We start from the raw sequence: 57080 nt of genomic DNA on the forward strand, positions 1-57080 counted from the left end.
AAACTTGCTGGCAATACGCCGGCTGTTTCAAGGCTACTTTTGGGTTTGAAGACCTTATTTACCTATAAATAGAGCTTTTTACATTATATGTACAGATTAATGCCTATAATGTCAATAAGTATGCACTGTTAAAAATATCTTGTTAAATAACGAACATTATCATTCCTTTGCGCGGGGTCAACTTGTTAAGCTGGTGTTGGAAGAAGAGAGACGCCGGAAACAATGGAAGGAGGCGCACAGATGCCTAAGAAGTTGATCCATATCGTCATGTTGGCGATGTTGATGCTGACCCAGGTCGGCAGCGCCGTTGTCCCTGTAGCCGACAACGGTGAGACAAACATCACTGAACATGACCGTGCGGCGCCAAAATCCGATCCATCCTCACACCAGAACGATGCGAGCGGACAAGCGGCAATTAGCCAAGACATAATTGAGTCTGACAAGAAACAGACAAGTGCAGCAATGAGCAGTTCTGAGAACCAAACCGTCAAAACGGAGATGCCGGAGTTGACCAACCGCCTTGATCGACAAGATGTTGTTTTGGACGATGGCGGGCAATGGACAGCGGCGGTCGGCCAGCATGTCGTGACTTACACATACGACATGCAGCAGGCTGAAATTAAGGTGAAACTAAAGCTCGTCAAGCCGTGGAGTGAGAATAGGACACAAAAAGTCGTTGTGACGCCATTTACAGATATGGTGTCACAACCTGCTCACACGAATGGTGAAATCAATCATGTGTTTGACAGTAATAATTGGGCTGCACATGAGTATGAGATGACGAAGAAGCTATCAAGTGAGGAACAAAAGCAAAAAAGCTTCAAGCTAAGTCTAGACGGGTTCAATGGCACTGATCACGTGGTATCGCTGAATCTAGATCTGAAGTTGCCAGGTCCGATCGTGAACGATCATGTGAGCGAACCCGGCACAGACAGCTTGGATGCACACAGTCTCATCCTGCCGCGTGCAGCGTTGGGTGAAACCAAAATTCAGGTCACGAAGGCAGATGGTTCTGACTTTCCGATTGGGTCGGCTCAGATTTACCGAAAGCCAAACGGTAGCAGCCGCAGTAAATACAGTAGCCAAACTGCCATGAAAGAAAATGTCTCGACAGATTATGTGCCGAGTTCTTCAGCAACAGCGGTCATTTTTAAAGACGTGATTACCAAAGAAGATGGCTTGTCTAATGTTTTGGATGCCAAGCTTAAAGTCGATATCAATCATGTAGGTTCGGCCAGCGATTTGAATGGTCGACACTTTGAGATCGGGGCCTATGTGGAAATGACCAATATCCATGTGCGCCGCGTTGAATGGGCACCAACGCCAACAGATGTCGGCATCGACTTCTCGAACAATTTCTTTTCTGGGATGTCCTTCGCTAACGTCCTCCACTATGACTGGCGGGTGGTCTTTTATGAAAAAGAAACCGGCAAGCGGCTGAATTTTATTCCGCAAAGTGATCTGAATCAGAATTCGACTTTAACCTTTACATCATTGAACCCAGGCGAGTTCGTTTGGACTGAGCAGTCAGATATCAACGCGACTTACAATGCTGATTATGTCACTGACTGGCAGTTTCAAGAAGGTAACTGGATTACCGCGAACAAGGACGTTTTTGATCAAGAGAATCTTGGCGAACGGGGCACTGGTCAGAAAGGCTATACCTCGAAAACATGGGGGAACTGGGTTGATCCGATTGATCATGACAATCTAAGTGAGTGGGAGGACCGCCTCGGCGCGCCAACATTTGGCCGCGGGGCTGTGGCTTATACGCTGAATGGTACGAGTCACACGTTTAAGCGAGGAACCTTTTCGAGCGGTGGAAGTACATGGGTCGCCAATGGCAGCGGACAGATTGAGTTAATTGACCCGAATGTCACCAACAACAAGAGTGTCAGCGCACAAGCGATTGCTGGCGGTGGCGCCAAGGCGGATAAAAACAAGCCAATTTGGACGTCAAACGATCTCCACAATCAGGTGGTCAATGAGCATTACCAAGGCGACCCTTTTTACTACTACATCAACCAAGAAGTGTACAGCATGGGCGATTATGTGGTAAAGCCGACGACCATCACGGTGACGGATTTATTGCCGGAAAATATTGAATTGATTCCGGATCAGAACAATGGGCCACCGACTTATGAACAAGCCTTTCAACTTTTTAACGCGACTGATCCTGATGCACCCAACAAAGATCGGGCCATGACACTGACGCCTGGCGTTTCATCGTTTGAGGTGACTGAGGAAAAGGGCCGCCAACGTATCACGCTGACGATTGGCCGAGCAGATGTGCAGAAAATCTACTTCCACAGCGGCTATTTCTCACTGCGACTCAAGGTTCGGCCAACCCTCGATCCTGACACCATCGATCAACGCGTGACAATGACCAACAGCGCGGTGGTGAAATTCTTCGATACGAAAGAGCGCTATAGCAAGGAAACTAACGAGGTGGATGTGCATTTAGACCCGCTGAATCGTTTTCCCGCCAGCATCACTAAAAAGAATCAGCATGGCGCTTTACTTGAAGGAACTAAGTTTACGTTGAAACAAGCTGGCCAGCCATTGCAGGAAGCGGTCACCAATGCCCAAGGACAGGCGACCTTCACCGGTTTACGCCCCGGAAAGTACACCGTTGCCGAAGTGATGTCACCAGGACACTTGCTCCAACCAGAGTTTGACTTAATTGTCGCTGAAAATGGTGACGTGACGATTGGACGGCAAGGGGAGATTTGGGACAACAACACGGTGGTTAATCAGTTGAAACCAACTGAACTTGAGTTACTCAAGGTCAATAAAAGTAACAAACCATTAGCCAAGGCTACGTTTGCACTGTATCGCGATGGTCAGACTGAGCCGGTTGCTTCGGACAACACAAATGATGAAGGGCGGTTGCTTTTTGATCATCAGCTAACTCCTGGCAACTACCGGTTGGTTGAAACCAAAGCACCTGAGGGTTTCGATAAATTGGCGGGGGTATTCACATTTAAGATCAATCAAACCGGCACCATAGTTGATTTAAAATACAGCGGCAGTGATCTTACGACTGATGATTATGAGTTTAAATTCAAGCCGGACGCCACCGACAAGGTTAATCGCATTAGCTTTACAGTCGTCAATCACAGCCTTGAAAGTTTGTTACCGAAAACAGGCGGCAATGGCATTGTGCTATTTCTGCTAATGGCATTAGTGGCCGGCGCTAGCGGATTACTGCTAGCCATTGTGCTCAAGCGAAAGGAGGCGCGTTAAGATGCGACTACGATTGCTATGGTGGGTTATCCCACTCCTCCTATTAGTTGGCACGCTGCTTGGTCTTCAGCCAGTCAGCGCGGCTGAAAACACTGCCGAAATTGTCTTGCATAAACGCATTTACCGGGATGTGCGGCAACCTGAAGACGTTTGGTACGACAATGACGGTCAGATAATTGATCCGGAAAACCCCGACAAGGCTGGATATAAACTGTTGAGTAAAACTAGTGGTCTGAATGGTGCTAATTTTGAAGTTTACGATGCTAGTTCCTTGTTGAAGTCAGATATGACACCGGATGACGTTCAGGCACTGATCGAAAAGTATCAAAATATGACCCGCAAGCAGGCACTTAAGTTTGCGCGGGCAAACTTGCAACTTGCAGGTCAAGGGAATAAAGGACTTGGCTTGATTAACACCACCACCGATAAAAATCTTGGTGAAGACGGGATTGGACGCGTCACAGTTGACACTGGTCAAGGCAGCTTTGAGAAAGCGTATCTGCTGATTGAAACCGCGTTGGATTTCTCCACCGATCTGAACGTTGACATGGAAAGAAAAAGCTCACCGATGCTGATTGTTTTTCCGGTAAAAGATCCGACTTCAGGCGACCCAATGTCGACCGTGCATCTTTATCCCAAGAACGTCGGTTATGTCCGGGACCCATACTTCTTTAAATTCGGCGTTCATCCTGACGGGACGAGTCGGCGATTAGCCGGGGCCATTTTCGCGATCTACCGAATCGTGGACGGTCAGAAACTATATCTCGACTTGTCACCAGCTACTGACTTGAAGAACAAATGGGTTGCATCAACCGATGCTCTTCATGATGATCGTGTGAATAAATTTGTTTCGGACAAAGACGGTTTAGTGAACACAGGTGAACGATTCTTGTCGGCGGGCACGTATTATTTTGAAGAATTACAGTCAGTACCAGGTTATGAATTGGACGAAAAAAGTCGGGCGATTAAAATCGAAATTCCCGACTCTTGGTTAGATGATGATGACAATTATCGTTATGTACTGATTGACGGCCAGCCGATGAAAGAAAACATCGGCGGGATCGTGACACCGGAAATGATCAGTATCGGTAATCCCCGAGTTTATAACTATACAGATCGCAGCAGCACTTCAAGCGAATCCGACCCGACACCGCCGACAGGCCAGTCTGATCAGTCAGACAAACCGACTGGCGCAGGCGCAACTGGATATTTGCCGGCAATGTCTGACTTGCAAAACCTAAGTCTCGTTCTCATCGGTGTAGGACTCCTGACATTGGCAACTTACTTCCTGATCAAGCATAAGAAAGCGAGGAACCACCCATGAATGCCACGATAAAAAAGATCGGACACGGCCTATTAGCCGCTTTGATGCTCATGAGCGTGTTACTACCGCTATTGGGCGCTGGCAGAACCGTTCAAGCTGCCGAAAGCCAGGTTGCATTTACCCTTCACAAAATTGAACAAACTGCAGATGAACAGATTCAAAACACTGGCCATGATTTAGGTCTCACTGGCAGAACCCCAGTTGTCGGTGCAAAATTCAAAGTGTTTAATGTTACAGATGCTTTTTATCAGCTATTAGAGACACACGATAAAGAGACTGCGGCGGCGATGATGTCGCAGAATCTGGGCAACTATGCAAATCTTCAAGATCCAAATGCGCCAGAAATCACGACGGGTCAAGATGGGTTGGCAGTTTTTAATCAACTGCCAGCTAAAACCGGTGGTCGGCACAGCGTTTATGCTTTTAGTGAAACATGGACGCCTCAGCCCTATCAAAAAGCAGCTGATATGATCGTGAGTCTGCCGGTGCGTGACAAGAATGGCAATGACTTAACCAATATCCATCTTTACCCTAAGGATAGTGTGGTTACCAAACATTTAGATGCTATCAATGGCGGAGCAGTTGCCGCTAAAGACTTACATGACGTTGCTGTCGGTGATGTGTTGACTTACAATATCCAATTTCAGATTCCCCATGACATTGGCGCAATGGCGGATAATCAATCCGGCGTGTTCAAGTACAATCAATTTGAAGTGCTGGATTACATGACCAAAGCCGGCTTGACGTTTAAAGAACTAACCGCAGTGACTGTGGACGGTCAGAATATTTTGAACGACTTAACAGGCAAAATCGCGCTGATGACCTCAAATGACGCGGCATGGCAAACCGCGCATGGCAACTATCCATTCGGCTTCAAATTAGATTTCTTAGGCGGATCAGACGCCAATGCCGTTCGTAATTTGTTGACGAAGTATGCCGGTAAACGGGTGACCGTTGGCTATACGGGGATCGTGAACGAGAAGATGGTACCTGATCAAAAAATCGGGAACACAGCAGTTGTTTCTTTTGATCCTGATACCAAAATCACCGTTAACGGCCCGGAAATTCAGACTGGCGGGATGAAGTTTTTCAAATATGAAACTGGTTCCGATGACAAGTCGTTGGCTGGTGCAAAGTTCATCATTCAGCGACAAAATGGCAATACAACAGAATATGCTGTGCTTGAAGGTGTCACCGGTATGACAGGCGCATATGCCCCAAGCAAGATCACTTGGACGACAACGAAAGCTGATGCAACCGAACTGACCACTAGCGCAGGGAAACCATTTAACCTGTCGATTCAAGGGATGCTGCCAGGGCCTTATACCTTGATTGAAACAGATGCCCCTGATGGCTATGAAATCACGGATCCAACCACGGACTTTGAGATTGTTGCAGGTACGTGGGGCGAGAAAATCGTTCGCATCACAAACACCCCCGTACGCACATTGCTGCCGATGACCGGCGGGATGGGACTGCTCGCATTTCTGCTGATCGGCATCGTCTTGATGAGCGGTGGTTACTATGTGAAGAAGCAAACTGGCAAGAAAGCCTGATCGCCTATGGCTAAGCAGGCGAAAGGGTCGAACCGGCTGTTGCGCTGGCTCGTGATCATCCTCTTCACCGCGGGGGCTTCCTGCTTCTGCTACCCTTTTGCGGCGACGGCGATCAATGAAGTCATCATGACCAGTCGTCGTGCTGAAGCCGATCGCGAAGCAGCCAAAAATGCCGCAGCCCAAGATGCACAACGCGCTTCTGAGAATCGCGCGCTCGCCGAAACCGACCTGCGACCCGGCCAAGACCCCTTTAACAGTGAGCAAAAAGTCAAGCAGGCTTATGTTAAAAAGCATTTAATTGGGCGAATTGCGATTCCGAAAATAGAAGTCGACTTGCCACTATTTGATACCACCAACAACACCTTGCTTGATCAAGGCGCCGTAGTTTTACCGGGCACTAGTTATCCGCGCGGCGGTAAAAATACGCACACAGTGATCTCGGCCCATGGCGGCTTGCCAACCAAGCGCTACTTTACGGGATTGAAGAAGCTCAAGAAAGGTCAGCAGTTTCTGATTGAAGTTAACGGCAAGAAACTAGCATACAAGGTCTTTCGCATTCAAACTGTGAAACCAGATCAGACTGAAAGCTTGCAGATTGAATCAGGTCAGGATTTAGCAACGCTCATGACGTGCACGCCATACATGATCAACTCGCATCGCTTGTTGGTCACTGGTAAACGCGTGCCCTATACGGAATCGTTGGGACAAGCAGCAAAAGCCGCTGACCAATGGCGCTTTTGGAAAAGCGCTGCAATTATCGGCGGTGTGCTACTGCTAGCTGTGCTGATTGTCTGGTTAGCCCGCCGTTACTTGCGCCGACAGCGTAGGTCATAAAAGGTCAGGAAGACAAGTTCGATTGACCAATTTTGTGAAAAAGAGGGTGCACCATAATTCCAACGTAGGACTCGTGATTCATTAAACTCCGAATAATCGCAGGGAGATGCTTGGCTAAAATTTCCTTGCCGTGCCAAACTCCGCAATCTCCGGCCAGCTGGGGCTGGAACGCTGTGACGGCGCTTTGAGCCCGCAAAGCCCGCGGTCTCGAAGTCGCCTAACAACATCAGCGACAAAGACCGGTCGCTGTGTTGTTTGCACGGCTGAGCCCCATCTGGCCTACGATTGCTCCGCCTTGGCACTCCGGTCTTTAAAATCATAATAAATAACCTATGAGCAGGCAAAAGCGAACAAATTTCCTTTAAGTAGAAATTTGTTCGCTTTTATTTTGCCGACTGAGAAAGATGTCCTGACCTGTTTTCCGTGACATGGCCAAAAGTTATTCCTGAAGTAGCATTCGACAAAAAAGTGATACGGTTTTTCAAGAACGATCAAGGCCGCCTTTTGCTTTTTTCTGGCAATTACCGGGTAATATAATCGCGTGGTTAATTCAAATATATTATAATTCTGATATGAAGGAGTGTATGCATGTTGAAAAAATGGGTTTGGGTGACGGTATTGTCAGCCATCGGTATCGTTGCACTTGGCTTTGGCGGCTGGGCGTTGATTGATCATTATCAGTACAGCCAGTTAGTTGATCAGCCAAGTGATGTTAAAAAATGGGAAGCTGATCCGCGGCCGTTGCAGTCCAAAAGCGCGGCAATTAAGCAAATTAAAGCTATCGGGCAATCAGATCCGCTTGAAAAACGCGCGGCCACCGATGCCAAATTAGTGGTGATTCCTGGACTTCGCGGTGCTTGGTCGATCAATGCTAAAACCAAAAAAGCGGGTTTTGGCAATAACTGGGTGCCTCAGGGGGTCACCCAGTCCAAAGATGCGATCTATATGAGCTTGTATGATGGTAATCACAAACTGAATTCAATCATTGTTCAGGTGAACAAGCATAATGCTAAGTACAATAAAACCTTAATTTTAAGGAGCAAATCGCACGTTGGTGGTATCACTTACGACATCGACCATCAGCGGCTGCTTTGGTCTGATGATGCCGCGCAGACAACAGGTGCTGGTATCAGTTATGTGTCACAGCGCGAAATCGATGCCTATTCGGCTAAAGCAACGCAACAACCGATAAAGTCAACCCGGATTGAACTTCATTTGGCAAGACGGACCTCAGCGATTGCCCTGTATAACAATCAATTGGTTTTTGTTAAATATGGTCAGAACAAAAAGAACCGTTCGATCCTTGCCTTACCGCTCAATGCAAATGGGCTGCCAGCACCCATCACGATGAAGCAAATGAAAGCATGGGCTTTGGAACTTGCACCAAAGTTTGCCGGCAAAACACTCGATCAAGAAGTTAACATGGTCTTTAAATCGCTGATTCAAAAGAAAGTCATTAATTCGTATAACAATGGCTGGGATCGGCTTCAAGGCATTGCCATTGCCAAAAGTGGGCTGACGTTGCTCAGTCAGTCAAATGGCAGCGCACCAGGCAAAATCTGGATTCGGGTTCCGGGCAATAAAAGCTGGACTAAACTAGACTTCACTGCACCAAAGTCAGGATCTAAAATTATTAACGTGCCAAACTCGGTTGAAGAAATCAGCCTTGATCTTTCTGAGAAGCACATTTCGATGATCTTTGAAAGTGGTGCCAAAGCTTATCGTGAAGCAGGCTCCTTCATGCATCGTCCGAGTTACATGGATCGGGTCATTATTTTGCCAGTGTTGGTTAAAAAAGGCCAAGTCCAGTAATTGCGTGGCTTGACAGTAAGAGAGAAGCCAAAAGCAGGTTTTGCAATCAGAAGGTGATTGCGGAAACTGCTTTTTGTTTGCCTCAGAAACTAGCAATTTTAATAACGCCTGTTTTGTTCGCACATCGTTTGGCCAAAATGATAAAGTTATTATTACAATATTAATTGACTTATTTTGGGGGTGTGGGGATGCGTCAATATGGGATAAAAGGACTGGCGGCGCTTGGCATGCTGCTGGTGATGTTGGGCATGCCAAGCGGCTCAGCGGAAAGTGAGCCGACGCCATTAAAAGCCAATCATGTTGCCGCAGTTTATGAGGCCAAGAAGGTTAGACCACTCTTTCAACAACTAGCCGTCTTTCCGGATGGCACGCAGCAACCACTTGCTGGCGGCATCTTTGCTTTTTATCGATTCGACAGTTCAGGCCGCCGCCGCTATCGAACAACGGATGGTCATTGGCGGTCAGTTGGGAATCCATTAACTTCTAAAGAAGCCTATAAGGTAAAAGCAGATCGGCACGGTATTGTTGCCATCGCCAAGAACCTACCAGTTGGGACTTTTTACAGTGAGCGCCTACTTTTGCCGCGACCATATGCGACCAAAATGCCGCTGCCTGTCAAGATTCACGTGAAGCGCACTGGCATCACGACCAATGGTCAGGCCATTCATACAGGAGAGGAACTGCCTAGAATTTACGCTTTTCGGGTGGCGGTGACGCGGCAGTGAGCGATTGTTGACACTGCCTATGCCTAGTTTATATTTTTCGTCCTTATTTCAGTAAATGGTTGGCTGGCTTGATGCGGAAAAGAGTTTTTAATCCCCGCTGAATTTCGGTTGTCGAGATAGCAGTGACACACGATTATCGGCGAAAATACAACGTTTATTTTTGAACCCGCTTAGATGCTTTCTTGTACGATACAATGTTTTTGAAAGCATTGTGTCGTTTTAAAATCTTTTGCAGTTCTTGGAGGTATGATTGATGCGCGCGAAAAAGAAACAAAACAAAATGGCAAATGCGTTGCTTTTAACCGTGAGTTTTATCGTGGTGGCTTGCTACCTGCTTTTCTTTAAAGGGGTTAGCCAACCTTTTCAGTTTATCTTAGTTTGTGGCAGTCTCAGTGGGTTCTTGGTTCTTCTAGGGGCACACCTTAGGCAATTATTTGCTCGGAGTTGAGTAACGATGAGGCGTGCGTATAAGTGGTAATCAACGCTTCGGAATACCTGCGCTTGACTTTTCGTCATTGCCCGCATACAATTCACTTCATCAAGTCATAGTAGCGCCTCACAGAGATCAGGACACTCGCTGAAAGTCCTGAAATGTGCGCGAATCCAAGCTTGTATGATGAGTCTCACAAAACTTAAATAACGATAAAAGCGCAAAGCATTGCTTTGAACGAGAATGGTACCGCCTTAACGGGTGTCTCGATCAAGGCGGTGCTTTTTTTGATAGATTAGATTTCTCGACAAGTATGCATTCAGCGGAGGTAGCAATGGCAAAACGGGCGATGCAATGTAAACGATTAGTAGTGAAGATTGGCACGAGTAGCCTGATTCATCCAAATGGTAAAGTCAATTTGCAAACCATTGATCGACTGGCCTACGCTTTGACGGCGCTGAATAATCAAGGCTATGAGCTGGTGTTAGTCACCTCTGGCGCAATTGGCGTGGGAATGGCGGAACTAGGCATGTCGAAACGACCAGCTGTCATTGCCGAGCAACAAGCGCTTGCCGCGATTGGCCAGTCGGAATTGATGACCTTGTACACGCAGCGGTTTAGTGATTATGGTGCGAAAATTGGCCAATTGCTGCTAACACATGATGTATTTGATTATCCGATGAATCGTCAGCATGTGCTGGACACGATTGATGCGTTATTGGCTCAGCAAGTGATTCCGGTGATCAACGAAAATGACAGTGTAGCGGTGGACGAGTTGGATCATCGCACGACATTTGGTGATAATGACCAATTGTCGGCGTTAGTGGCTAAGCAAATTGGCGCTGATTTGTTGGTCGTCCTTTCAGATATTGACGGGTTGTATGACCGTGACCCGAATCGCCATCCGGATGCTGCGCTCATGCCGACGATTACGCAGCTATCTGCCAAAGTGCTGGCAGCTGCAGGCGGCAGTTCGACGCGCTTCGGGACCGGCGGCATGGTGACAAAACTGAAGGCCGCCAAGACGATGATGCGTGCTGGCAAACAAATGGTGCTTGCTAGTGGTCGTGATCCGCGGATTGTTTTACAAATCTTGGCTGGCGACTCAGTCGGTACCTGGTTCGGTCAGCCCAAACAAGCAGCAAGTGTCAGTCAAAGTTTTCAATAGTAGGTTTTAGTAGCACTTTTAAACGGCTCATATCACGTTGGCAGACGCAGAAGCTTGCTCGCGTGCACTAAAAAAGGAGACCGATGATATGGACGCAACGACAATTGATCTTGAACAGATGGGGCGGGCAGCCAAAACGGCGGCGATGACGCTTGGCCAATTGACGACACTACAGAAAAATACCGGCTTGTTAGCGATGGCGGCTGCGCTGGAGACGCATGCCGATACCATCTTGGCGGCAAATAAGGCTGATCTTGCAGCTGCAAGCGCCTTGCCGGAAAAGTTTGTTGATCGGCTCGCGTTAACGAGGGCACGCATTGCCGACATGGCAGCTGGGGTACGACAGGTTGCCACACTGGATGATCCGACTGCGCAAACGGACAGGGCGTGGGTGAACGAAGCCGGCTTGACGATTGCTCAAAAACGCGTGCCATTGGGTGTTGTTGGCATGATTTACGAAGCGCGGCCAAATGTGACGGTGGATGCAGCTGCCTTGACCTTTAAAAGCGGCAATGCGGTCATTTTACGCGGTGGCAAGGAAGCATTACACAGCAATCTTGCGTTGGCGACAGTTTTACAAGATGCGCTGGCAGCAAAAGGGTTACCGCGTGATGCCGTGCAATTGATCACCGATCCTAGCCGTGCCGTTGCCACCCAGATGATGCACTTAAACGGCTACATTGACGTGCTGATTCCGCGAGGCGGCAAAGGGTTGATTAAAGCGGTGGTTGAACAGGCAACGGTTCCGGTGATCGAAACCGGAGCTGGCAATTGTCACATTTATGTTGATGCCCATGCCCAATTGCAAATGGCGGTGGCGATTGTTGTCAATGCCAAGGTGCAACGGCCATCTGTCTGCAATGCAGCCGAGAAGCTTTTGATTCACGCTGATGTGGCAAATGAACAGTTGCCAGTCATTGCTAAAGCCTTGCAAGATCATGGCGTTGAATTACGCGGCGATGAACGTGCCCGCGCCATCGTGCCGAGTATGCACGCTGCTACCGCTGAAGACTGGGATACGGAATACAATGACCTGATTATGGCCGTTAAGGTCGTTGACTCAGAAGAAGAAGCCATTCAACACATCAATGCGCATAATACAAAGCACAGTGAGGCGATTATCACAGACAATTACCAAAATAGTCAGCAGTTCTTACAGCAGGTGGATGCCGCCGTGGTTTACGTGAATGCCTCGACCCGCTTCACGGATGGCTATGAATTTGGTTTTGGCGCCGAAATCGGCATCAGCACACAAAAATTGCATGCTCGTGGGCCAATGGGATTAGCCGCACTGACCACGATTAAGTATCAGGTTTTGGGCAATGGGCAGATCCGGAAAAATTGATAATTTATTTTGAATAGCAATGGCGTTGGCACAATCTATCGACCACAGATAGTTTGTGTCAACGCCATTTTTTACGGTCTAAGCATGGAGCCAATGCTTAACTGTTGTTTGATGGCTAAGCAGGATCGGTATGGTTAACAGCAACGCCAACAAACCACAGGAAGGAAACCCCCACAGGCCGCCAGCCATGTCCATTAAACCACCGACGTATAAACTGCCAATGGGCGTAGAGCCTTGGTTGAGCAGAACGTAGACGCTCATGATCCGGCCACGCAACTCATTGGGGATAGAGAACTGAAAAGCAGCATTGGATTGATTCAAGAAAACCATGTTGCAAAATCCAATGACAACCATAAAAATCATCGCCAACCAATAAACGTGAACAAAAATCATCAGCGATTGAACCAAGGCCGTCCCTAACGCCACTAGAAGATATAAATCGCGGCGTAGGCCAAACCGAGCCAGATAACTCATGAGGAACGCTGCAATCAGTGAGCCAATCCCTGTTGCTGATAGCAGATTGGCATAGCCTTGTGCACCACGGCCTAAAACTTCCTGCGCATAGATGGGGATGATGACATTATTGTTAAAGTTCAGTGTGCAAATAATCATCATTAATTCGGCACTTAATTTAACGTTGTCATGGTGGACGATGTAAGCAAGCCCTTCTTTGACATCAGCAATGATGTGGCGCGGTGTGTGACTGGCAACAGGATGCTGCTGATGAATCATCAATAAACCAATAATAATGGCAATGTAACTCAAGGTGTCAACTAGAAAACACGGCGCCACTCCTATGGTGACCATGAGCACCCCGGCTAGGGAAGGACCCGCAATTTTTGCCAAATTGAAAATGGAAGAGTTCAATGAAATACCGTTCATGAGGTCTTTTTTGCCAACAAGTTCAATAACATAGGATTGTCGAGTTGGCGTATCAAAACTTTGAAGAATGCCATAGCCTAAGGCAATTACCAGAATTTGCCAGTATTGAACAATTTTTAGAAAAGTGATGATCGTCATGGCAGCACCCAAGACTAGAAAACCAAATTGGGTCATCAAAAGAATCCGTCGTTTGGGGTAGCGATCAATGAGTGTACCGGCGATTAAGGTGAGTGCCATGATAGGAACAAATTGAGCCGCTGCGAGCAAGCCAACCAGAAATGCAGATTTGGTCATTTGATAGACCAACCATGTTTGCGTTGTTCGTTGGATCCAAGTGCCCATGACAGAGATACATTGGCCAATCCAGAAGCGGCGGAAATTGGTTGACCGCAGTGAAGAGAAAGTTGCACCAAAAATGTGCCTATCCACGAAAATCATCGCCTTGTTTGGAGTCTATTGTTTCTTATCGTTGGCTTTTTCAGTGAAGATGTCAATACTGGAGCAGGGCGTTTTTTGCAAGTGGTGTCGTCTTTTCAATCGATGAAAGCAACACTTTTCAGTAAAAAGAGGCGGTTGACTTGTCAATATTTTGAGAACTTTTTTAATTAAAGTCAAAAAATAAAAGCGCATTCAACTGCCTTTTGGCGGGATTGTGACGAAATTATGAAAATTTATATATAATTGATCATTTATGTTGACGATAAAACTTTCGGCCTGTTAACCTTAGCTCAACACATAACAAGGGGGAACTTAATCATGAAGCAGGCAAAAGAAGGCATGGTCGTTTTATGTCGTGCGAATGGCAATATGGAACATGATTTTGTTGGTCGCATTCAGAAATGCTATGAAAATTCTGCATTGGTCGAAATTCTTGATTATGCGCCGCAGGATCAAGTAAACGTACAGGATTTAATTGGTCGCACAGTCATTGCATTCAATCGCATGAAACGCAGTCAAACGACGCAGTTAGCAACAACACAAAATCAAGTTAAAGAAAGTGTCGGGTAGCTAACGACGAAGTTAGTTGCATGGCCTCTAAAATGAGGATTACAGCATCGAGTGCTGCCGTAAAAAGCCGCAAGATCAAGGCCACCAGCGTTGTCAATAGCAGTTTATAAACTTTTTTCTTAGAATAGTTGAAACTGATGCCTCTAGGGTGTATAAATGCTTCTTGTGATACAAAAACGTGTGCCGACTCATGGTACAATTAGTAAAGGTGGTCAAGAGGAATCATGTTATTTGCAGCACATCTTCGTGATTATGAAGTCGTTGGTCAGTATACGGATAAATGGGGGCATCGGCACGATTCTTCCCGGGTCTGTCATCAGATGACTAAGCGAGAAGCGCGCGACGCTATGCAGCGCTATTTGTTGCAACATTTCAGTGATTCGGTTGACTTGGATGCACCGATCAAAGTGAAAGTGCAGGCCACCAAGTAAGCACTTACCCGCCAGCAAGTTAAGCCCGCACGGCGAATTTGCTGGCGAATGCCTTTAAGGAGGTTTTTCTGTGTCACAAGAAATCGTTATTGGTGATAAAGTATCAGTTCGTAAAGCAAAAGATGTGCCATTGAGTTTCAAAGGCACGGTTGAAAAGCTCTATGCCAACGCGGCAATGCTGACAATCGACAGTTTTTCGCCTGATGATGCCTCACTGGTTGAAGATATGAAGAATAAGACGGTCGTGAACTACAAGCATATTAAAAAAGGCGGCAAAGCGGTTATCCCGCCAGCGCCTGAAGAAAAACGACCGGGTGCACGTCACTAGCGTGAAATGAAGAGGACTGTACGCCGATTGTACAGACTTTTTTATTTTCCTTAGAGGTTGCGTGAGCCCCAAACTGGCATGGCATAATGTCAACTTGGTATCCTTAATTAAGCAAAGAAGGAGGAAATCATATGACAGATTATGATGCAGCAAAAGACAAGGTTAGCGGCAAGGTTAAAGAAACCGCTGGTAAATTAACTGGTGATGAATCAACCGAAGCTAAGGGTAAGGCCCAACAGATTGCTGGCGACGTGAAAGAAAAACTTGGCGAAGCAAAAGATAAAGTTGCCGAGAAGTTCAATGACGTTGTAGATAAGACTAAGAAAAAAGAGGACTAAATCGGGGGATGTGGCTCCGATTGGTCAAACCAGAGAGAACGCCGACAGATGACGTTCTTTTTTTGTAGGAACAAAGCCGCACTATAACCACTTACAAAAAATTAGCAAAATCCCTTTACTTACTAATTATAAGTGATACACTTATCTGTGTTCTGATAAGTAAGCAATTTTGGGAGGCTTTTTATACATGACAGTTGTTAATGGTTACGAACAAAGCGATGCAGAAAAGAAATTGAACATTTTGAACTTGCCGTCATTGGCAGATGAAGCAAAGAAGATTATTCCTACTGGCGGTTATGGTTATATCGTCGGGGGTTCTGAAGATGAGTGGACCTTGGCCGAAAATACAAAGGCGTTTAATCACGCTCAGATTGTTCCTAAGGCATTGTCCAACATTGATTCTCCAGATCTGTCCACCAACTTCTTGGGCATTGATCTCAAGACGCCAATTATGATGGCACCGACTGCTGCGCAAGGTTTGGCTCATAGCCAAGGCGAAAAAGATACTGCGCGGGGCGTTGCAGCCGTTGGCGGGTTGATGGCTCAGAGTACCTACAGCTCAACATCCATCGCTGATACAGCCGCGGCCGGCAATGGCGCACCGCAGTTGTTCCAACTGTACATGAGTAAGGATTGGGACTTCAACAAGAGCTTGCTCGATGAGGCTAAGAAGGCCGGTGTGAAGGGCATCATTTTGACGGTTGATGCCACTGTTGATGGTTATCGTGAAGAAGATATCATTAACAACTTCCAGTTCCCAATTCCAATGCCGAACTTGGAAAAGTATTCAGCCGGTGACGGTAAAGGCAAAGGAATTGGCGAGATTTATGCCTCTGCTGCTCAAAAGATCAGTGAAGACGATGTTCGTCGAATTGCCGAATACACTGATCTGCCAGTCATCGTCAAAGGGGTTCAGTCTCCTGAAGATGCTTTGCGCGCAATTGGTGCCGGTGCAGCCGCGATTTATGTTTCCAACCATGGCGGCCGTCAGTTGAACGGTGGTCCGGCATCCTTCGACGTTTTGCCAGCGATCGCAAAGGCAGTTAACAAGCGCGTTCCAATCATCTTTGATTCCGGTGTTCGGCGCGGCAGTCACGCCTTCAAAGCGTTAGCAGCCGGTGCTGATCTAGTTGCCTTTGGTCGGCCAGTGATCTATGGCTTGGCTTTGGGTGGTGCAGAAGGTGTTCAAAGCGTGTTCGAGCAGATCAATCACGAACTTGAAATCATCATGCAACTTGCTGGCACTAAGACGATTGCTGATGTGAAGCACGCACCATTAACACACTTCAACTATGCTGACTAATTCAGCCAGAAGCGTGCTTTAAAAATATAAAATCATGACCTCCGCGACTTTGCTGTTGCGGAGGATTTTTTGTCTTTGTGCCATTTCAATTGCTTTTAAAGGCAATCACAGTCAGCTTTATCTGCTAACGATCCCATCAAAAAAGCCCCGCTGCCATTTGAAATGGCAACAAGGCTTAGCGACAATCAGGTCACAGCCCGATTTGACTTAATGTGTACATAGCATTACGAAATTCATCTCGGCGATTAGCCTTTTTTTCGACATCACTAGGTAATTCAGTCATGTCGATACGAACAACGGCGCGCCGCAAAAGGCTGACCATTGTCTTGTCGTTCATTTTGATGTAGAGGTGATCGGCGTCAAATCGCTCAACCGCGTCCTCCCAGACCCGGGCGTTTTCGTGGTCGCTTTCCACGTTGCGCTTAATCAGCGACTTGCCATCGACGGTGTTGAATGTGACATCATATGTTGTCATATGAATTCTCCCTTCATTGATCACTTTCATTATACAACGGGTCGTTGGGATGGAGAATGAATTGCCAAAGATATAAGGTATTGGCCAGCAAATACGCAGTTAAGCCTAGCATAAATGGCAATGGCATAGCCGCCGTCATGAAGCTGTATACCCCAAAAATCATGAGTGAAAACCCTAAATAAAACCAACGCTTGAAGCCGATGTCGATCTTGTTGGTTGGATAGGCGCGCAAATAGCCAATCAGGCTAAAATAGTAAACAGCTAAAGCCAAGGTAATCGCCGCGGCAAACCAACGCGGATCTAATTCCTGAGTCAACCACAGGTGGATAAACGTGCTGATGCTAAGGATGGCCGCTAATAACGGGTAATGAAGATGAATAGCTGCCAAACCGCCTGTTTTTATCTGGCGGTTAAGGCCGTTATCATAAACTAGCTGATAAGCCACAAAAAGCAATATAACCACAAAGAAAAACAAACCGGCCTGCAGTGATAAGCCGCTATAAACCGTATCGGCCACGCCAATAACCGCTTCTCCGAAAATCAGCAGGACCAGTAGCGAGTAACGCTCACTCAAATGACTAAAATCCACCGGGGCAGCATTGATCGTTCGCCAGAAAAGCAGCGGGACAAAACTGGCCCCCACAACGCCCAAAAAGAAGAACGTGAATGACAGCGAGTATGGGGTTAGGAAAGGCGATACAAGTGCCAGCGCGCCAGCAATTGTTAAGGTCAGACCAAAAATTTTGGGTAAAGCAGCATGTTTTTGCCGCCAGATCAGGCCATATTGAATCGCAACACTCAAAAACAAAATGGCAGTGCTCAATTGAAAGGACCATTTTGTTTTAACGAAATCAACGTTGATGGCGGTACTCAAGACGATGACCCAGAACATATTAAAAAGAGTAAAGAGACTTTGGGCTAGTTGGTTGTTAAAGTACCGGTTGGCTAAGACAGTTTGGTAAGTCCAAATCACCCAGAAAACAAGTAGCATCATCAAAAACTCACCAAGCATACGCGGAGCAATGAAACCATGTGTCGGCAGTGCAAGCGCTTGCGCCATACGGCCAACGGCATAGGCAAAAATTAAATCATAGAACAGCTCGACCATCGTAACCGATTTATGCGACTGGGTCATGAGCATCCTTCTTTCTAAAGGCAAAGAGACAAGCCTTCGCCGATCTCGTATATATAGTAGCCTATCATTTTCCAGCTTTTCCGGCAAAAATGCAGAGCGCGAAAAGGCCCAGTTAGAAGCTGGAACGTAAGCGACCTCAAGCCTAAATGGCTGGGCTTTGGGAGGCGCCCTTAGGTGGAGGCTTCTGGGCCTGTTCGCGTGTTTCAGTGAGAAAATGGGGATGGTTCGGGTTTTAGTTCTCTTCTAATGAGCTTGTTCCGGAAGCCCGAGCTGGTTAGAGTGGTGGGGCACAATTTCGAGCTAATGTGAAAGGCCAACGCCGTCTCGCCGCTAGGTATTAGTCAAAGCGAAGAAAACTGCTTCGCTTTGACCATTGAGTCCATTGCTATTCCGCTGGTTTACATCAATGAAGTAGAATGACAAACATGAAACTAAGCAAAGCAGCACTATTTGATGCGTTTACCACTCGCCCGCGCAGTCTGGTATACTAGTTGGGTTAAGGAGGCCGTTTTGTGGTTAAATTAGTCCTGTTAAGGCATGGCGAGAGCATCGCCAATCAGAAGAATACTTATACCGGCTGGTCGGATGTGGGTTTAACCGCAGAGGGTAAGGCACAGGCTGAGACAGCTGGGGAAAAAATTGCGTCCACGGGGATCTTGTTTGATCATGTTCATACGAGCGTGCTATCGCGGGCAATCATGACGGCATACATCGTGCAAGATAAGATCGGCCAGAACTACCTGCCGATCACGAAAAGTTGGCGGCTTAATGAGCGGCATTACGGTGCCTTACGTGGTATTAACAAGGACTTGACGCGCAAGCTGTTCGGCCCGGATCAGGTTGCAAGTTGGCGGCGGAGTTTTTCCGCACATCCGCCATTACTTGCTAATCCTAGTCGAACCCGGCGGTACCACCGTTATCCAGCCACGATCATCCCGCGCGGCGAGAGCCTTGCCGATGCAAGTCAACGGTTGTTACCGTATTGGACAGCTGAAGTGGCACCGCGCCTTTTGTCCGGGAAAAATCAGCTCATTGTCGCTCACGGCTCTACTTTGCGCGCCTTGGTGAAGTTTATGGAAGACATCAGCGATGCTGGCATCAACAAGGTCGAAATTGGAAATGCCCAACCGATTGTTTACACCTTGGATGACAAGCTAACCATTCTGGATAAGCAAACTTTATAAAATTATGGAGGCTGAGCCATAATTCCCTTGCAAGACTTGTGATTCATTAAATTCCGAATAATCGTAGAAAGTCGCTGGGCTAAAACTTTTTTGCCGTGCCAAACTACGCAATCTCCGGCCAGCTGGGGTGGCGACGCGTAGCTAGAGCGGAGACGGCGCTTCAAGCCCGCAAAGCCCGCGGTCTCGAAGTCGCCTAACAACATCAGCGACAAAGCCCGGTCGCTGTGTTGTTTGCACGGCTGAGCCCCATCTGGCCTACGATTGCTCCGCCTTGGCACTACGGTCTTTAAAATCGCAATAAATAATCCATGAGAAGTCAAAAACGAACGGTTTTCCAATAACGGAAAACCGTTCGTTTTTAATAGCTGACTAAGAATTATGACCCAGCCACTTTATTTTGCTAGTATTCAGCCTCCCCAAATAAGTTGCCAAACTTTTCGCGACGAAATATCACGTCATATATCGTAAAAATGTTATAATTAACATTAATGAATAGGAGGTGGCCGTCACGCAACTGACCCAGCGCCAAAATAAAATCATTCAGCTACTGAAAGCGGAAAGTCCGATGACAGGGGAAACGTTGGCGACTAAGCTCAACATTAGTTTGGCGACAATTCGCGCTGATTTACGGCTGTTGACAACAATTGGAATCTTAGATGCGCGACCTAAAGTCGGCTATGCGTATCAAGGCGAGAATCTGTTGCAAATGGATAGCCAAAAGTTCTTTCAGACCACTATTGCTGCTATCTTACTGCCGCCGACGGAGATTAAATTGACGACATCGATGGAAGAAGCCGTCACCAAACTGTTTTTAGCCGACGTTGGTTCATTGTACGTATTGGATGATGATGGTGCTTTAGTTGGCCTCATCTCGCGGAAAGATTTGTTACGAGCAAGCTTTACTAATCGCGATACAACGTTACCAGCGAGCATCGTCATGACCCGCATGCCGAATGTGATTACCGTCACTGCTGATACATCGATCATCGCGGCCAGCAAACTGCTCCTTAAACACAATGTTGATTCGCTGCCGGTAGTCCAAAATGCTGGCGATACCCATGTGATTGGAAAAATTACTAAAAACCGAATTTTTAAATATCTCATTGAAACCCTTGTCCCATAAGCTGTTCGTACATTGTTGCGAGCGGCTTTTTTGTTGTCATTAATGATTCAAAAAATAATTAGGCCGATTTTAGGTGTAAACGCTTGCATTTTGTCTTCAAAAATAATACATTATAAATCGAACATATATCACGTCACATTAAACGAAAGGAAGACTTTATGATGAAACAGATTTATGCATTTGCTGAAGGCAACATGGAGATGCGCGCACTTTTAGGTGGCAAAGGTGCTAATTTGGCCGAAATGACGAATCTTGGCCTGCCGGTGCCGCCGGGATTCACGATTACCACCGCTGCATGCCACAGCTATCAAACCAATCACGGTCTCTCAGATGATTTGTTGCAAGAATTAGATACACACTTGACGGCCTTGGAGCAGGCAACTGGCAAGCAGTTCGATGATCAGACATCCCCGTTGCTCGTGTCGGTTCGTTCCGGCGCGCCGATTTCAATGCCGGGGATGATGGATACAATCCTAAACATCGGCTTGAATGATCAAACAGTTGTGGCTTTGGCAAAACTCACGAATGATCCGCGATTTGCGTATGACAGTTATCGTCGCTTGCTTGCGATGTTCGGCAATGTGGTCTACGGTCTTTCGGAAAAAGCGTTTGATGACGTTCTAACGACCATGAAACGTGATAAGGGCTATGCTTCAGATTTGGATCTGACAAAGACTGATTTGCAGGCAATCATTGCATCATTTAAGCAACTGTATGAGCAGGCAGGCAAAACGTTCCCACAGGCGCCTAAGGATCAGATGTTAGCGGCGATTGCAGCCGTCTTTGAGTCATGGAATAACCACAGAGCCGTGATTTATCGTCGGGAAAATCAAATCCCTGAAGATCTTGGGACTGCGGTGAACATTCAGACCATGGTTTTCGGGAATGCTGGTGAAGATTCTGGGACCGGGGTTGCCTTTACACGTGATCCGGCAACTGGCGAACGCGCCTTGTTCGGCGAATATCTATTGAACGCACAAGGTGAGGATGTGGTTTCCGGTGTGCGGACGCCGCAGCCGGTCGCCGTTTTGCAGGCACAAATGCCAGCAGTTTATGATCAGCTGGCAACCATCGCTACGAAACTGGAGCAACATTATCGTGATATGCAGGATTTGGAGTTCACAATCGAACACGGCCATTTTTATCTGTTGCAGGCGCGTAATGGGAAAAGAACGCCAGCCGCGGCGGTGAAAATCGCGGTTGATTTAGTTAATGAAGGACTGATCAATCAGCATGAGGCTATTCTGCGGGTGGCACCTAAATCGATCAGTGACATGCTGCATCCGGAATTTGATCCTGAAGTGCTGGCCGCGCATACTGTTTTGGCAACTGGTTTGCCAGCTTCACCGGGAGCGGCTTCTGGTGAAGTCTACTTCACTGCCGCTGATGCCAAAACGGCGCATGATGCCGGCCATCAAGTTATTTTGATGCGACAAGATACCTCGCCTGAAGATATTGAAGGTATGATTGTCAGTCAGGCAATTGTGACAGCGCGTGGCGGGATGACGTCCCATGCAGCGGTTGTAGCTCGCGGCATGGGTGCGACTGGGGTTGTCGGCATGCACGCACTAAGCGTTGATGAACACGCCAAAACCGCTACGGTTGGGTCAACCATTCTCCACGAAGGCGATTGGGTATCGGTTGACGGTACCACTGGCAATTTGTATCGTGGTCAAATCACCACAACGGCGGCGATGGTCAAGGAAAGCTTGGCCACTTTATTGACATGGGCAAAAGATGCAAGTCGCATGGCCGTGTTTACCAATGCAGATACTCCTAAGGATTTGGAGCAAGCACTGGCATTTGGTGCTGATGGCATCGGCTTAACCCGGACTGAACACATGTTTTTCCAACCAGAACGACTGTTGCAGATGCGCCGATTGATTTTGGCCAAAGATGCGGCTGATCGCAAGACGCCGCTACAAGCGCTAGAAAAAATGCAGGAGCAGGATTTTTACGAGCTATACCGGCTTGCGAATGGTAAAGCAGTGACGATTCGCCTCTTGGATCCGCCGCTGCATGAGTTCTTGCCACATGACAGCCGAGAGATCAGTGAAGTTGCGCAAGATCTTGGCCTAGAGCAAAATCAGCTACGCGAACGGATGGCTGCCCTCAAGGAAGTCAATCCAATGTTGGGGCATCGTGGTGATCGATTAGCTGTGACCTTCCCGGATATTTATGAGATGCAGGTTCGGGCCATGATGCATGCGGTATTCCGGCTTGCCGACGAAGGCATGAAGGTCACCCCGCACATCATGATTCCACTGACCAACTCCGAGACTGAATTGATCTGGGTTCGGAAATTGGTGACGGATCAAATCGAGCAGCTAGTCGCAACAAAAGGAATCAAAGTCGATTACGAAGTCGGCACCATGATCGAAACCCCACGTGCTTGCATCACGGCCGATAAGATTGCGAATGCTGCCGATTTCTTCAGTTTTGGGACTAATGACCTGACGCAGTTGACCTTTGGCTATTCCCGTGATGATGTTGGTTCGTTCTTGCCGGACTATTTGAGTAAAGGCATTTTACCAGCAGATCCATTCCAAACCGTTGATACGGAAGGTGTTGGGGCCTTCATGCAGATGGCTGTCGAGAAAGGCCGGGCGACAAAGCCGCAACTGACCATTGGCGTCTGTGGTGAAGTCGGTGGCGATCCTGACTCTGTGACCTTCTTTAATCAAATTGGCGTCAGCTACGTTTCGTGCTCGCCATATCGGGTGCCGGTTGCTCGTCTCGCTGCTGCTCAGGCAACGTTGCGTGCAGAAAAACAGACGAAGCAGCCTTCATAAAGCCGCTTGCAGTAAAAAGTTTCGAAAAAGTTCGATTTTCTGGTCCACATGACAAGTTTACAAAAAAACGAAAACCGACTTGATGGATAAAAAAGAAGCTATATCGCGCCCAGCAGAATGCTGTGCATCAGATATAGCTTCTTTTTAGTAACGCGACTTAATCGTCTTCGTCTTCGGGTTGAGCTTCTGCTTGGGAACGCGTTAGCCGATTGAGTTTGGTAATCGGAATTTTACCAAGAACCAGTGGCACGGTTTCATCGATGGTATCCGCATATTCCAAGCCGAACCATTGCGCGGGTGAAACTGCGATGTGCTGGAGTCGTAGCCGCGCCTGAATGATGGCCTTCTGGAAACCTTTGATCTGGGTCTGCGGTGAAAGCTCTTCGTGCAGCAAGACAAAAGTCCAGTCGCCAACTTGTCGATCCGGAATGGTTGTGTATTTTTGCGGTTGCGTTGGTAATTCACCTTCACGCATCATGTCATTGACAATTTGCCGTAAGAACACGTTGACCTGTTGTTCCATCCGGAAGCCGAGATAGAGTTGGACGTTGACCATATAATCGGTCCCATACGTATCCGTTGTATATTCGGCGGTATACGGTTCATCCGTAACATTGACAGTAACAAACCAGTAAACCCGTGCGCGTTTTGGCCGTTTGTCCAAAATTGAGTAGAGAATTTCCTTTTTGATGTAATGGTCATTCGCAATTTGGGTCATGTAAACCAAGTTGGTGGTGTATGTTGGATAATCTGGATCGTTGCGAAGTTCGGACAGTTGATTTTTATAGGCAAAAAGCGAAGCCATTTCGGCCCGATAAGTGTTGTCGTCGCGAATTCTGCCACCGTATTGCCAGACATACATCACGGCCAAAATGATAAACGCGATCATGGCGGTGACATAACCACCGTGCAAGAACTTAACCGCGCTGGAGATGAAGAAGACTGTTTCAATGGCACTAAAGAAGATCAATGTCCCGATCGCAATCACAGCAGGCGCATGACGCGAACGCAGGTATTGGTACAGCAGTAGGGTGGTCATCAGCATAGTAATGGTGATGGCCAAGCCATAAGCACCTTCCATTTCAGCACTGGTTTTGAAGTAGCCAATGATCGCTAAGCAAGCCAACCATAAAATGGTGTTGACGACTGGAATATAAAGCTGCCCCTTTAACCTTGTTGGGTAAATGATGTGCAGTCGTGGCAAGAAGCGCAGTTTAATAGCTTCGGAAACCAGTGTATAAGAGCCGGAAATCAATGCTTGTGACGCGATGATCGCCGCCAAGGTTGCTAAAATAATTGCGCCTAACCGGATGCTTTCTGGCAACATCTGAAAGAACGGGTTGAAGTCGGTAATCTTGTTGAACGCCGTTACTTTTGAATTTTGATCCAGCCAGACAGCTTGGCCAAAATAGTTGAGCACCAAACAGATATTGACATATGGCCAGCTGAGATAGATGTTACCGCGACCAACATGGCCCATGTCAGAATACAATGCCTCAGCACCGGTGGTTGCCAGGAAAATACTGCCAAGAATGAAGAGCCCCATTTTATTGTCTGGACTGACCAGTAAATGGAGTGCGTAATAAGGGTTCAAGGCGCGCAACATGGACCAGTCCTTTGACAAGGCAATAAAGCCAGCAACGCCTAAGAATGTAAACCAGACAAACATGATCGGACCAAACGCCTTACCAATCAGATCGGTACCAAATCGCTGAATGAAGAACAGGAAGGTAATGATCAAAATCGTCACCCAAATCACCTGTTGCTGATTGTCGATTAAGATGTTGCCGTTAATATGGACACCCTTCAAACCTTCAATCGCGGTTGTGACGGTCACAGCCGGTGTCAGCATCCCATCTGCCAGCAGAGCAGCACCGCCAACCATGGCGGGCAGTACCAACCAACGAGCACGCTGGCGAACAAGCGTATACAGCGCAAAGATCCCGCCTTCACCATTGTTATCAGCCCGTAATGCAATCAAGACATATTTAACCGTGGTGATAATGAGCAGGGTCCAGAAAATCAAGGACACTGAGCCGACCAAAAAGTCAGTATCAAAATGCCCCATGCCGCCGTTGCCAGCAACGATTGATTTCATTACGTATAGTGGTGACGTCCCGATATCGCCATAGACGACACCGAGGGTTACCAGTAAAGCCGCGGCAGTAATTTTATGTCGCAGTTTCTTATTAGCAGTCAAGCCTGACGCCATTTTTGAGCCTCCTGAAAAGTAATACCGTCATTGTAGCAGAATCACGACATATTGTAAGGCGAACTTGCGGCATTTGTTCGCCTGAATAATAAATTTAGTTATATTGTCGGCCACTAATGAATAAGAAACAGCGGCATGAGTTACGTTATGTTGTTTTTATTTCATTGATCAGTTTCGTAAAATTCGTTGAAATAAGTATCAAGATCGAGTGGCCCAAGTTTGAAGGGAATATGGTGGGCTGCTAAACCCAACAGTAGTTGATTGAAATGCTCACCTGGCAATTTTTGGATTGGCAGCACCAACATGCCGTTGGGGTAATGTTCCCACGGCATACGTGGTAAACGGCTGGCATTTTCTTCAGCAACCTGAATATAGAGCGGCTGCTGTTCGTGTTGGTCAATGGTTTTGATAATCTTACCGTCACGCATGAAGTAGATGAGGTCGGCGTACCCTTGCAGATTGTTCAGCAAGTGGGAGACCGTGATAATCAGCTTGCCTTCTGCGCGTAAGCCGCGCAAAATGCGGGACATTCGGGCAACGTTGATCGTATCGAGCCCATTCATAAACTCATCCAGTAGCATGATCGGGGTGTTGGCCGCCATGACCATGCCAAAACATAATCGCTGTTTCATGCCCATTGAATAGGTACGCACCGGTTGATTGATGTAGTCCCGCATGTCGAGCACATTGATAATCTGTTTCACGCTCTTCGAACGATTGTGCCAAAGCTTGGCATAATACTCGAGGTGCGCTTTGCCGGATAAATCTGGATAAAGATCATCTTGAACTGGGAAAAGGCACATCTGCCGGTGCAGCGCAAGGCTTTGTTTTTGACTACCATAACTTTTACCATCTACCAGCACTTTGCCTGCTTGTGGTTTTAGATCATTGAGAATCAAGCGCAGCAAGGTGGTTTTGCCGGTACCATTGGGGGCGACAATCCCGACGATTGATCCGCCATTCATGGTGAGGCTGATGTCGTGAATGACGTTGGGTTTGTTTTTAAAACTTAATGCAAGATTTTGCAGTTGCAATTCCATGATGTACCCTCCTGTAAAATGCGTACGCATCACGTTGGTTTCTAACCGCGCCAGCTCACGCTCTATTTAACCGTCGCAGCATGTCGGCGATGTGTCACGATGAACAGCATGATTTCTAGCAGGACAATGACACTGCCAATCACGATGACCCCAGATAACGGTGTCATTTGGCCGGTATCGTATCTGAAATTTTGTAGGCCGTTGACGATGGCTGCTGGATTCATGTAACTAGGTAGATAGTAGGCTGTTTGGGGTACGGAGAAGGCTATACCTTGCATGAAATAGAGCGGTTCGCCAAAGAGCAGTAGGGCGCTGAGAACCAGTCCGATCAATTCGTTGTGAAAGAGCAATTGGCAAAGCAAGTTAAGTCGAATGAACAGCCACATGAGCAGTACAGTCAAACCAAGCATCATGGGTAAAGCAGAACCAAGTGCCAGTGGCTGGACATAAGCGTAAGACCCGTTTTTGGCAAAGTTACTGATGGCTGTGGTTAGTGAACCAAGACCATGGAAGGGGATGACACATACAGCAGTCACACCAATTAGCAGGGTGACTGCCTCGGCGAGGGTACCAAGTACCGTCAGCGTTTTGGTATTGATGGCATGCCACGGACTAAGTGGCAAAGAACGCGCAATACTGCGATGACGTTGCTCGCTGGTCAGCAGATCATTCGCAAGCAGAATGGTGATGAGCAACAACGCTGTCAGCCAGCCACCCAGTGCACCGCGGAAAAGTGTCTGCCAGAATGTTTGCTGATGAATTGTCGATACATCTGGATGTGCTTGTTTTGCCAAAGGTATTAGTGATTGCGTTAAAACAACATTAGCGTAAGCAGCATCAGCATCAGGATATTGACGATTTTCGTAATAATAGGTGAGCGGGTAATGGAACGGACTGCTTTGGGCATCGGGATTAGCAGCATATCTTCGCAAAAAGCCGAGATAGTTGATAGTTGCGCGAACGTAAGCTTTATTTTTTCCTTGCTTTTGCGCTGTTAACATCTGGGTTTCAAGCTTAGCAAATTCGCGTGTTGATGGCACCCACACAGCGGTATTAGGCCCGTGCGATTCGTTGACAAAGGCAATATTTTTATCGCGATCACGGGTTAAAACAGTTGCTGTCGGTAACTCGACCGGTGTGGTGTTCGGTGGGAAAAAGACAAATTGGCAGATCAGGGCAACTAAGGCGATACCAATTACTGCTAGATTTTTCCGGTTGGTCAGCAGCTGGTGGAACTGAAAACGAAAATAAGCCATCATGCTGCCTCCTTTTTGACACGTAGGCCAAAGATAAAGAGATTAACAAAGGTCCAGAGAAACAGCAAACCAGTGCCAATGACGACGCTAGCAAGTGGCTGGTTCAAGCGATCCACTAAGGTACCGCTTAATGTCGCGTAACTGTCTAGATATGGCATTGGCAGGAACCACAGGAAATGGAAGAGCTGTGGCAGCATGACTGGCAATAATCCGGCTGCCATGACGATAAAGGCGGTCAGATAAACGTTGGTGATCCAAGTATTGACTAGCATACTAAAACTGATGAGCCAAATACCGGCTAAGATTGTCAGGCCGCCAAACAAAAGTATGTATTGCCACAATGGCAGTATGGCTGTACCCATGACGGCGATCGGATAATTGAAGTCACCTAGGCCAGCTATCAGGGCTGGTGTCGCAACCATCAAAGCAAAACCGGCAAGCAGCGTTAAGATGTAAAACCCGGTAAGCATTAGTAGGCGGCTGCTCCCCGCAAGGCCAGCTGTCAAAGGACGAGCAGTGATGAGTGTCCGGTGTCGCCGCCGCTCGATCCAACTGTCGCAACTGAGCAATATCGCAGCGGCACCAGTGATCCAGCCGAGATAAGGTAACACCAAAACAATATAAGAAGCACTTGTGCTAACGCTTGTTGCAGCAGGCCGGCCTTCAGATTTTAAAACGTTCAGGCTCCGCACATCGCCAGTAAGCTGATGCAACGGTGGCAGCGGCATCGTGTTGAGCGCTTTGTAATGATGTTGGCGCATGGTTAGCTGCGCCGTACGTAAACTAAGCAACCCATTACGGGTAGTGTCAGGCTCATCAAGCTGCAGGCCCAAGCCAATGACGCCGGTTGCTGAATTTTGGGCGTCAAGATTAGCCAATAATGGTTTTTGTGCTTTACTCAATGTATCCAGATTATATTCAGCATAGTTGGCCAACGCGGCGTTGGCTGTTGCTTGTGATGTTTGAGTGACATCGAGCCGTTTGGTCCAACTTAAAGCGAAAAACGCCACGATAAAAGCGGCCATGAACAACCCGAGTACGGCCATGTTTTTTCGTGAATGAATGATTTGGCGCCAGTCAAAGGCGAATTGTGTCCCCATACATTGCCCTCCAAAGTGAGCGTTTTCTGAGATGACTCCGATATCAAAAAACGCGTGGTTACGATGTGTCACCAGAATACCACATTTTTCTTTAATCAAAAAAGTTCGATACGTCAACTAGCAAAACATTTTTTGATGGTTTCGCAAGGGGTTTGCGAACAACAAAAAGCCTCACGATCATTGACCGTGAGGCTTTGCAATATGACAGCTTACCAATTCGTATGGACTTATTTGGAAGCTAACGCACCCATTGGATCCCATGGGGCCAGAACGGTTGGTTTGTCGTATTCGTTCTTGATGACGTCTTGCAAGTCAGCTGACAGGTACTTTTTGGAGATGACAACTTGGTAAACGAACTCGTCAAACCAAGAATCACTGGCCACAAAATAGCCTTTGTCACCGACCTTGTCGCCCCAAGAATTTTCAACCTTCCACTTGGTTGGCTTGCCGTCGACAATGTCAACGCCGGTGAGGACCATTGCGTGAGTCATGAGGCTTTCGCCGTAATCGAGGCGTTCCGCCTTGGTCATGGTGAAGTCGGTGTTGAAAAGATCATCCTTCTTATAGATGTTGGTATCCATGATGCCCAATTGCCGATCAGAACTCTGACCAACATCAGAACCGAACCAAACCGATTCGCCTGCCTTGAGCTGCTTAACGGCCAAGGCTTTGAAAGTATCGATATCGAGGTTCAAGTGCCGAACTTCGCGGCCGCCGACAACGTTGCCGAGCATTTCAACCGTGTATAAATGGTTGTATGGCTTGTCGTCAGTTGGCGCATTGATGATACTTTGGTAATCATCAAGGTTCCATGCAACGTACTTCTTGAAGAAGGTCTGCGGGGTGAGTTCGCGGTCAATATGATACTGCTTATCATCATCGCGATATTCGAAGTCGAACTTCGTCGGCGGGTTGCCTAAGGTGTAAGCCAAAATCCGATAATCTTCAGCTAACATTTTCTGTTTAGCTGCTTCAATATCAGCATCGCTTGCTTTATCAGCAACCAGTTTGCGAAGCGCAACGGCGTCCTTGCGCAACTTTAAGTTCAACAAACCGTTCAACTCGCTACTTTTACTTGAGCTGTAAGTTTCCGGCATCACGGACTTAGGAACGATCCCGTATTTTTCGATCAAAGCAGACAACATATCCCACTGACCACCATCCTGTTGTGGTGTGGTCATCAAAAAGGCAACTTTACGGCTATCGAGTGGTTGATCGGCGGTTTTCAGAACATTTTCATAAAAATAATTGGATTTTTCAAATTTGTCCCAGAAGAAGGTGTAATTCTGAGAAAGTTCGAAGTCTTTAATTTTAAATTGTGCTTGAATGCCGTGACGCATCGTGTTGAGGGCGGCAAACATCCAGCAACGGCCACTTTGCTTTTGGTTGGCAACGCTGCCGGTATCAAGTTCAATAGAAAAAGTCGGGGTCATGGCAACTTTGCTGTCCGTATTCTCAGCAGTTGCGTTGATACCGTTGTTCATGACCGCTTTTTGAAGAGCGGATGCACCGGGTGTGGCTTGGAGATCTTGTTTGAATTGAGCCAGATCGCCAGTGGTAATTTCTGCAGACATTAAAAGACACTCCTTTTTTTGAGCGCGAGCCAGCCCGGTTAGAAACCGGAGTGTAAGCGGCACCAGATGTGATGGCCCGGTTTTGGCCATTGCATCTGGGGTCCTTACACGCAGGCTTCTGGGCTGGCGAGCGCGTTATGAAGACGAAGACAAGCGCGTTCATGAAAGCATGAGCTAGCATGTAGGTGCACTGCCTTTGTCGAACATCATTAGTCTAGCATACAAGTCTAATTTAATTCAGGAAATCCCAGACTGGTACGTTAATTGGTGTTGCTTTAAGTGCTGCTTGATCAGCTGGATCGAGCAGATCTTTGCGAACGACCACTTCATAAACATATTGGTCGAACCAAGATGCATCAGCAACAAAATAGCCATCGTGACCGTTGTCTTTGCCCCAAGAATTTTCGACTTTCCATTTGGTGACCTCGCCGTCAACAACATCAGCGCCGGTCAGCGTCATAGCATGCGACATTTCTGCTTCGGTGGTCACAATTCGATCAGTTTTGTCGAAATGAAGATCCAGATCGAATAAGTCACTGTAGTTATACAGCCCACCTTTAAGCGTGCCAGATTTGCGATCCATATCAGCGAGCACATCATTGCCGAACCAAACGGCTTCACCGGCCTGTAGCTGGGTTAAAGCCAGTTTTTTCAACTGGTCAGGTGGTAGATTCAGAATGGTCAGGGGATGACCGCCGACAACGGTGTTCGCAGAAGCGATGGTATACAGCTGATGATATTTTTTGTTCGGCTCCGGATCACTCGCAACCACAACGTAATCGTCAAAATGCCACTTCACATATTTTTTGAAGAAAGACTGCGGGGTCAGGTTGGTGTCGCGGTGGTACTGCTTCTTATCATCGCGATATTCAAAGTCAAATTGGGTTGGCGGGTTGCCAAAAGTGTATGCGAGAATGCGGTAAACAACGCTGAGAAATTCGCGTTTTTTAGCGGCAATGGCGTCATCGCCAGCGTTGGCCTGTTTCAACTCACGCAAGACTTTGGCATCTTTGCGCAGCTTCTCATTCAAAACGCTGTTGAGTTCAACCGTTTTTTCGCTGTTGTAGGTTTCTGGCATGATTGACTTAGGGACTAGACCGTATTTTTCGATCAGTGCTTCAGCCTGATCATAGTGACCGCCATCCTGATCCGGGCCACTCAGATAATCGGCAACTTCGCGGTCATCAAGCGGTTTATCGGCCGTTGCTAAAATGTTTTCATAAAATAAATTAGCTTTTTCCAAACGATCAAAGAAGGCGTTGTAGTTTTGTGAAAACTCGAAGTCCTTAATGCCGAATTCATCAGCAATGCCGTGGCGAACGGTGTTGAGGGTGGCAAAGAGCCAACAGCGGCCACTTTTCTTTTGGTTAGCAACGGTACCGGTATCAAGATCAAGAGAAAAGACCGGTTTCATATCTTCGCCGTCAATGGGTTCGCGACTTGCAGCTTGTGGGCCAACGTTTTGCACCGCACGAGCTGTGGCGCCGGCAGCCGGCTGTTTGGCTAGTTGGGCTTGAAAGTCTTTAATTTGATCAAATGTAATTTCTGACATAGGCGATCTCCTTTTTATTGCATTAAAGAAACCTTACCTCATTTTAATTTGAATTTAAAGATGGAAAATCAATGGATCATTGAGTGGCACAAGCTCGTTAATCTATTCAACAAAATGCTGCAGATTCTCAGAATAAGAAGTTTCGGGGTATTTTACTTTTAATAAGCACTTACTAAAAGTATAATTTAGACTATGTCCAGTATTATTTGGACATACAATTATCTAGTTAGGTGGGTTTAAGCTTATGGTTAAGGCATATCAGAACTATTTTAAGCATTTAGGCAACTTTTCTGGCACGGCGTCGCGGCGTGAATTTTGGTGGCCGTGGTTGCTTAATGTTATCGTTGGCTATGTCATCATGACGATTTTATTTAATATTTTTGGCATGAACGTCACGCGTGTTTTGAATTTTCAGCCTGGAAAAGAAACCTTTCTTGCATCACTGATTAATTTCATTATTTTTATTGCCAATTGGTCGCTGTCAGTTCGGCGTTTGCATGACACGGATCGCCGTGGTTGGTGGGTTTTGCTTTGGTATGTGCCAATCATCGGCCAAATCTGGTTATTGATTTACTTCCTGTTGCCAACTAAGAAGAATCGCTGGAATGATCGGCTAGCATAGACGATTGTCGCCTATTACCCGGTTGCAGGTTTCTAAGGGAGTCTGCTTGCGCTCACAAAAAAGCCGCTCATAGCGGCTTTTTTGTTGCTGTGATGATGTCGGTACGGCGGACGATTAAGCTTCTTTTGTTGGCCGCAAGACATCGGCATATTCGGGGTGATTGTGGAAAGCATGGACGGCGTATGAACAAAGCGGTTCAATCGTTTTGTCTTCCTTGCGGGCTGCAGCCACGACTGTTTCAATCAGCTGGCCGGCAATCCCTTGACCGCGCAAGCTTTCGTCAACAAACGTATGGTCAACCGCCCACGCGTGACCGTCATCAATGTCTTGAAAAGTGACTTCGGCCATTAAGCGGCCGTCCCAGTCCGTGTTAAAAAAACGACCTGGTTCTCGTTGGAATTCCATGGGGCACCCTCCTTGGGTCAATTCGTGATGGTACAGGTAAACTTTTAGAGGATTCTTAAGCAGCTTCAGACGCTTACATGTTTGCCTGTTTAATAACCTGTCTACTACCCCAAATCTATCAGGAACGCGGTATAATTACAAGAAGGGAAGCCCTTTCACCATGGCCGTGCCATGTGCCCGCATGGTATGATACTTTGGACACTATTTAAATGGAGGCAGCTATGAAGACCCGAGGTTTTGAGATTGTTTCAAAGTATCAAGATGAAGATTTAACTTTGCCGACCCGGCAGACGAAGCAGGCCGCTGGTTACGACTTTTATGCACGTGAGGACTTCGTCTTAAGAAGTATTTGGCGGTACGACTTTATCCGGCTTTTCCGCTTGATTAAAAATGAGCACCCACTGACCAATAAAGACTTTGAGCGCGCTAAGAAGGTGTTGAAACCTTACTTGGTGCCGACTGGGATCAAAGCCTATATGCAGCCCAATGAAGTTTTAGTGCTAGCGAATCGTTCGAGCAGTCCATTGAAGCATGGCTTGGTGTTGCCGAACGGGATTGGCGTGATTGATGCGGATTACTATAACAATCCAGCCAATGAAGGCGAAATCTTTATTCAGCTACTTAATTTTTTCCCGCGCGATGTCGTGATTAAAAAAGGCGATCGCATCGGTCAAGGTATTTTCATGCCATTTTTATTGGCAGACGGCGATGAAGGCGGCCTAGCCAAGCGACAAAGCGGGTTCGGTTCAACCGATAAAGCGTAACTATTGAAGGGATAATATGGCGAAAGCAAAAACACAATATGTTTGCCAAAACTGTGGCTATATTTCAGCCACTTATCTAGGCCGGTGTCCAAATTGCGGCGGCTGGAACACCTTAGTGGAAGAAACCGTCAGTTCAAGCAAGTCTGTGCCGCGACAAACCGCAGCCGGAAGCAAGATAAAGCCGACGCGGATGAACGATGTGACGATCACCAAAGAAACGCGCGTCAAGACTGGCTTAGATGAACTGAACCGGGTGCTTGGCGGCGGAGTGGTGCCAGGGTCACTGGTGCTGATCGGCGGGGATCCGGGGATTGGTAAATCAACCTTGCTATTACAAGTATCAGGGCAGTTGGCTAATACCGGCGGAACGGTTTTGTATGTCTCTGGCGAAGAAAGTGCCAGTCAGATCAAAATGCGGGCTGGCCGGCTTGGCGTGGCAAATTCGGGGATGTACTTGTATCCCGAAACCGACATGCCGAGTATTGAAGACGTCATCAACCAAATGCAGCCGGATTATGTTGTGATCGACTCCGTTCAAACTATGAATGTGCCAGAAATGAATTCAGCGGTCGGTTCTGTGGCACAGATTCGCGAAGTGACGGCAGAACTGATGCGCATTGCCAAGTCCAAAGGCGTGACCATTTTCATCGTTGGCCATGTCACTAAGGAAGGGGCGATTGCCGGGCCGAAGATTCTTGAGCATATGGTCGACACGGTGCTCTATTTTGAAGGCGACATGCACCACACGTATCGAATCTTAAGATCCGTCAAAAATCGATTTGGATCGACCAATGAAATCGGCATTTTTGAAATGCATCAAGACGGGTTACAGGAAGTCGCCAATCCCTCGGAAATCTTCTTGGAAGAACGCTTGGCGGGGGCAACCGGTTCTGCGGTGGTTGTTTCGATGGAAGGCACCCGACCAATCTTAGTCGAGATTCAAGCCTTGATCAGTCCAACGATGTATGGCAATGCTAAACGGACGAGCAGTGGGTTGGATCACAATCGAGTGAGCTTGATCATGGCCGTTCTTGAGAAGCGGGCTAACTTGATGTTGCAAAATCAGGACGCCTATCTCAAGGCAACAGGCGGTGTGAAACTCGATGAGCCGGCGATTGACCTCGCCATGGCTGTGGCAATTGCGTCATCTTATCGAGATAAGGAGATTTCACCGACAGATTGTTTTGTCGGTGAAATCGGATTGACGGGGGAAGTGCGCCGCGTCAATCGGATCGAAGAACGTGTCAAAGAGGCGGCCAAACTGGGTTTCAAACGGATTTTTGTACCCCGTAACAACTTGCAAGGCTGGCATGCGCCAAAAGATATTCAAGTCATTGGTGTTACAAGCATTGCCGAAGCGCTGCATAAGGTCTTTAATTAAACTAAGAAAGGGGGTCATTTTATGAAGAAACGAATTATCTATATCATCTTCGGCCTGATTGGCATTGGGGTCGGGATGGGCACCTTGCCGCCGCTTTGGGATTTGATCGGCTGGGCAGACAACCATTTTCTGAACAATCTGTTAATTGACGGCTTGATTGGCGGCGTTGTTTTCCTGCTGTTGGCAAGCCTCAGCGTTGGTTGGATTCTAGGTCGGTTGAAAGTGTTGGAGAAGACACTGAACACAAAGTCGCCAAGCTACTTGTTGTTCGGCAGCTTATCCACGATAATCGGCTTGATCTTGGCGGCAATTATTTCAATTCCGTTCTATGGCTTCGTTGCACCGCTGAATATCTTCCTACCACTCATCATCATGCTATTATTCGGTTACTTGGGTTTTCGGGTGGGTACGACACGCAGCGAAGAATGGCGGCGGCTTTTGAGCTTCCGTAACCGCCGAACTGCAGATACGGAAAATGATCAGGTGTTAGAACGTAAAGTCGGCGATCATTTCCGCAAGTACAAGTTGCTGGATACCAGTGTGATCATTGATGGTCGTGTTCAGGCCATCGCCAAAACCGGCTTTATCGAAGGCACCATGCTCGTGCCCAATTTTGTTTTGCATGAGCTTCAGCTAATCTCCGACTCCGCAGATTCCATGAAAAGAATGCGTGGTCGCCGAGGATTGGATATTCTCAATGCCATGCAAAAGGATAAAGACATTCATATTGAGATGTATGAAGGCGATTTTGAAGATATGACCGAAGTCGACAGCAAGCTGCTTAAGCTCGCTAAATTGCTGGATGGCATCGTTATGACGAATGACTTTAACCTTAACAAAGTAGCCCAGTTCCAAAATGTGCCAGTACTCAACATCAACGCTTTAGCCAATGCGCTGAAACCAGATGTCATTCCCGGTGAAGGCATGACGGTCACCGTCATCAAATCCGGCTCTGAGCGCCAGCAAGGGGTCGCGTATCTGGAAGACGGCACCATGGTCGTTGTTGAAGACGGCAAGTTCTACATGAACAAACCGTTAGAAGTGATTGTCACCAGTGCCTTACAAACGGCTGCAGGGCGCATGATCTTCGCAAAGCCAGCGCATCAGCAAAAGGCAATTCGGGATAAAGAAAGATAATCTAAATGTTCAAAATTAAAAAAGGCAGTTTCAGCATTCCTTTAAAGGAAATGCTGGAACTGCCTTTTTAGCTGATATTCTATTTTATCGAATTTTCCTAGCTTTAGGCATTATCCCCAATAGGTTCATGAAAATGAAACTCAGCTTTCCAACGTCGACCAAATACAGGGCTGACTTTGGAGATTACTTTAACGAGAGATGCTAATTCTTCAGCCGTTTCAGGACTCTTTGTGAGTTTGTAGAGGCAGAGTGCCCTAAGAAGGCGGAGCTGTAAACGAATGAAGAAAAGAGTATCAGGTAACTGTTGGTCTTGAAGATGGTCCAATGTTTGTACAGCTTTAGCATATTCTTGCCTGTAATACAGCGCAACGGCCGTGTTGTAGAACGATTGAAAGAAGAGGTTAATGTAATTTCGGCGTTGTCGGAAAGAAAAATGAATGGTTAGAAATTTTGCATAAAGGCGATCAAAGTCAGGCGATTGCAAAAAAGAAACGCAATCACCATATAAACTATATTCAAGTTCATACCAAACATCTCTTGCCATTAAATAGTCATTTATAAACGTTGAATCTGTTTTGGAGAGTACAGCGTGTGTATTTTGAGTATCAATGATGATAGCAGAAACTATTATTTCGCGCAACTTGTAAAGCTTCGCATGTGTTTTCTGATATTGATCAGTAAATTGTTTACGAAAATGAATGAGACCTTCTATATCCTGTTCGAGTGCAAGTTGCATCAAATATTTGTCAAATGATCTCTGGGAAAAGTTATTCAGAGATTCTAAACCATTTTGTTTTATGCTGAGAATTTTAAAAAATTCTGTTGCGTCCATCCCTAATCTATTGAGCAACAGAATTAATTTTTCTGCAGATATTTCCGAATGACCATTTTCAAATTTGGAAACGGTACTAGCACTCATATTCCCTGCAACATCTGTTATTGTGAGACCACGCTCAAGGCGGATTTCTTTGAACAAGTAACCAATTTCGACTTTTGTCATTTTGAGGTCTTCCGTTTTCTTATTTTCACTAACTAGCCAATTATAGGCTGTTTTTTTGTTTTTTGTCAAAAATCGTAGTTATTCATTCGGTCCGTGTTAAGTTTATTTCAGCGAAAGGATGGTCATAATTGAAAAGAAAGTTTCTTATTGGTCTTGCATCGGTATTTGGAGTTGTTATTGTTGTTGGAGCCTCAATGACATTGGCAACCAGTGCAATTAGTGCCGCTAGTGAACATGCTCAGAACTTCAATAAAGGTTGACAGAAAGATTGTGAATAAGGATGCTAAAAGTCGATCATTTAGAAAAAAGTTTTGGAACAAAACAGGTTTTACATCAGATTTCCTTTGAAATTAAACGCGGACATATTGTTGGTCTCATTGGGGCAAATGGAGCTGGGAAAACTACCATTATGAAATCCATTCTTGGAATAACTTCATTCACTGGCAAGATTGTTTTTAATGGATTGAAGATAACTGCCGATGATCATAGAGCATTAGAAAGAGTGGGAGCACTGATTGAGTACCCGGGACTGTACCCGTATTTAACGGGTCGTGAACAGCTAACACTTTTTTCGAGAGGAGATCAACCTCGTAACAAAGTGAACAGAATAATTGAAGATTTAGGAATCTCTTCCTATGCTGACATTAAGACTAGCAAGTACTCTCTTGGAATGCGTCAAAAGCTTGGTATTGCACTGGCTTTTGTAAATAATCCTGAGCTAGTAATCTTAGACGAACCCATGAATGGTTTAGATCCTAAAGCAACAATGGAATTGCGGGATTTAATTCTCAAGAAAAAAGAGCAAGGGGTAACGTTTTTAATTTCAAGTCATATTTTGAGCGAGTTGCAGAAAATTGCCGATGAAGTAACCATTATAGATCATGGTCGATTGGTGTTGAATTCAACTATGCAAGACATCTTATCAAAAAGTTCCAAATATCTCTTGCTTGATACAAATCAAAATCCGGTTGCTGAAAAAGTGCTACTACAAAATGGTTATGAAGTCTTTACTGACAAACACTTGCTGAAAATAAAAAGACCTCAAAATTCTAGCATTAATGAAATGTTAAAGGTGCTTTGGACACAAAACATATTAATCAAGAACATTTCAGAAACACAGGGGGATTTGGAAGATTCTCTTTTGGATGTTTTAAAAAAATCCCCTCAAGAAAGCTTGGAGGTCTGAAACTTGTTAACACTAATTAGGCAAGAAATTTATAAGTTAATCAAGAAACCCTCCTTCTTAGTTTTTTGGATTGGATTAACAACTTGTCAGGTTGTGGTGGCGTCTTGTGCTCTCAGATACCCTAAGGTTTTACGTCCACAGTCTGCTTTCTTGAATAGCTTCTATGCTCCTATAGTGATTATGTTTTATATGATAGCAGTGGGTAGCACCCAATTATCATCTGAGATTCAATTTGGTACTTTAAAAAGTTTATTGTATCGGCGGTATTCAAGCACAAAAATTTTGATAAGTAAATGGCTAACTCTTCTACTATGTGCTGTCACCGCATATGTAGGTAGCTTAATTGTGAGTCTAATCCTCAAAGCGTTATTGTTGAATAATCGCTTTAGTCTAAATGAAAGTATCACTCAGCATGGGAAGATTTGGCAGGCTTGGTTGCTTACCAATATCTCGAGCTTTCTAACGATGTTGTTTCTTATGAGCTTTGTTTTCTTATTAGCTACACTCTTTGTGAATTCGACTCCTGCAATAATTACAGGAGTGAGTACATATTTTGTTGCTTCGATCTTCAATCAGCTGATGTTTATGATGATTGATAAAAGTCCATGGTTAAAGTGGAATCCGATTAATATGATGAATTTGGGCGAACAACTTAGTGATTCTAAGATGTCTAATTTAACCCACTTAAGCTTTAACCAGCTTACTATTGGATACCTTGTATATATAGTTGGTTTCTTATCGATTGGTATTTTGATCTTTAAAAGAAAAAGTATTAGCTAAGATGTTGATGAAGTGAACACTGAAAGGGGGTGATTACGTGAAAATGCACGCTGAGGACCATGTATTAACCGACAAAGAACTTTCTGCCATCATCGGTGGGGGCTTCTGGGAAGGTATTGGTCGATGGATTGATCAACACTGGCACTAGAGAAGAGACGGTCAGGTTTACAATATGAGGGAAGTGAAATCAGTTGAAATTATCTAAAACAGATCGAGTTTTAAATGACAATGACTTGTCCAAGATCATTGGCGGAGCATTCTGGCAAGGTATTGGTCGATGGCTTGACCAACACTTTGGCTGGTAATTACTTATAGCCAAAATCTGTGCTACATAAAGCAGCAACGACCGTTGACCTTATAACGATTGTTGCTGTTTTTTTAAGGAAAAATCTAGAGGACTTTATCATGCGACGGGAAAATTTTAAAGATTTTTACACACCTCAAGTTGATGAGCGAGACTGTGGTGTAGCAGCGTTAAACATGGTTCTAAAAAAGTACGGATCTGATTACTCATTATCTCATCTTCGACAGATTGCAAAGACATCAAAAGAAGGAACAACTGCCTTGGGAATTGTGAAGACAGCTAATCAATTAGGACTGGACACGCAGGCTGTTAAGACCGATATGTCAATCTTTCAGAGAGAGTCATTACAAGCACCCTTTATCGTACATATTGTTCGCAACAAAAAATTGTTGCATTATTGTACAGTCTTTTGTGTTTCAGAACAAAGAATCATTGTTGGCGACCCCGATCCCAAGATTGGTGTCACAGAGCTAACTTATGAACAATTTAAAGCTGAATGGTCTGGAGTAGCTTTATTTTTTACTCCAAATGAGCATTACCAGCCAAAGAAAGAAGATAAGAAGACTTTAACACAATTTATACCGATGATCTTGACTCAAAGACGGTTGCTCATGGCAACATTGCTCGCTGCGATTATAGTTGCTGCAATTAGCATCATTGGTTCATATTTTGTACAAGAAATGGTTGATGAATATATACCTCACGAAGAGATTTCGCTAATGGTTATTGTTTCTGTCGGACTTGTTTGTGCGTATATATTCCAAGCAATCTTGCATTGCGTTCAATCCTTCTTTAGTGCGGTCTTTGGTCAAAGACTGAAAGAAATGGTTTCATTGAACTATCTCAAGCATGTATTTGATTTACCCCTTCCTTTTTTCTATACAAGGAAAATCGGTGAGATAACTTCTAGATTCGCGGACGCAAATAACATCATTGAGGCATTAGCAAACACCATAATAACAATTTTCTTAAACATTTGGATAGCTTTGTTGGTCGGACTATTTCTTTTCTTGCAAAATGCCGCATTATTTATAATTTCATTAACCATTATTCCAATATATGCGTTAATAGTTATTGGCATGAAGGATCTGTTTGTTGTTATAAATCAGGAAGTCATGGAAAGTGATGCTGTCCTAGGCTCCACAATCATAGAAAGCTTAAGCGGAATTGAGACCATCAAATCCCTAAGAAGTGAGGAAAGACTTTATGAAAAAGCAAAAAAGGAGTTCCATTCCTTTTTGTTGAAAAAAATTAATTACGATAAGCTTGATTACATTCAACAGTCGTTGAAAGCTGTGGTCAAACAAGTACTTAATCTAATTGTTCTCTCAGTAGGCGCTTTTTTAGTAATAAACAAAAGCATGACAGTAGGTGAACTGTTTACTTTTACAATGCTACTAACTTATTTTATGGGACCGCTTGAGAGTATTGTGAGTTTGCAACCAAAACTTCAGCAAGCAAAAGTAGCGAATAATAGATTGGATGAAGTTAATACGATTCAATCAGAATTTACTAAGTCTAGACGTGTGAAAAAAACAGATAGATTAGATGGTGATATTGTTGTCAATAATTTGAACTTCAACTATGGATATGGTGCTAGAACACTGAAAAATGTAAACTTTAGAATAGATAAAGGTTCCAAAGTGGCCATAATTGGCATGAGCGGTTCTGGAAAGACAACTTTAGCAAAACTTTTAGTAGGCTTTTTGGAATCGGATGATAAAGATTCTATTCTGATCAATGGATACGACATCAATAGCATTGAACGTAATGCGCTGCGACATCACATATGTTACGTTTCGCAGGATGATTTTGTCCTATCTGAAACAATCTGTGAAAATTTAGTTTTGGGATCTGGCAAAGAAATTACTTTGAAGGAACTGAGATCGGCATGTAAGATTGCAGATTTAGATAGTTATATTATGACGCTACCAATGCAATATGACACATTGTTATCTGAAAATGGAGGGTTGTTGTCTGGTGGACAGAGGCAACGATTAGCAATCGCTAGAGCTATTCTCTCGCCAGCAAAAGTTTTAGTCTTTGATGAATCGACAAGCAACTTAGATGTTCTAACCGAGCAGAAGGTTCTTGACAGGCTTTTGAAACTAGAGACTAAAACCATAATTTTCATTGCTCATCGACTTAATATAACTAAAAAGATGGATAGAGTCATTGCTTTAGAGCATGGATCAGTAGCTGAAGATGGAAGCCCTAGTGAACTTTTAGCCCACAAGGGTCTCTATTCGAGTTTTTTAGGAATATAGAAAATTTAGACTGACGAAATGCATCAGGAAAAGTTATAAATGTAGCACAGCACGAAATACATAGAAAAATGTCAAGTGTTATACTTGTCACCAATATGTAATATTTACTTTGTTGTTTTCGGTTGAGCGCGTCTCGGCTTGGGTCATGAGAAGGGGGCAAAATCATTGCAGGCATTTAGTAAAGAAAAGTCTCAGCATAAGATGTATAAAGCGGGTACGCTATGGGTGGCAGCGTTGATTGGCGTGGGGATTTGTGTGGGTGGTAGTCAAATCCAGTCAGTTGCAGCATCGACATCGCATATTCATTCAGTGGTCACCAACGCGACTGGAACATCGCCGACTAATCAAGCAACGGTATTGAAACAGCAAGAAACTGGCATGAATGACCAGATCATTGCCGGTCATCAAACCGGTCAATATTCGACTAAGGGTGTCACAGACGCTGGCGATGACACAACGAGCGCTGTGCCAGACACCGATGTTTATCAGAATCGTAGTTTACCCATAACTGGCAATGCCGTCGTCGTTAGGTGTGTTGATATAGAGGGTAATATGTTGGCACCTGATAAGGTGATCACTGGCAAAGTCGGTGATCCTTATACGATGACAGCACCTGCCTTTGACTATTATGAAAATCCCCAATTAGCCACAGACAGCGCACCAGCAAACGGGACTTTCTCCAATGACGTACAGACGGTCACCTTTGTTTATACGAAGACACCAATTCCGCGTGGCAGTGTCAACGTGAAGTTTGTTGACGTAGACGGCAAACGGTTGGCATCTGATAAAATACTCACTGGTCAAGCCGGTGATCCTTACGAAGCAAGACCAATTGATATGACGAATTACCAATTTGCTCGTTTGGCGACAGGCAGTGCGCCGGAAGATGGTTCATTTACGGACGGTACGCAAACCGTCACCTTCATCTACACTAAGAATCCAGTTGCTCAAGGAACTGTTGACGTGAAATATGTCGATGACAATGGCAAGCAGATTGCGCCTGATAAGATTCTGACCGGTCATGTCGGCGATCCGTATGCTGTTACACCAACGATGATCGCGAATTATCACTACTTACGATTAGCATCTGGCAGCATCGCGGAAAATGGTGCTTTTGCAACAGGCAGTCTAACCGTGACGTTCGTTTACGCAAAGCAAGCGACACCTGTGACGCCATCAACGCCAGTCACGCCATCAACACCAACAACACCGTCAACCCAAGTTTTGCCAAGTATGTCGGATACGCCGACAGAATCGGCACCGCTATCCGATAATGACACCGCGCCAATCGAAGTTATTATCCCAACCAAGCAAATAAGCCGTTACTTGCCGAATACCGGTGATAACCAGCGGACCAGCTTAATTGCGATCGGGGTGGCTTTGCTGCTTGCCTTGATCAGTTTTGGGTCATTTGGACTGCGTCGTCGGGAAAAGTAGTTATTGATCTGTAAAAAAGAGTTTGTAAAGAGTCTCACGATGACATTTCTTGCGTGGGACTTTTTTTGTGCTCTTATCGCCTTTTGAGTTGTGAATTGTTGACTAAGTGAGCGTTAAGTGTTATATACTAACTATAACAACTAGAACAGTTAGAAGGTGAAGACGTGCAACTGACAATCGATTTCGATTCTAAGATTCCGCTGTATACGCAGATTCGCGATGCTATCGTGAGTGGCATTGCCACCGGGGACTTGACGAATGGCACTATTTTGCCGTCTATCCGCGCGCTGGGCAATGAACTTGGGGTTAATCTGCATACGGTGAATAAAGCCTATAAGGAACTACAAAGGGAAGGCTTTGTTGAGATCCAGCGAGGCCGTGGCGTCGTTGTTCACGCGCATGGCTCCCCGAATCAAGCAGTGGCAGAGGTGCTGCGACCTGCCTTAGAAAAGGTTGTCGCGGAGGCAGTGGCCCGGCATTTAGATCGGGATGCACTGCACACCATGATTGATGAACTTTATGATGATCTGAAGGAGTGATTAAAGATGCAAGCAGAAATGGTGATTTTAGTTGTTACGTGGTTGATATTGGTTGCGATTCAGGCTGTCACACCATGGCTGTCACGGCGAAATGTTTTATTCGGCGTTGTATATGCCCGTAACAGCATTTGGACAACGCCAGCAGCTAAAAAATTACGCCGTCGTTATCTCGCCTTTTCATTAACAGGGGCGGCAATCCTTTCAGTGATTGGCATTGGGATTGCGGCCACCATGCACTTTGCGGCGACTGCGCTTGCTTGGATTCAAATTGCTGCCTTTTTGCTTTCGATCTGTCTGAATTATGCCTTGATTGTGGCGGCACATCGGAAAAGTTTGCAACTCCTTAAAGAGATGGGGAATCAGCAGGAGCTTACCCAAAGCAAGGTGACTGTTGACCTGAATAAACTCAAGCCCCAAACGCTGGTTCCGGCAGCCTATGGGCTCGTCTTGGTGCCGCAGTTCTTTTTAGCCCTTGTACTTGGTTTTCAGCAAACATCAGCAGATTCATGGGTCATGATTTTGGCGCTGGCGGTTGAAACGCTAACTGTGCTGGGTGCTTTTTATCTTTCCCGCAGAGCACGCGGGGCAGTTCGCGGCAATCCGGATGCTGAACCGCGAGCTGGTAAGGTGCGCAATTCCGTTTTGTATTATCTGCTGTTCACGGGTTTTCTGAGTCAAAGCTTATTGGTTCTCCAACTCATGCTGCCGAATATGTCAGCTGAAGGTCAATGGTGGTTTGTGATCATCACACTAACCCTGACACTGCTCTCCGTCAGCTTTTTGCCGTTGGTGTATATTCTGGGAACGCGGCGACTTACGGCCAAAGGATCTGTGTTGAATGATAATCAGCATTGGGTCTGGGGGATGTTTTACTATAATCCAACTGATCCGGCGCTCTTTGTTGAAAAACGGTTGGGGATTGGGTTCACGCTCAATATGGCCAAAACGATGAGTTGGGTGATCCTTGTCGGTTTTCTATTGATCGTCGCGGGTATTGTCATCATTTCTTTTATACTTGATTGAGGGGTGTTCAGAATGGATAAAGTTGTGAATAACAGCCCTGTCAGCCAATTCACGGTTAACATGATGGGCGTTGAGATGCTACTTTGTTTTGCCTTGCCGATTATTTTGTTAATCTGGGTGATTCTGCGTTACAGAAAGCCCAAAAAAGGTGCTGTTAAGGTTTTCTTTATTGGCATGGGCGTTTTTTTCCTATTCGCTGGTGTATTGGAAGGACCCTTCCGCGGCATCGCTAAAGATTTCCAACATGTGCCGTTTCTATATGCGTTGTATGGCGCGCTGTTAGCTGGTGTTTTTGAAGAGGTTGGCCGTTATCTAGGACTTAAGTTTATTAATAAACGCATACCAACCAAGGCGGCGACACCCGAAACACCATTCCTATACGGATTAGGTCATGGCGGGCTTGAAATGATTCTGATTGGCAGCCTGACCATGTTCAGCAACTTTATGTTTGCAATGCTGATTAATGGCGGCAAAGTAAACGAAATGCTTGAAAAGGTACCCGCTAGCTCGCGTTCGGTGCTCAATACGCAAGTGAAACAATTGATGGCAACGACGGGCTGGACGATTTCGTTATCCTTGATGGAACGACTACTCGCCTTGGCGGTTCAGATCGCATTATCCGTGGTTGTGTGGATCATCATTATGAAACGCATGCGCTGGTTCTGGCTATTGTTGCCAATCGGCTTACATGCCTTTATCGACTTTCCGGCGGCACTGACGCAGGTTGGTGCGCTGAACGGTGCGGTTGAAGAAGTCCTACTAGTTGTGCAGACAATTTTAGTCTTGGCCTTTACGTATTGGTTCTGGCGTCAAAATCGTCAGGTGATGACGAGAACGGCGAAGACGGCATAGTTGCTGACTTTTTCTAGTTAAGGTTGAAACATAATTGATACTTGCAAATAAAGAGGGATGATTTTTCTGTGTTACGGAAAAATCATCCCTCTTTTTTAGAAGAAATGGCATTTTTAAATGATAAGAGTCGGTCTAAGACGAACACTTAAATCTTAGTCTCCGCAATCAATGCTTCATGAGCCTTAATATGTGCCATGAAAGTTTTATCCTCAGCTAGAAGTAACAAGAATAAGGCTTCCACCGCCGTCATGGCGGCTACGCGTGAGAAGAAATATTCAGACTCGAAAATTTGCTGCCGAACCGCGGTCAAAAGCTGATAATCGGCGGCCAAGCCAATCGGTGAATCCTTGCGATTGGTAATCGCGACCACAGCAATACCACGTTGTTGAGCGGCTTTGATTTGGGTGATGAGATTCCGCGTTTCGCCAGAATTTGAGATAACCAGCAACAAAGCATCTGCAGGTGCATTCATGGTTTGGGCGAGCGCCGTTTCCCAAGAACTGTCTGTGATGGCTAGTAGACCGAGTTGATTGAATTTATAGACGGCGTCATCGGCAACCGGCTGCGTGTCGCCAGCAGCGGCGACTAAAATTACACTAGCTTGTTTTAACAAATCCAAAATTTTTCGAATGTCATGTGAGCTGGCGTTTTTTAGTGTGCCTTCGATTTCGGCGACTTTGTTGGCACTGATATTGCTTAAGGCTTGCTGAAGATTGTCGGCGTTAATTTCCTGATAATACGCACTACGGTTTTCAGCAACCTTAGCAAGCTCAATCTTGAGTTGATGAAAGCCTTCAACACCAATTGTCCGGCAAAAACGAGAAATTGAGGCTTCGCTAACGTTACTTTCTTTTGCGAGGGCGGCGATGGTGGTATTCACGACAGCACCGGGATTCGTCAGAACAACCTGCGCAATCTTACGGTCAGTCGCGGTCAGTGTTGGCAGCATGCTATAAAGACGGTCAATAATACTCATAACACAGCTCCTTTTCAATTAAATTTCTGAATAATCTGTTTTATGAAACTCTCCGGCCTTTATTCTACGCGATTAATTTTAAAAGACAATCCGCACAACTAGCTGTTGACAAAACTGAATTTCAGTCTTACATTATACGTGAAATATAATTTCACCAAAAATAAAAGAGAGGAAGCGACTTTCATGACAGAACAAATCGCCGCTGCTCTAGCACTTATTCAGCCGCATCAGGTAGTGAGTCTTGGCGGTGGTCGGCACATGCAGGCGCTTGCTGATGGCATTGTCGCGCGGGCATTGCTGGGTATTCAGATTTGCAGTCCCTCTGAAGTAACGCTGGCTTATTGTCAGACACTGGGGTTACCAACAACAACACAGATAGCTAGTGATATTGCCTTTGATGGCTGTGACAGTGCCGATAAGGACTTAAATTTACTTAAAAGTAATGGCGGTATTCATTTTTATGAAAAGTTGCACGCGCAGGCGAGCCATGCTTATGTGATTCTCACTGCTCAGAAAAATGTCAACGCTCAACTGAATGCCGCGGTACCGCTGACATTGGAAGTTGTTAGCGCGGCAAGTGAACAGGTGATGGCATCTGCCAAGCTGCTAGGCTTGCAGGCAAAACGACGAATGGCTACCACTTACATGGGCTACACGCGAACGCGCGACGGCAATGAATTAATTGATTGTACGATGGCGGAATGGACGGATATCGCAAAAGTTGATCATTTGCTAGCCTCATTACCGGGAGTTGTTGCGACGTCATACTTTGCTCACTTAGCGACATCACTCTTAATAGAAACACCAGATGGTCAGGTACATGAAATTAAGCAGAGCGTGAACCAGCCCGGTTAGAAACCGGAGTGTAAGTGGCCTTATGCGTGATGGTCGGACTCTGACTATTGCGACCAAGGTTCTTACACGTAGGTTTCTGGGCTGGAGAATGCGTTTAAAAGAAAGGATGAGTCATATGACAAACTATAACTGGGGTATGATCGGAACTGGTTGGATCGCACATGAAATGGCCGACGCTTTAAACCGGGAAAACGGTAGCATCTACGCCGTCGCTGATGTCAATGCCGACATGCTTAAGAAGTTCGCTCTTGAAAAACATATTGCCAAAACATATACAGATCCAGATGCCTTGATTGCCGACCCAAACGTTGATGTGATTTATATTGCAACGCCGCATACCTATCATTACCCATACATCAAAAAAGCTTTGAATGCCGGCAAACACGTTCTTGCCGAAAAAGCGATTACGGTCAATGCTAAGCAATTTGATGATGTCCAGCAGTTGGCCATGCACAAGGGCCTGATTTTATCTGAAGGGTTAACCTTGTACCATATGCCGGTTTATCAACAAGTCAAGCAGCTGATTGCAAGTGGCAAGTTAGGTGACATTCATCTTGTTCAAGTTAACTTCGGTAGCTTGAAAGACTTTGATCCAAAGAATCGTTTCTTCAATAAGGATCTGGCTGGTGGCGCGTTGCTTGATATCGGCGGATACGCAACTGCCTTTGCTCGTACGTTCTTAGATGCTCAGCCGAATGTAACGCTCACCACCGTCAAGTACTTTGAAACCGGTGTTGATGAACAATCAGGGATCATTTTAAAAAATGCTGATCAGCAGTTGGCCGTCATGGCACTGTCATTACGCGCTAAGCAGCCAAAACGCGGCGTGATCTCAGGCACAAAAGGCTACGTTGAAATTGATGACTATCCGCGTGCCACAACCGCCAAAGTAACCTACACCCCTGATGCCCATACCACGACCAGCGAGGTATTAAGCGCAGGCGATCAGGCCGATGCCTTAGTTTATGAAGTCCGTGATTTTCAGCGTTACATTGATGAAGGTCACGATGACGGTCAGTTGCTACTATCTCACGATGTCAGCCATATCATGGACAGTGTGCGAAATGCATGGGGCATGAGATTCCCGTTTGATTAAGGCAATGATAGATTGCAAAGGTTGCGTCGTTTAGTAGAACGATCAGAAGCCAACCGACATAGATTCAATCTCCCACATCAGCCCAATGAACGTCCCTTCTGTGGTACACTATCAGTGCATGTTTACAGAAAAATGGAGGCTAAGACATTGGCAGATCGACCAATTCGGGTGCGTTATGCACCAAGTCCGACCGGGCATTTGCATATCGGCAATGCGCGGACGGCGTTGTTCAATTATTTGTTCGCACGGCACAACAACGGAACGTTGGTGCTGCGGATCGAAGACACCGATACAAAGCGGAATGTTGCAGACGGCGAAAAGAGTCAGATGGAGAACCTTCACTGGCTCGGGATTGACTGGGATGAAGGCCCCGACAAAGGCGGCGACTTTGGCCCATACCGGCAGTCTGAACGTAAGGACATCTATGACAAGCTGATCAAGCAACTTGTTGATAAAGGCTTTGCCTACGAGTCTTATCGGACCGAAGAGGAACTGAAAGCCGATCGTGAAGCCCAAAAGGCTCGTCACGAGATGCCACATTACGAATATGAATATGAGGGCATGACGGACGCTGAAAAAGCTGACGCGATTGCCGCAGCCAAAGCGAAGGGCTTGGAGCCTGTGATTCGGTTCCACATTCCAATGGACAAGACCTACGAGTGGGACGACATCGTTAAGGGGAAAATCTCGATTGATGCCAACACACTGGGCGGCGATTTTGTCATTCAGAAGCGTGATGGCATGCCAACGTACAATTTTGCGGTGGTAGTAGACGATCATATGATGCAAATCAGCCACGTGCTGCGTGGGGACGATCATATTGCCAACACACCAAAGCAATTGGCCATTTACGATGCATTTGGCTGGGAACCACCAATTTTTGGCCATATGACCTTGATCATTAACGGCGCCACCGGTAAGAAGTTGTCGAAGCGTGATGAAACCGTGTTACAGTTCATTGAACAATATCGTGAACTTGGCTATTTGCCAGACGCGATGTTCAACTTCATTACGCTCCTTGGCTGGTCCCCAGTTGGTGAAGATGAAATTTTCACCAAAAAGGAATTCATCAAGCAATTCGATCCAAAGCGGCTATCTAAGAGCCCAGCCCGTTTTGACCAGAAGAAATTGGAATGGGTGAACAACCAATACATCAAGGCCAAGCAAAAGACGAACCCGAATGAATTGATGAGTTTGTCCTTAGCTAACTTGATTGAAGATGGCAAAATTCATAGTGATCCAGATCCGAAGACCATCGAGTGGGCGCGCCAGCTTATTAGTCTTTACACCGATCAAATGAGTTATACCGCTCAGATCAGCAAGCTTGCCGATATTTTCTTCGACAAAGCCACTGACCTAACCGATGACGAACGCAAAGAACTGGCAGATGACAATGCTAAGCCAGTCATCGAAGCCTTCGCCAAAAAGATTCGGGCACTCGACACGTTTGACGCTTATTCCATTGGCGGTATTGTCAATGAAGTCAAGCAGGAAACCAAGGTCAAGGGTCGCAAGCTTTACATGCCAATTCGAATCGCTGCAACATTGCGGATGCATGGTCCGCAACTTGCTGAAACCATTGAACTGATGGGTCGCGATCAAGTCCTTAAAAACGTTGATCTTGTCACCGGCCAACTTTAATTGATGCAGGAAGCCCGCGCAGATGTGCGGGTTTTTGCATGCAAACAATAGGTTTTGGTGGAACGCGAAGGGCAACGTTTGTTGTTAATAATTGAGTGAGTGTGCCTAAAGGACGACGTTAATCGGTGATTTCCTAACGTTTATATTTATTTTCCCCAGAACTTGTCGACATCGGTTACCCTAAATGACAGGGAGAATAGCTCCTTGCAACGTAGGAAGGGTAGGAATGAAAAATGAAAGGTAAGCGGCAGCACTTACTTTTATATTTTGTTCTGGGTATGATGACAGGACTGGTGACGGCAGCGATTTTTCATATCATTTATGCCTGGCTTTTTCATTGACCTGATAAGCCAATCCCCGGCATGATTAATGGAGAGCGCATGTTTTTCTGGTTTTCGTCGTTGTCTTCCTAATGTTGAGTTCATGTTGTGATTTTTCACAACTGCAGGTGTTTGTTCAGGACCGACGATGGTCAGTGAACAAACACCTGTTTTTTGATAACCGCAACACAGTCGCGCTTTTTCAGGCTTACTTGGAGAATCTGGCCCAATGGCTCGTATTGAATCGTCAGCAAAAATTCGGTAAATCTTATAACGTGCGTTTTTATGGATCAAGCGAGTATCATTTTAATTATATCAAGCATAATTTTGACAGGAGTGACCACTGATGCGTGACAATCGCAATAACGACAAGGAACCGTTAGACACATTGACCACAAAACCAACTTTTGCCTTGCAATATTTGCCGGGATCAGCTGCAGCCGGCTGTTTTGGCGGGAAAGTCGGCCTGCATTTACTAAGCAAGGAACCTGTGGCCCTGGCGTCACCGATCTTCTATTACATATTGCCGCGTTTCGCCAGCTTTGACGGTTTTGATCCGCGAACTCAAGTACTTGGTCGTCCAGAGGTGGCCGTTTTATCTGGTTTTGACACACATGGCCGGCATGTCGTTCGACTCGATTATCGCGGCAACTGCGAACCACTGGTGGTACCACAAGAACAGACCATTAATTTGGTCCGCTTTCGCCATCTAGCAGACGCTGGTGTGGACACAGATGTCTTGACGATTTGTGTTGCCACACCAACGCCAATAACAGGCAGCGGCCAACCACGTCAACCTTATCGCTTGGCAGCCATGGCACCAGAAACGACTTGGCTAGGAGAGGCTGTTATTACCGTTCATCCCAAGGAAACCATTGCTGGTGAGACAAAGGCAAGACAGTCAATCTCATCGCAGGGTCAATCGGCGTCTTAATAGGCACACCACCGAGCGTCTTACTAAGCCATCTTTACCAAAATAGTCCATAATAAAGTCGACGCTTCAGAGGCGAATGGCCAACGCTGCCACCTGCTTTTAGAGGTGTTGAGGAGGTTTTTGTGATGGCAATTTTTACAGCTTATGATAACTCGGAAATTCTGGCAGCCTTGCAAGACGCGGCCCCGCATGCCGAAATCCACATTGATGATAAAATCGCGCGCGAACATAGTGCCAATGGCAATGCCCAGCGTGAGATTGCCGGGAAAATTCTGGCATATGTTGCAGTCAGCGATGTTGCAGATATTCAAGGTGTGTTAAAAATCGCGCGTCAATATCATATGCCAGTAGTTCCTCAAAGCGCAGATACGAGCACCGTGATCGGTTCTGACGGCATAAACGGCAGTCTTATTTTGTCGACAGCGCGAATGAATCGGATTAAAGAGATTAGCAAAGGCGATTTGTTGGCAGTGGTTGAGCCTGGTGTGATCAACGGGGATCTGGATAAGGCAGCGCGTGCGCAAGGTCTTTTTTACGCACCTGATCCTGGATCTAAGCCAATTTCAAGCATTGGTGGCAATGCGGCAACCAATGCTGGTGGGATGAGTACCGTGAAGTATGGGGCGACAACCGACAATGTACTTGGCCTTAAAGTTGTTTTGGCAGACGGCCGTGAAATCAAGCTTGGCGGCCGAACTTACAAGCATGCGTTTAGTTACGATTTAACGCACTTATTCGTCGGCTCGGAAGGCACGTTGGGCATCATCACTGAAGTCACTGTCAAACTGAACCCGATTCCAATTGGCACGCCGGTTGTTGGAATTGCCTATTTTGACAACATGACAGCATTGGCTAAAGGGGTGGAGGATTTGCGACTTTCCGGTATCTATCCGGTCATGCTTGAAGCACTTGATGGCCTGACAGTTGCTGCGTTGGATCGTTATGAAGGCACTCACTATGCTGAAGGCGCCGAGGCAATGCTCCTGTTCCGGTTAGATGCTGGTGGTGAAGCTAGTCTGAAAATGGCGGAGCAGATTTTAAATGACGATCATGCCAAAAACATCAAGGTCACCAGTGACCCCAAAGAAGCAGCGGCGATTATCAAGTTGCGTCAGGACATGTTGCCGGCGGTTTTCGCAAACGGCCAACATATTATGGAAGACATGGCGGTGCCGTTGTCTAAACTGCCCGAAATGATGGACTATATTGCGTCAGTCGCACAGGACTTAAATGTCGAAATTTACACGGCAGGTCATGCGGGCGATGGTAATGTGCATCCAACCGTCATCTGGCCGGCTGATGAGGAAGAACCGCCCAAAGAAGCGCTCCAAGCCATTCGTCTGATGTTCCGCAAAGCATTGGCACTCGGCGGCACCATTTCCGGTGAACATGCGGTGGGGATGAGCAAGAACCAATGGAACAATGAAGAATTAGGCTTTGATGTTGATGAGATTCAGCATCAAATTAAAGGATTGTTTGATCCGTTGGGGATTCTGAATCCGAAGCGGAAAATTGATTAAGGTTTTGAGAGCTGGGGCATCACGCTTAGATAACAGCCAAAAAGACAAGAACGGTTGCTTTATTAAAAATCATTCTTGTCTTTTTCTAATAGATAGTCGGGAAGAATTCAAAGAGTGTAGTGCCAAGGCGGAGCAATCGTAGGCCAGATGGGGCTCAGCCGTGCAAACAACACAGCGACCGGGCTTTGTCGCTGATGTTGTTAGGCGACTTCGAGACCGGTTTTTGGGCTCGAAGCGCCGTCACAGCGTTCCAGCCCCATCTGGCCGGAGATTGCGGAGTTTGGCACGGCACAGCACAGAATGTTGCAATCGCCCTCCCCGTTCCTTTATAATCACGGTCGTTTCCTGTAAAATGCAGTTAAGACGCTACAGGAAGGAAATGAGCCGATGTTAACGTTATACAATACAATGTCCCGGAAAAAAGAGACATTCACGCCGTTGCACCCGGGAGAAATCCGGATGTATGTCTGCGGCCCGACTGTTTACAATTACATCCACATCGGTAACGCGCGCAGTGCTATCGCGTTTGATACCATCCGCCGGTATTTTGAATATCGCGGATATAAAGTGACCTATGTTTCGAACTTCACCGATGTTGATGACAAGATTATCAATGCTGCTCATAAAACCGGTGAAGCTCCGCTGGACTTGGCGCAACGGTTTATTGATGCGTTCATGGAAGACACGACGGCGCTGGGGATCGAACCGGCAACGGCTCATCCTCGCGCCAGTCAAATGATTCCGGATATTATTGATTTTGTGCAGGATTTGATCGACAAAGAATACGCTTATGCTGTTGACGGCGATGTTTATTACCGGGCCCGCAAGTTTAAACATTATGGGGAGTTATCTCATCAGAATGTGGATGAACTTGAAGAAGGTGCCAGTCAACATATTACCCAAGACGAATTAGCTAAAAAAGAAGATCCGATTGATTTTGCTTTGTGGAAAGCCGCCAAACCCGGTGAGATCAGTTGGGAGTCACCATGGGGCAAAGGACGGCCAGGATGGCACATTGAATGCTCAGTCATGAGCACCAAGCTGTTAGGTGATACTTTTGACATTCACGGTGGCGGCCAGGATCTGGAATTTCCGCATCATGAGAATGAAATCGCCCAAAGCGAAGCTAAAACCGACAAGCAGTTCGTTCGGTATTGGATGCATAACGGCTTCGTGACGATTGGTGAAGACGACGAGAAAATGAGCAAATCGCTTGGCAACTTCATCACTGTGCACGATATTCGCAAAACAGTTGATCCGCAAGTTCTACGTTTTTTCATGGCGGGTACCCAATATCGGATGCCGATTCGCTATTCTGAAACTAACCTCAAAAATGCGGCCAACAGTCTCAATCGGTTAAAAATTGCTCGTGAGAATTTGACCTATCGTCGTCGCGGGGCTGAAACCGGCGTTGATCCACAAATTACCAAACAGTTGCAAACCTTGAAGGATCGCTTCGTGACTGCCATGGATGATGATATCAACGTTCAAAATGGCCTCACCGTTTTATTCGATCTGGCAAAGTTGCTTAATGAATATGCTAATGAAGAGACGGTCAAAAGTGAAAGTATCAATGACCTTTTGAATGAATACGATGCTTGGCTGCAAATCTTCGGTGTGGTGTTTGCTGATCAGAAGAGCCTGGATGCAGACATTGATGCCTTGGTGAAGGCTCGAGATGCGGCACGGGCAGCGAAAGACTTTGCTAAGAGCGACCAAATTCGTGATCAGTTGGCCGCACAAGGCATTATTTTGGAAGACACTCCTCAAGGAACACGGTGGCGCAGACAATGACATTTGATCCAAAACAATTGAACGGTATCGCGCTAGCCTACATGGGCGACGCGGTTTATGAAGTTTATATTCGGGAACACTTACTCAAGCGCGGTTTAGTTCGACCGGCATCACTGCAACGGGCAGCCAAGGATTTTGTGTCCGCAAAGGCACAAGCGGCGCTGATTGCTGGGATGGAGGAAGCCAACCTGCTGGATAGCGATGAAACCGATATTTTCAAGCACGGGCGCAATGCCAAAAGCTACACGCACGCGAAAAATACCGATGTGGTGACTTATCGAGTTTCAACAGGATTCGAGGCACTGTTCGGCTACTTACATTTGATTGGCCGCGATGACCGTGTTGCTGAATTAGCAGCATGGTGTATCCAATACGTTGAAGAAGGGAAGACGGGACATGGCAAAAAAGCCGCAAGCAACAACTGAACATGATCCAGATGAGTTTATCTTTGGCCGCCATGCCGTTGAGGCGGCGCTGAAAGCTGGCACCGCTGCCACCATCAATAAATTGTTCGTCCAAACCGACCTGAAAAGTGAACCGATTCAGCATTTGGTCGGCATGGCGCAAAAAAAGAAAATTTTAGTGAGCACGGCACCTAAGCAAAAATTAGATCTGATGAGTGACCAAGGCAATCACCAAGGGGTCTTATTGGCAATGACGCCTTACGCCTATGCAACCTTAGATGATCTTTTCAAAAATGCCGCTGATAAAGGCGAAGATCCGTTTTTCCTGTTGCTGGATAACTTGGAAGATCCACACAATTTGGGCTCCATTTTACGGACAGCAGATGCAAGCGGGGTGCACGGGGTGATCATTCCGAAGCATCGCGCTGTGGGCCTGACAAGTGCCGTTGCCAAAGTCAGCACAGGGGCGATTGAGTATGTCCCGGTGGCGCGGGTGACGAATCTCGCCCAGACCATTAAGACGCTGAAAGAACGCGGCATGTGGGTCTTTGGCACTGCTATGGACGGTCAGGATTATCGAAAATGGGATGCAAAAGGCAGTACTGCGTTGGTGATCGGCAATGAAGGCAAGGGCATCTCGCCTGGCGTTGCGAAGTTAATGGATGCGACGATTGCGATTCCGATGGTCGGCCACGTTCAAAGTCTAAATGCAAGTGTGGCCGCGGGCATCCTGATGTATCAGGCATTCGCCAGTCGGCATGAGGGAAAATAAATGCGCGAACACATCATGATCGTCGACGGATATAACGTCATCGGCAACTGGCCGGAACTTGCAAAACTCAAAGCTGAGGATCATTTTGATGTGGCCCGTGATCGCTTGTTGGACATTCTGGCAGAATATCGCAGCCACGAAAACGCTAAAATGATCGTGGTCTTCGATGCTATGTACGTGCCCGGTATTGGTAAAAGTTATGCAAAATGGGATCTGCAAGTCGTCTTCACCAAAGAAGATGAAACCGCTGATAGTTACATTGAACGCCTCGCACAGGACATGAACTCGCCGCTAGTGCAACTTGTCGTCGTTACTAGCGACCAAGCTGAACAATGGACCGTCTTCTCTCGTGGCGCCTTGCGGATCAGCTCGCGCGATTTTCTCAAAGAAGTCCAGCGCTCTGATCGAGAATTCAACCACGACACAGCAAATTACGCCGCCCATCTCGCCCGACGCAACAGTCCGTGGAATAACGACCAGCTATTCTTGCTAGACAAAATGCGCCGGCATTTGGAGCGGCGGCCGAAGCCGAAAGAGTAGTTATGGGGATGACCCAGCCTTCTCAAATTTGATGACATTAAAAAAGACACAGTGGACTTCAATTTTGTCCTGCCAGGATGAGCAGAACAAGAGAAGTTACTGGGTCTTTTTTTGTAATCAAACATTAGTAGCCAACAAACTTTCGGGATCAAGGTCCAGCAATTTCAGCCATTCAATATTCATCTTGTATAAGGACGGATCAATCAGTTTTGTAGCTCGCAACAAGACGGCTAGATCAGTTTTTGCGGATTGGTTTTTGCGTTCATGGATGGACACAACGAGACGAACAAAAGTGACATGATGGCGTACATATAAAGCCGTATGTTTAGCTGGAAACTCACTAATCATGTCTAGCATT

The 57080-nt window shown here is 46.3% G+C and carries 53 protein-coding genes and 1 pseudogene; 41 read left to right on the top strand and 13 right to left on the bottom strand.

Annotated elements, in window-relative coordinates:
- Window positions 1-240: 240 nt before the first annotated feature.
- From ACWPAB_RS11620 to ACWPAB_RS11660, 9 genes are all read left to right on the top strand, one after another.
- Window positions 241-3246 carry an LPXTG cell wall anchor domain-containing protein gene (locus tag ACWPAB_RS11620; RefSeq protein ID WP_003585557.1) on the top strand — a complete coding sequence of 1002 codons (3006 nt, stop codon included), beginning with the start codon at window positions 241-243 and terminating at the stop codon, window positions 3244-3246.
- A gap of 1 nt (window position 3247) precedes the next feature.
- Entirely contained in the window at window positions 3248-4570 is a 1323-nt protein-coding gene (locus ACWPAB_RS11625) for a pilin N-terminal domain-containing protein (RefSeq protein WP_003580827.1), read from the top strand.
- Window positions 4567-6126: a SpaH/EbpB family LPXTG-anchored major pilin gene (locus ACWPAB_RS11630; protein ID WP_003580826.1), complete on the top strand. Its 1560-nt coding sequence runs from the start codon at window positions 4567-4569 to the stop codon at window positions 6124-6126. Before ACWPAB_RS11625 ends, ACWPAB_RS11630 begins: the two co-directional genes overlap by 4 nt.
- Before the next feature lie 6 nt (window positions 6127-6132).
- On the top strand, window positions 6133-6960 hold the full coding sequence (locus ACWPAB_RS11635; protein WP_016381827.1) for a class C sortase: 828 nt from the start codon (window positions 6133-6135) through the stop codon (window positions 6958-6960).
- Window positions 6961-7548: 588 nt separating this feature from the next.
- On the top strand, window positions 7549-8772 hold the full coding sequence (locus ACWPAB_RS11640) for a hypothetical protein (protein ID WP_003580823.1): 1224 nt from the start codon (window positions 7549-7551) through the stop codon (window positions 8770-8772).
- A 188-nt stretch (window positions 8773-8960) separates the two neighbouring features.
- A complete protein-coding gene (locus tag ACWPAB_RS11645) occupies window positions 8961-9497 on the top strand; it encodes a hypothetical protein (protein ID WP_003580821.1) in 537 nt (178 codons plus the stop codon).
- A gap of 253 nt (window positions 9498-9750) precedes the next feature.
- Window positions 9751-9945, top strand: a complete 195-nt coding sequence (locus tag ACWPAB_RS11650) for a hypothetical protein (RefSeq protein ID WP_003567298.1) — start codon at window positions 9751-9753, stop codon at window positions 9943-9945.
- A gap of 316 nt (window positions 9946-10261) precedes the next feature.
- Window positions 10262-11095, top strand: coding sequence for a glutamate 5-kinase (proB, locus tag ACWPAB_RS11655; protein ID WP_003585549.1), 834 nt, complete (start codon window positions 10262-10264; stop codon window positions 11093-11095).
- Window positions 11096-11183: 88 nt separating this feature from the next.
- On the top strand, window positions 11184-12440 hold the full coding sequence (locus tag ACWPAB_RS11660) for a glutamate-5-semialdehyde dehydrogenase (RefSeq protein WP_003580815.1): 1257 nt from the start codon (window positions 11184-11186) through the stop codon (window positions 12438-12440).
- A gap of 78 nt (window positions 12441-12518) precedes the next feature.
- On the opposite strand, the gene ACWPAB_RS11665 is transcribed toward ACWPAB_RS11660, so the two are convergent.
- The gene (locus tag ACWPAB_RS11665; RefSeq protein ID WP_003567292.1) at window positions 12519-13751 is read right to left on the bottom strand and encodes an MFS transporter; all 1233 of its coding nucleotides are present in this window, start codon (window positions 13749-13751) and stop codon (window positions 12519-12521) included.
- Window positions 13752-14078: 327 nt separating this feature from the next.
- On the opposite strand from ACWPAB_RS11665, the gene ACWPAB_RS11670 reads away from it, so the two are divergent.
- The 5 genes from ACWPAB_RS11670 to ACWPAB_RS11690 all read left to right on the top strand — a co-directional run bounded on the left by ACWPAB_RS11670 (window position 14079) and on the right by ACWPAB_RS11690 (window position 16730).
- A complete protein-coding gene (locus tag ACWPAB_RS11670) occupies window positions 14079-14330 on the top strand; it encodes a hypothetical protein (RefSeq protein WP_003567290.1) in 252 nt (83 codons plus the stop codon).
- A gap of 224 nt (window positions 14331-14554) precedes the next feature.
- Window positions 14555-14761 carry a hypothetical protein gene (locus ACWPAB_RS11675; RefSeq protein ID WP_003567288.1) on the top strand — a complete coding sequence of 69 codons (207 nt, stop codon included), beginning with the start codon at window positions 14555-14557 and terminating at the stop codon, window positions 14759-14761.
- A 70-nt stretch (window positions 14762-14831) separates the two neighbouring features.
- The gene (locus tag ACWPAB_RS11680) at window positions 14832-15089 is read left to right on the top strand and encodes a hypothetical protein (protein ID WP_003567286.1); all 258 of its coding nucleotides are present in this window, start codon (window positions 14832-14834) and stop codon (window positions 15087-15089) included.
- 131 nt (window positions 15090-15220) lie between these two features.
- The gene (locus ACWPAB_RS11685) at window positions 15221-15427 is read left to right on the top strand and encodes a CsbD family protein (RefSeq protein ID WP_003567284.1); all 207 of its coding nucleotides are present in this window, start codon (window positions 15221-15223) and stop codon (window positions 15425-15427) included.
- A 187-nt stretch (window positions 15428-15614) separates the two neighbouring features.
- Window positions 15615-16730 (top strand): lactate oxidase, encoded by a 1116-nt coding sequence (locus tag ACWPAB_RS11690; RefSeq protein WP_003585543.1) that lies wholly within the window; start codon window positions 15615-15617, stop codon window positions 16728-16730.
- A gap of 190 nt (window positions 16731-16920) precedes the next feature.
- Here ACWPAB_RS11690 and ACWPAB_RS11695 read toward each other — a convergent pair whose 3' ends face one another.
- Window positions 16921-17205 (bottom strand): chromosome partitioning protein ParB, encoded by a 285-nt coding sequence (locus ACWPAB_RS11695; RefSeq protein WP_003567280.1) that lies wholly within the window; start codon window positions 17203-17205, stop codon window positions 16921-16923.
- A gap of 13 nt (window positions 17206-17218) precedes the next feature.
- On the bottom strand, window positions 17219-18340 hold the full coding sequence (locus tag ACWPAB_RS11700; RefSeq protein WP_003580809.1) for a low temperature requirement protein A: 1122 nt from the start codon (window positions 18338-18340) through the stop codon (window positions 17219-17221).
- Between the two features lie 512 nt (window positions 18341-18852).
- Between ACWPAB_RS11700 and ACWPAB_RS11705 the strand changes: the two genes are divergently transcribed.
- The 3 genes from ACWPAB_RS11705 to ppdK all read left to right on the top strand — a co-directional run bounded on the left by ACWPAB_RS11705 (window position 18853) and on the right by ppdK (window position 23439).
- Window positions 18853-19524: a 2,3-bisphosphoglycerate-dependent phosphoglycerate mutase gene (locus tag ACWPAB_RS11705; protein WP_016381826.1), complete on the top strand. Its 672-nt coding sequence runs from the start codon at window positions 18853-18855 to the stop codon at window positions 19522-19524.
- 499 nt (window positions 19525-20023) lie between these two features.
- The gene (locus tag ACWPAB_RS11710) at window positions 20024-20647 is read left to right on the top strand and encodes a CBS domain-containing protein (protein WP_003576237.1); all 624 of its coding nucleotides are present in this window, start codon (window positions 20024-20026) and stop codon (window positions 20645-20647) included.
- Window positions 20648-20808: 161 nt separating this feature from the next.
- The gene (ppdK, locus tag ACWPAB_RS11715) at window positions 20809-23439 is read left to right on the top strand and encodes a pyruvate, phosphate dikinase (protein ID WP_016381637.1); all 2631 of its coding nucleotides are present in this window, start codon (window positions 20809-20811) and stop codon (window positions 23437-23439) included.
- Window positions 23440-23596: 157 nt separating this feature from the next.
- On the opposite strand, the gene ACWPAB_RS11720 is transcribed toward ppdK, so the two are convergent.
- From ACWPAB_RS11720 to ACWPAB_RS11745, 6 genes are all read right to left on the bottom strand, one after another.
- On the bottom strand, window positions 23597-25651 hold the full coding sequence (locus ACWPAB_RS11720) for a KUP/HAK/KT family potassium transporter (protein ID WP_003567271.1): 2055 nt from the start codon (window positions 25649-25651) through the stop codon (window positions 23597-23599).
- Window positions 25652-25812: 161 nt separating this feature from the next.
- On the bottom strand, window positions 25813-26691 hold the full coding sequence (locus ACWPAB_RS11725; protein ID WP_003576231.1) for an ATP-binding cassette domain-containing protein: 879 nt from the start codon (window positions 26689-26691) through the stop codon (window positions 25813-25815).
- Window positions 26692-26753: 62 nt separating this feature from the next.
- Entirely contained in the window at window positions 26754-27950 is a 1197-nt protein-coding gene (locus ACWPAB_RS11730) for a hypothetical protein (protein WP_003580803.1), read from the bottom strand.
- Window positions 27947-29047 carry a hypothetical protein gene (locus ACWPAB_RS11735; RefSeq protein WP_003580801.1) on the bottom strand — a complete coding sequence of 367 codons (1101 nt, stop codon included), beginning with the start codon at window positions 29045-29047 and terminating at the stop codon, window positions 27947-27949. Before ACWPAB_RS11735 ends, ACWPAB_RS11730 begins: the two co-directional genes overlap by 4 nt.
- A gap of 227 nt (window positions 29048-29274) precedes the next feature.
- Window positions 29275-30621: a C1 family peptidase gene (locus ACWPAB_RS11740; protein ID WP_003576225.1), complete on the bottom strand. Its 1347-nt coding sequence runs from the start codon at window positions 30619-30621 to the stop codon at window positions 29275-29277.
- Between the two features lie 232 nt (window positions 30622-30853).
- Window positions 30854-32173 (bottom strand): C1 family peptidase, encoded by a 1320-nt coding sequence (locus tag ACWPAB_RS11745; protein ID WP_003571381.1) that lies wholly within the window; start codon window positions 32171-32173, stop codon window positions 30854-30856.
- A gap of 244 nt (window positions 32174-32417) precedes the next feature.
- Here ACWPAB_RS11745 and ACWPAB_RS11750 point away from each other — a divergent pair, with 244 nt between their 5' ends.
- Entirely contained in the window at window positions 32418-32795 is a 378-nt protein-coding gene (locus tag ACWPAB_RS11750) for a DUF805 domain-containing protein (protein WP_003567260.1), read from the top strand.
- 114 nt (window positions 32796-32909) lie between these two features.
- On the opposite strand, the gene ACWPAB_RS11755 is transcribed toward ACWPAB_RS11750, so the two are convergent.
- Window positions 32910-33200, bottom strand: a complete 291-nt coding sequence (locus ACWPAB_RS11755; RefSeq protein ID WP_003567258.1) for a GNAT family N-acetyltransferase — start codon at window positions 33198-33200, stop codon at window positions 32910-32912.
- Between the two features lie 221 nt (window positions 33201-33421).
- Between ACWPAB_RS11755 and ACWPAB_RS11760 the strand changes: the two genes are divergently transcribed.
- Genes ACWPAB_RS11760 through ACWPAB_RS11770 form a run of 3 tightly spaced genes read left to right on the top strand, consistent with a single transcriptional unit; the run spans window position 33422 to window position 36482 of the window.
- Window positions 33422-33964 carry a dCTP deaminase/dUTPase family protein gene (locus ACWPAB_RS11760; protein WP_003567256.1) on the top strand — a complete coding sequence of 181 codons (543 nt, stop codon included), beginning with the start codon at window positions 33422-33424 and terminating at the stop codon, window positions 33962-33964.
- 16 nt (window positions 33965-33980) lie between these two features.
- Window positions 33981-35345, top strand: a complete 1365-nt coding sequence (radA, locus tag ACWPAB_RS11765; protein WP_003580798.1) for a DNA repair protein RadA — start codon at window positions 33981-33983, stop codon at window positions 35343-35345.
- Window positions 35346-35366: 21 nt separating this feature from the next.
- Window positions 35367-36482 (top strand): PIN/TRAM domain-containing protein, encoded by a 1116-nt coding sequence (locus tag ACWPAB_RS11770; protein ID WP_003567252.1) that lies wholly within the window; start codon window positions 35367-35369, stop codon window positions 36480-36482.
- Between the two features lie 103 nt (window positions 36483-36585).
- On the opposite strand, the gene ACWPAB_RS11775 is transcribed toward ACWPAB_RS11770, so the two are convergent.
- Window positions 36586-37482 (bottom strand): helix-turn-helix domain-containing protein, encoded by an 897-nt coding sequence (locus ACWPAB_RS11775; protein WP_003580795.1) that lies wholly within the window; start codon window positions 37480-37482, stop codon window positions 36586-36588.
- Between the two features lie 128 nt (window positions 37483-37610).
- On the opposite strand from ACWPAB_RS11775, the gene ACWPAB_RS11780 reads away from it, so the two are divergent.
- From ACWPAB_RS11780 to ACWPAB_RS11825, 10 genes are all read left to right on the top strand, one after another.
- Window positions 37611-37742 carry a hypothetical protein gene (locus ACWPAB_RS11780; RefSeq protein ID WP_003580794.1) on the top strand — a complete coding sequence of 44 codons (132 nt, stop codon included), beginning with the start codon at window positions 37611-37613 and terminating at the stop codon, window positions 37740-37742.
- Window positions 37743-37762: 20 nt separating this feature from the next.
- Window positions 37763-38668 (top strand): ATP-binding cassette domain-containing protein, encoded by a 906-nt coding sequence (locus ACWPAB_RS11785; protein WP_016366635.1) that lies wholly within the window; start codon window positions 37763-37765, stop codon window positions 38666-38668.
- 3 nt (window positions 38669-38671) lie between these two features.
- Complete coding sequence (locus ACWPAB_RS11790) at window positions 38672-39448, top strand: ABC transporter permease (RefSeq protein WP_003577837.1); 777 nt, start codon at window positions 38672-38674, stop codon at window positions 39446-39448.
- A gap of 43 nt (window positions 39449-39491) precedes the next feature.
- A complete protein-coding gene (locus ACWPAB_RS11795) occupies window positions 39492-39596 on the top strand; it encodes a bacteriocin (protein ID WP_191994146.1) in 105 nt (34 codons plus the stop codon).
- Between the two features lie 43 nt (window positions 39597-39639).
- Window positions 39640-39753: a bacteriocin gene (locus ACWPAB_RS11800; RefSeq protein WP_003577835.1), complete on the top strand. Its 114-nt coding sequence runs from the start codon at window positions 39640-39642 to the stop codon at window positions 39751-39753.
- Between the two features lie 100 nt (window positions 39754-39853).
- Window positions 39854-42019, top strand: a complete 2166-nt coding sequence (locus tag ACWPAB_RS11805; RefSeq protein WP_016381824.1) for a peptide cleavage/export ABC transporter — start codon at window positions 39854-39856, stop codon at window positions 42017-42019.
- 165 nt (window positions 42020-42184) lie between these two features.
- The gene (locus ACWPAB_RS11810; protein WP_003577830.1) at window positions 42185-43456 is read left to right on the top strand and encodes a MucBP domain-containing protein; all 1272 of its coding nucleotides are present in this window, start codon (window positions 42185-42187) and stop codon (window positions 43454-43456) included.
- Window positions 43457-43620: 164 nt separating this feature from the next.
- The gene (locus tag ACWPAB_RS11815) at window positions 43621-43995 is read left to right on the top strand and encodes a GntR family transcriptional regulator (protein ID WP_003567242.1); all 375 of its coding nucleotides are present in this window, start codon (window positions 43621-43623) and stop codon (window positions 43993-43995) included.
- Between the two features lie 6 nt (window positions 43996-44001).
- A complete protein-coding gene (locus ACWPAB_RS11820; protein ID WP_003577828.1) occupies window positions 44002-45018 on the top strand; it encodes a DUF5808 domain-containing protein in 1017 nt (338 codons plus the stop codon).
- A gap of 12 nt (window positions 45019-45030) precedes the next feature.
- On the top strand, window positions 45031-45870 hold the full coding sequence (locus ACWPAB_RS11825) for a YhfC family intramembrane metalloprotease (protein WP_003577825.1): 840 nt from the start codon (window positions 45031-45033) through the stop codon (window positions 45868-45870).
- Window positions 45871-46015: 145 nt separating this feature from the next.
- Here ACWPAB_RS11825 and ACWPAB_RS11830 read toward each other — a convergent pair whose 3' ends face one another.
- The gene (locus ACWPAB_RS11830; protein WP_003567235.1) at window positions 46016-46846 is read right to left on the bottom strand and encodes a MurR/RpiR family transcriptional regulator; all 831 of its coding nucleotides are present in this window, start codon (window positions 46844-46846) and stop codon (window positions 46016-46018) included.
- Between the two features lie 183 nt (window positions 46847-47029).
- Between ACWPAB_RS11830 and ACWPAB_RS11835 the strand changes: the two genes are divergently transcribed.
- From ACWPAB_RS11835 to ACWPAB_RS11880, 10 genes are all read left to right on the top strand, one after another.
- On the top strand, window positions 47030-47701 hold the full coding sequence (locus ACWPAB_RS11835; protein ID WP_016380703.1) for a ribose-5-phosphate isomerase A: 672 nt from the start codon (window positions 47030-47032) through the stop codon (window positions 47699-47701).
- A gap of 115 nt (window positions 47702-47816) precedes the next feature.
- Window positions 47817-48797 (top strand): Gfo/Idh/MocA family protein, encoded by a 981-nt coding sequence (locus tag ACWPAB_RS11840; protein ID WP_003580775.1) that lies wholly within the window; start codon window positions 47817-47819, stop codon window positions 48795-48797.
- A gap of 147 nt (window positions 48798-48944) precedes the next feature.
- On the top strand, window positions 48945-50438 hold the full coding sequence (gene gltX / locus ACWPAB_RS11845; RefSeq protein WP_003576207.1) for a glutamate--tRNA ligase: 1494 nt from the start codon (window positions 48945-48947) through the stop codon (window positions 50436-50438).
- Window positions 50439-50913: 475 nt separating this feature from the next.
- Window positions 50914-51105 (top strand): hypothetical protein, encoded by a 192-nt coding sequence (locus ACWPAB_RS11850; RefSeq protein ID WP_003580773.1) that lies wholly within the window; start codon window positions 50914-50916, stop codon window positions 51103-51105.
- Window positions 51105-51692, top strand: a complete 588-nt coding sequence (locus tag ACWPAB_RS11855; protein ID WP_003580771.1) for a hypothetical protein — start codon at window positions 51105-51107, stop codon at window positions 51690-51692. The genes ACWPAB_RS11850 and ACWPAB_RS11855 overlap by 1 nt, the downstream gene beginning before the upstream one ends.
- A gap of 125 nt (window positions 51693-51817) precedes the next feature.
- On the top strand, window positions 51818-53212 hold the full coding sequence (locus tag ACWPAB_RS11860) for an FAD-binding oxidoreductase (RefSeq protein WP_003580769.1): 1395 nt from the start codon (window positions 51818-51820) through the stop codon (window positions 53210-53212).
- A 387-nt stretch (window positions 53213-53599) separates the two neighbouring features.
- The gene (gene cysS, locus ACWPAB_RS11865; protein ID WP_016366615.1) at window positions 53600-55006 is read left to right on the top strand and encodes a cysteine--tRNA ligase; all 1407 of its coding nucleotides are present in this window, start codon (window positions 53600-53602) and stop codon (window positions 55004-55006) included.
- Complete coding sequence (locus ACWPAB_RS11870; RefSeq protein ID WP_003567219.1) at window positions 55003-55431, top strand: Mini-ribonuclease 3; 429 nt, start codon at window positions 55003-55005, stop codon at window positions 55429-55431. The genes cysS and ACWPAB_RS11870 overlap by 4 nt, the downstream gene beginning before the upstream one ends.
- Complete coding sequence (gene rlmB, locus ACWPAB_RS11875) at window positions 55403-56182, top strand: 23S rRNA (guanosine(2251)-2'-O)-methyltransferase RlmB (RefSeq protein ID WP_003567217.1); 780 nt, start codon at window positions 55403-55405, stop codon at window positions 56180-56182. The genes ACWPAB_RS11870 and rlmB overlap by 29 nt, the downstream gene beginning before the upstream one ends.
- Complete coding sequence (locus ACWPAB_RS11880; protein ID WP_003576196.1) at window positions 56183-56722, top strand: NYN domain-containing protein; 540 nt, start codon at window positions 56183-56185, stop codon at window positions 56720-56722.
- 117 nt (window positions 56723-56839) lie between these two features.
- Here the strand turns inward: ACWPAB_RS11880 and ACWPAB_RS11885 are convergent.
- Window positions 56840-57080 (bottom strand): annotated as a pseudogene (locus tag ACWPAB_RS11885) (Rgg/GadR/MutR family transcriptional regulator); the annotation flags it as partial.

This window comes from Lacticaseibacillus sp. 30 (genome assembly GCF_053819265.1).

What these genes read in the sequence shown, in the direction of transcription:
- ACWPAB_RS11825 (WP_003577825.1), top strand. Translation starts at nt 45,031, where the DNA reads ATGGATAAAGTTGTGAATAACAGCCCTGTCAGCCAATTCACGGTTAAC.
- ACWPAB_RS11730 (WP_003580803.1), bottom strand. Translation starts at nt 27,950, where the DNA reads ATGATGGCTTATTTTCGTTTTCAGTTCCACCAGCTGCTGACCAACCGG.
- ACWPAB_RS11755 (WP_003567258.1), bottom strand. Translation starts at nt 33,200, where the DNA reads ATGGAATTCCAACGAGAACCAGGTCGTTTTTTTAACACGGACTGGGAC.
- ACWPAB_RS11840 (WP_003580775.1), top strand. Translation starts at nt 47,817, where the DNA reads ATGACAAACTATAACTGGGGTATGATCGGAACTGGTTGGATCGCACAT.
- ACWPAB_RS11650 (WP_003567298.1), top strand. Translation starts at nt 9,751, where the DNA reads ATGCGCGCGAAAAAGAAACAAAACAAAATGGCAAATGCGTTGCTTTTA.
- ACWPAB_RS11795 (WP_191994146.1), top strand. Translation starts at nt 39,492, where the DNA reads ATGCACGCTGAGGACCATGTATTAACCGACAAAGAACTTTCTGCCATC.
- ACWPAB_RS11675 (WP_003567288.1), top strand. Translation starts at nt 14,555, where the DNA reads ATGTTATTTGCAGCACATCTTCGTGATTATGAAGTCGTTGGTCAGTAT.
- ACWPAB_RS11745 (WP_003571381.1), bottom strand. Translation starts at nt 32,173, where the DNA reads ATGTCAGAAATTACATTTGATCAAATTAAAGACTTTCAAGCCCAACTA.
- ppdK (WP_016381637.1), top strand. Translation starts at nt 20,809, where the DNA reads ATGAAACAGATTTATGCATTTGCTGAAGGCAACATGGAGATGCGCGCA.
- ACWPAB_RS11820 (WP_003577828.1), top strand. Translation starts at nt 44,002, where the DNA reads ATGCAAGCAGAAATGGTGATTTTAGTTGTTACGTGGTTGATATTGGTT.
- ACWPAB_RS11805 (WP_016381824.1), top strand. Translation starts at nt 39,854, where the DNA reads ATGCGACGGGAAAATTTTAAAGATTTTTACACACCTCAAGTTGATGAG.
- ACWPAB_RS11700 (WP_003580809.1), bottom strand. Translation starts at nt 18,340, where the DNA reads ATGACCCAGTCGCATAAATCGGTTACGATGGTCGAGCTGTTCTATGAT.
- ACWPAB_RS11660 (WP_003580815.1), top strand. Translation starts at nt 11,184, where the DNA reads ATGGACGCAACGACAATTGATCTTGAACAGATGGGGCGGGCAGCCAAA.
- ACWPAB_RS11640 (WP_003580823.1), top strand. Translation starts at nt 7,549, where the DNA reads ATGTTGAAAAAATGGGTTTGGGTGACGGTATTGTCAGCCATCGGTATC.
- ACWPAB_RS11685 (WP_003567284.1), top strand. Translation starts at nt 15,221, where the DNA reads ATGACAGATTATGATGCAGCAAAAGACAAGGTTAGCGGCAAGGTTAAA.
- ACWPAB_RS11620 (WP_003585557.1), top strand. Translation starts at nt 241, where the DNA reads ATGCCTAAGAAGTTGATCCATATCGTCATGTTGGCGATGTTGATGCTG.
- ACWPAB_RS11835 (WP_016380703.1), top strand. Translation starts at nt 47,030, where the DNA reads ATGACAGAACAAATCGCCGCTGCTCTAGCACTTATTCAGCCGCATCAG.
- ACWPAB_RS11855 (WP_003580771.1), top strand. Translation starts at nt 51,105, where the DNA reads ATGCGTGACAATCGCAATAACGACAAGGAACCGTTAGACACATTGACC.
- ACWPAB_RS11880 (WP_003576196.1), top strand. Translation starts at nt 56,183, where the DNA reads ATGCGCGAACACATCATGATCGTCGACGGATATAACGTCATCGGCAAC.
- cysS (WP_016366615.1), top strand. Translation starts at nt 53,600, where the DNA reads ATGTTAACGTTATACAATACAATGTCCCGGAAAAAAGAGACATTCACG.
- ACWPAB_RS11625 (WP_003580827.1), top strand. Translation starts at nt 3,248, where the DNA reads ATGCGACTACGATTGCTATGGTGGGTTATCCCACTCCTCCTATTAGTT.
- ACWPAB_RS11860 (WP_003580769.1), top strand. Translation starts at nt 51,818, where the DNA reads ATGGCAATTTTTACAGCTTATGATAACTCGGAAATTCTGGCAGCCTTG.
- radA (WP_003580798.1), top strand. Translation starts at nt 33,981, where the DNA reads ATGGCGAAAGCAAAAACACAATATGTTTGCCAAAACTGTGGCTATATT.
- ACWPAB_RS11750 (WP_003567260.1), top strand. Translation starts at nt 32,418, where the DNA reads ATGGTTAAGGCATATCAGAACTATTTTAAGCATTTAGGCAACTTTTCT.
- ACWPAB_RS11870 (WP_003567219.1), top strand. Translation starts at nt 55,003, where the DNA reads ATGACATTTGATCCAAAACAATTGAACGGTATCGCGCTAGCCTACATG.
- ACWPAB_RS11830 (WP_003567235.1), bottom strand. Translation starts at nt 46,846, where the DNA reads ATGAGTATTATTGACCGTCTTTATAGCATGCTGCCAACACTGACCGCG.
- ACWPAB_RS11695 (WP_003567280.1), bottom strand. Translation starts at nt 17,205, where the DNA reads ATGACAACATATGATGTCACATTCAACACCGTCGATGGCAAGTCGCTG.
- ACWPAB_RS11690 (WP_003585543.1), top strand. Translation starts at nt 15,615, where the DNA reads ATGACAGTTGTTAATGGTTACGAACAAAGCGATGCAGAAAAGAAATTG.
- rlmB (WP_003567217.1), top strand. Translation starts at nt 55,403, where the DNA reads ATGGCAAAAAAGCCGCAAGCAACAACTGAACATGATCCAGATGAGTTT.
- ACWPAB_RS11740 (WP_003576225.1), bottom strand. Translation starts at nt 30,621, where the DNA reads ATGTCTGCAGAAATTACCACTGGCGATCTGGCTCAATTCAAACAAGAT.
- ACWPAB_RS11735 (WP_003580801.1), bottom strand. Translation starts at nt 29,047, where the DNA reads ATGGGGACACAATTCGCCTTTGACTGGCGCCAAATCATTCATTCACGA.
- ACWPAB_RS11630 (WP_003580826.1), top strand. Translation starts at nt 4,567, where the DNA reads ATGAATGCCACGATAAAAAAGATCGGACACGGCCTATTAGCCGCTTTG.
- ACWPAB_RS11720 (WP_003567271.1), bottom strand. Translation starts at nt 25,651, where the DNA reads ATGGCGTCAGGCTTGACTGCTAATAAGAAACTGCGACATAAAATTACT.
- ACWPAB_RS11785 (WP_016366635.1), top strand. Translation starts at nt 37,763, where the DNA reads ATGCTAAAAGTCGATCATTTAGAAAAAAGTTTTGGAACAAAACAGGTT.
- ACWPAB_RS11760 (WP_003567256.1), top strand. Translation starts at nt 33,422, where the DNA reads ATGAAGACCCGAGGTTTTGAGATTGTTTCAAAGTATCAAGATGAAGAT.
- proB (WP_003585549.1), top strand. Translation starts at nt 10,262, where the DNA reads ATGGCAAAACGGGCGATGCAATGTAAACGATTAGTAGTGAAGATTGGC.
- ACWPAB_RS11635 (WP_016381827.1), top strand. Translation starts at nt 6,133, where the DNA reads ATGGCTAAGCAGGCGAAAGGGTCGAACCGGCTGTTGCGCTGGCTCGTG.
- ACWPAB_RS11775 (WP_003580795.1), bottom strand. Translation starts at nt 37,482, where the DNA reads ATGACAAAAGTCGAAATTGGTTACTTGTTCAAAGAAATCCGCCTTGAG.
- ACWPAB_RS11725 (WP_003576231.1), bottom strand. Translation starts at nt 26,691, where the DNA reads ATGGAATTGCAACTGCAAAATCTTGCATTAAGTTTTAAAAACAAACCC.
- ACWPAB_RS11770 (WP_003567252.1), top strand. Translation starts at nt 35,367, where the DNA reads ATGAAGAAACGAATTATCTATATCATCTTCGGCCTGATTGGCATTGGG.
- ACWPAB_RS11645 (WP_003580821.1), top strand. Translation starts at nt 8,961, where the DNA reads ATGCGTCAATATGGGATAAAAGGACTGGCGGCGCTTGGCATGCTGCTG.
- ACWPAB_RS11670 (WP_003567290.1), top strand. Translation starts at nt 14,079, where the DNA reads ATGAAGCAGGCAAAAGAAGGCATGGTCGTTTTATGTCGTGCGAATGGC.